We start from the raw sequence: 57,671 nt of genomic DNA on the forward strand, positions 1-57,671 counted from the left end.
AGGTGCTTTGGCCGGACTTCCGTAAAGAGCACCTTCATGAAGCTATACTGGCTTACCAAAGGCGTGAACGACGATTTGGAAAGACAGGGGCGCAGATTAAACCTTAAAAGTTGATGAAAAGAAGTTTATTTATCCTTTTACTATTGCTTCTGGCGGGGATTGCAGAAGCCCAAATCCGTTTGGGGCAAAGCAGGTACGCGCGTCAACAGCCCGTAAACATCATAGATCTGGATTATTCAGATCCTAAGAAATTCCGGATCGCTGAGATTAAGGCAGTAGGTCTTGCCACATTGGACGAAACCGCCATTATATCCTTGGCCGGCTTAAGGGTGGATGATGAAATCACTGTCCCAGGCGATGCAATTTCCACTGCCTTGAAAAAACTATGGAGACAAGGTATCATCGGTGACGTAAAGATACTGGTCACCAAAATAGAAGGGGATGACATTCATTTACTGCTGGATCTCACGGAGAGGCCTAGGTTTAGCCGGGTAGAATTTACAGGGGTAAATAAAACGCAAGAAGGAGAACTAAAGGATAAGGTATCCATTAGGGGTAGGGTAGTAAGGGATGACCTGCTCAATAATGCCCAGAGAAATATTAAGGATTACTTCGTGGATAAGGGCTTCCTGAATACCGAAGTAAAGGTGATCCAGGAAAGGGATACCACCCTTCCCAATTCAGTGAAGTTGCGTTTTGAGGTGGACAAGAAGTCAAAGGTCAGGATCAACGAAATTAAGATTGCGGGCAACGAAAATATTCCCGATGCCAAAGTGAAAAAAAGAATGAAAGGCACCAACGAGCATGCCAGGGTTTATTTTTTCAAGGATTTGGTGTCTAGGCTCCTTAATATCACCCCAAAAAGGGCCAAAGAAGTGGTGGTGTACAGAAATCCCGTCACAGAGGAAGAAATCAAGGAATATATACACAAAAACTTTAAGCTGAATTTCTTCAGTGGGTCCAAGTTTGTGCGGAATGACTACCGCGATGACAAACGGAAGGTGATTGACTTCTACAACAGCCGAGGATACAGGGATGCGGAAATTTTAAGGGATTCCGTCTACAGTTTTGACCAGGACCGGATTAATATTGATCTTGACATTGAGGAAGGCAGGCAATACTATTACAGAAACATCAGTTTTTCCGGGAATTATATCCATGCCGATGAGGTGCTTCTGGCAAAACTAGGCATCTACAAGGGAGATGTATATAATAAAGAAAAGCTGGACAAGCGGCTCAATTACGATCCACAGAGAGGGGATGATGTAAGTTCCCTCTATCAGGATGACGGTTACCTCTTTTTCACCATTGATCCCGTGGAAATAAATGTGGAGGCAGATTCCATAGATATAGAAATGAGGATTTTTGAGGGGCCACAGGTTACGGTAAACAGTGTTTCCATTGAGGGTAATGAACGTACCAGTGACCACGTGGTCATGCGTGAAATACGAATACTTCCCGGGCAAAAGTTCAACAGGAGTGCCTTGGTAAGGACTATCAGGGAGCTTTCCCAGATCGGATATTTCGACCCGGAAAACATAGAACCCGACATGCGTCCCAATTTTGAGGAGGCCACTGTGGATATCGTTTTTAAACTTGAGGAGCGGCCTAATGACCAAATTGAACTTTCCGGCGGCTGGGGAGGCTTGTTTGGATTCGTGGGAACGGTAGGATTGAGTTTCAACAACTTTTCCATTCGAAATATCAAGGACTTCAGCAAGTGGAGGCCCTTGCCAACGGGAGACGGCCAGAAACTTAGTTTAAGGGTGCAGGCCAATGGAAGAAGCTTTCAAAATTACAGCATATCCTTATCTGAACCCTGGTTTGGAGGAAAAAAGCCAAATGCACTTAGTATAAGTTTTAACCACTCTGTACAAAGACAACTGGATTTTTTCAACCAAATGAACCCCATGCAAGAACTTGGGTCCTTCAAGATCACTGGTGCCACGATTGGGTTAGCAAAAAGGGTAACATGGCCGGATGATTACTTCCAGATAAGTAATTCCCTGCAGTTCCAAGTATATGATTTTGACGAATACGGCAATTTCTTTGGGCTTACCTATAATACAGGGATGGCCAGGAGTGTGGCCTTGAATACCACTGTAACCAGAAATAATATAGACAACCCCATCTATCCAAGGTTTGGGTCAAACATCACCTTGAGCGCTACCTTGACCCCCCCTTATACCTCCATGAACCCCAATGTCAATAGGGAATCATCAGATGAGGAGAAATACGCTTGGTTGGAATACCACAAATGGATGTTTGATGCATCTTTGTACACACCCCTTTTTGGCTCTAACAAGTTGGTACTGAGCGCAAGGACTCATATGGGATTTGTGGGGTCTTATGGAAACGAGATAGGGATTATTCCACTTGAGCGATTTGTACTTGGGGGAGATGGCATGAATATGATGAACTTTGCCTTAGGCCAAGAAATCATTGGCTTAAGAGGATATGAGAATCAGTCCATTACACCGGGTAGGGACTTCAGGGGTCAACCAGGGGCTCCCATTCCCTATGGAGGTGTGGTATATAACAAGCATGTGATGGAGTTGCGGTTCCTGGTATCCCCCAACCCATCGGCTACAATTTTCCTCCTTGGATTTGCAGAGGCCGGCAACAACTGGGGCAACTATGGTGACTTTAATCCGTATGACCTCAAGAAGTCGGCCGGGTTTGGTGCCAGGATATTTATGCCAGCCTTTGGGTTGTTGGGGATTGACTGGGGGTATGGTTTCGATGCCGTTCCGTCCTTAGCGAACCCCAATCCCGGACCGAGTGGAGGAATGTTTCACTTTACCATTGGACAGCAATTCAGATAATTATGGAAAAATGCCTGAAATTGTTACTTTTGCTCCTTCTTTTCTCGGCAGGGGCAAAGGCACAGAAAGTAGGCTATGTGGATACGGAGTTTATCTTGAACAAGCATCCGGAGTACAAGCAGATTCAGGATGAGCTGCAGGCCTTGGGGGATGAATGGAAAAAAGAGGCACAAAAATTGGAGAGTGAGATAAAGGAACTCTACAATGACCTCAAGGCAGAGGAAGTCTTGCTCACTGAGGAAATGTACGAGGAGAGAATGGCAGTGATCAAGGAAAAAGAAAAGGCGGCAACCGCCTTCAAAAACAGGATTTTTGGGGTAAAGGGGCAGTTTTATCAGAAGCAGACAGAATTGTTGCAACCGCTGCAATCCAAGGTGTATGATGCCATTGACAGGGTGTCGAAGAGGAACAACATCGCTATGCTCTTTGACAAGGCTTCCAGCCCAACGGCTATTATTTACACCGATCCCAGGCATGATTACACCGAATTTGTATTGGAAGAATTAGGATTAGAAGACGAAAACGAATAAATAACAAAAATTAACATTATGAAAGCAAGAATCATCCTATCAGCATTTGCTATGCTATGCGTTGGATTTGTAGCCTCGGCGCAAGAAATGAAAGTCGGATATACCAATGTACAGTATATCATGAGCTTGATGCCAGAAATGGAACAAATAGATGCTGATATTCAAGATTATAGCAATCAATTGGGGCAGCAGATGCAGACCAAAAGTCAGGATTTCCAACGGCAGGTGCAAACCTTCCAACAATCCGCAGAAACAATGACCGAAGATGCTATGAACCAGAAGAGACAAGAACTGGCAAAGCTGGAACAAGATCTTCAAAAGTTCAGGGAGGATGCCCAGACTTCCTACCAGCGGAAGTTGCAGGAGCTTTTGGAGCCGGTGCAGGAAAAGGTGTTTAACGCCATCAATTCAGTAGCGGCTGAGAACAACTATACTCACGTGTTTTCAGAGGGTACTGAAAATGGTTCCCCAATCCTGCTCTATACCAAAGATGACGATCCGTTTACAGAGTTGGTGTTGGAGAAACTTGGCATAGAAGATACAGGTGCTGAAGGTGTAACCCCAGGACAGTAATTTGAAATTTAATAGTATAGGCCCGCAAGGATATTGCGGGCTTTTTTTTATTTTTGAAATTATTATTAACAGTTTTAAAACCTTTTCACTATGACTATTTTAATGGGATTGCTGACAAGTTTGATTTTGTTTCCTACCCAATGGGTAGATGATCAGCAAGAGTATGTAGGGTATGACCTGGAGGCCTCTGAGGTGGTTTGCCATAAGACCGATAACGGACAACGGTATTTTTCCTACCGCATATCGAATGTTGGAGATATAGATGCTCCCGAGGGGAGCTATATGGTCTTTTTTAAAGTAAACGGAAAGATGGTCAGCTTTGACACCGATACTGACGGGCTTGAGGCAGGAAAGAGTGTAGTGTATACCTCTGGCGTAAAATTCAGCCCCTTCCATAAAAAGGGTAGGCTAAAATATCGCTTGATTATTAATTCTAAAGACGCCAATAAAGAAAATAATAAGAGGAAGGGAGAAATCCTTCTCTGACCGGTTCAGTTTGACCGTGATTATGATGATTTCTTGCGACAAGCCTCTATAAATCCTGGATCATAGCGGACCAATCAGGTTAGCTAGAAGCTTAATCAGCCAGTATATCCGGTACCTTAGCTGTTTTTTGCGTTCTATAAAATATTCTGTGATGCGGGAGGATGAGGTAGTTTTTGAACATAATTAGTAAAAGGGGCGATCGTATGAAAGGTGGCCTCTTTTTTTAGGGAGATTAATGATTGGTACCTAAACTTACCCTATAGGATGTAATGGTTACTGGAATTAGCTTGAACCGTACCTCGGGTCCCAAAGAACGGATTCAACTACAGTGCGAATAATAGGTCAAAAAAGATGATTTTCCCCCTAAATGCTATTTGATAAAAAAACAGGGGAGAGTTGCTCCCATGGTCCTACCCTGCTCTGGATTGACCTCCTACAACCAAAGGACGAGACACACCTATTCACTGGATTACCTCCTCACTCAATCATCCTACGTTAACGCCCTTTTACAAAACTCCAGACAGTTCTGTACCTCCTTTATGGCATCTGAACCCTCTGGAATCTGGTGTTCCAACTCAATGGACGCAGGGAACTTATGTTTGTTTTTTTGCATCCTCTGAAGGATTTCAGGTATTGGGGTGTCTCCCTCTCCCCAAGGCAGGTTTCCTTTGCCGTTTTCAGGGGTCTGTCTGTCCTTGATATGTATACTGGATATACGCTTATGCTGTTTTTGGATCAGTTCCATCATATCTGTATGGCCCGCAGCCACATAATGGCCTGCATCGAAATTTAATGCGTTTCTGGGGCTTTGGGCCAAGGCGGTATCCCAAAAGGTAAAAGTTTGCTGTTCATGCCCATGGTAGGCCACATACATTTTATTGATTTCCCCCATCTTGCCCAGTTTTCGGGTATGCACATCGTCAGCGGGATGTTCCAGTGTCACATGGGATGCTCCCAGTGCCTTTGCGGCCTTCATGCCATAGTGGATTTCCTGGTCCGTGTTGGTTTTCCCAAAGGCACTGGGTTTAAAGGCGTAGATGCTTACTCCGGCATCTTTGTACATTTTGCGGAGCTGTTCGAATTTTCTAAAGTCTGTCTTTGCACGCCACTCAGCCACCACCTTTGAATATGCCTCTGCCTCTTTTTTCAAGGAATCAAACTCCTTTTTTTCCTCTTGGGAAAGCGTTTCCCCCCTTCGTTCCTTACCTCCTAGTTGAAACAACCTGGAGCGATTAATGGGAGATTCCGGCATCCCTGCAAAGCCTTCAGCGGGACCGCCCATAAGTTCGATGGCATTAATGCCGCAGTCCTTCACATATTGCAATGTGGCTTCAGCACTTTGGTCGGGAAGGGAGCGAAAGGAATAGGTGATGCATCCAATTTGCACCCCGTTGATTTTGGAGTTGGGCTTGTTGAAATGGCGGAGGATGTTAGGTGCTCCTTTTATGGAAAAGGGAGACAGGCTTAAGCCCGTGACACCAAGTGCCGAGGTGTATAGGAATTTTCTTCTGGTAGACATGTTGAGGTTATTTTTTGACCATGGTAATATAGGCATTCGATTGCTTTTCAAAAAAGGTTTATTTGACAGGCAGCAGTCAGTAGCGGTAAATGGATCGTTTTTCCGACTACGCTGAGTGAAGTTTGCAACTTTACCCCACTATTTCGGAACATCAATTCCAATAAAACATTCAAAAAAGCCATATTAAATGGCATGATTTACCTTTTTCAAAGATGCTTTTTGCGTATTCTAACTTAATCCGGCATTACAAATGCCTTGCTGACGTACGCCAATAGATAGGAGGGATGTAGATGCAATCTACACCCAGTGTGGTGTGGATGCAGTTTGCGCTGGGTGAAGTTTGTAACTTCACCCTACTATTTCGGAACCTAAATTCCAATAAAGCATTCCAATAAGCCATTTGCAATGGCTTGATTTATCTGTTTTAAAAGACGTGTTTTCGTGTACTCAGTTTATACCGCCATTACAAATGCCTCGCTGACGTACGCCAATAGATAGGAGGGATGTGGATGCAATCTACACCCAGAGCTTATTTATACTCACGTTTATTTCTCCCAACTCGTAACACCTCCCTTGGCAGAATCTACCTGTATGCGGTAGGCCAGGTTTCCTTTTACCACCCAGCGTACTTTTACCATTCCCATACCTGGAATATTCTTAACCCTCAGCTTATGCGGTTCAAAGGTCTGTTCCTCCACCTTGTTGAAATCCTCATCGGTCACGACCATAGCTGCCAGCACTTCAGGGCCTTCCAGGCTAATCCAATCCGGGCGCTCTATGCTGTATTTAAGATCTTGGCTAGAATGGGTGGGGATTAGCCTTGCATTCCTTATGGTGGCAGTAACGGTTTTTATGCCTCCTCCCTGAGGTTCTTCCTTTACATCGATCACCTCCAGCTTTGGGGTTTGATAGCCGTGATAAACCGTAAAAGCCATGTTGCGGTGGGCATCTTGTTCCAAAAGAAACCCTGGGTGAAGCCTGCCGAAGTTTTTCTTGAAGCCGCCAACTTCAATTTCCCCAAATTGGGGATGATCATAGGGTTCCCATTCCACAAAGGCATCCCCAAAGGTCAGGTATTTGTCCACCTTCATTTGCTCATCCTGATTTCCCCGTCCTGCATCTTTATGGAAATACAGATAGGAGGTCATCAGCTCATTGGAGTAGGTGTATATGCCCCTTCCTCCATAAAACCAATCCAGTTCACCGCCGAACACCGAATACAAGTCCTTATAGACAACAAGGTATTCGTAACCCGGCAACATCTCCTCCCCTTTTTTGGCAATGGCATCATAGATACGAATATCTTCCTGGTTATAAGTGTCCAAGTCTTCTTCTGCCCCTGGACCTCTTAATATCATGCCCCCATAATTATGGTAGCTTTGCGCCCCTGCGATATTGGGGTGCTTCATCACAAATTCCATGACGGCCCTGTTTTCAGGTTGGCTAAAGGGATACTTGTAGGCACCTCTTTGCACATAATCAGGCTGCCATTTCCATCCCCAATCCCGGTTGGGGTCATAGTAGCCGATCCCGTCCTCGTTCACACGGCCATCCCCATCCCTGTCGTACCCCTCAAAGCCCAACATTTCATATTCCCCTAATTCATCCGGGCCTACCGGAATGAGCTTTCGAGGATCCCTTTGGTCCTTGATATACCTTCCAGTGGGGGATTTCCGAATCATCATGGTGATATGCCCGTCCTCGTTTAAATCATCAAAGCCGTCTTCGGCAATTTCCCCATCCAAGTCATCGTCAAGTTTAATCATGCCGGACCTGGGAGAGTGGGGTGTGTTCGGTTCTTTGATAAAATGATCGCGGGCATCAGGGTTGATGCTTGGGGCAATGTAAAAGGTTTTATCCTCCAATAATTCCTGGATAAAGGGAAGATCGGCATGCATTTCCACCAGGTACCATGCGGTGTATAGGCTGAATTCCGTTCCCTGCAATTCGTTGGAATGGATGTTGCCGTCAATATACATGGCCGGCTTGCGGGCTGGATCCCCTTTGGTGAAATCCGAAATGGTAAGCATCCAAATATCACGTTCCTCATAGGATTTCCCTATGCTTTCCAGCCTTACCAAATCCGGATAGGCCTTTTCCATAGCCTTCATGATATCGAGCAACCCCTCATTGGTATGGTACCTGTTCCAGGATACCGTAACCTTGGGATCGTGAGGGGTTCCTACCGCCCTAAAGAATTTTTCCTGCGCCAAACTAAAATGGGTAATGGAAACCAACAAACCCGTCACTACCAGTAAATAAGTGTATTTTCTAAAGTTTTTCATAAAAATAGCAATTACAGCTTGACATCTATTGAAGTGAAACCGGTATGGGGAGCCCCAGCTTGAATAGTAAGGTCACCCTTTCCTTTTACGATCCAGGTAAGCTCCTGGCTCCCATAGGCATCCAGATAATCTATTAGTGTAATTTTATTTCCCGAGAGCAGGTTTTCTGCCTCAGTAGAAATGTCCACCCTGATCTTCTTGAGCCATCTGGATTTTTGGCCTAGTGCGGTATGTGTGGGCAATGGGGCGTCGTTGTGCAATTTCACTGTGATTCGTGTTAACCCCCTGTCCAAGGCTTTGGTTTTAACATCCATAAATTCCAGTTGGGGGTGCATTTCCGAAAGTGCTGCGATAAAGCCGCTATGGAGGGAACCCAGGCTATCCACCTGATCAAATGGTGGGTTGTGAAGGACAAAGGGTTTGATGCCGCCTACTTCCACCGTATTGTCGGGAAAATCGGGGTGTTCCACCTTGGTCCATGCCACGGTGACATCCTGCATCCCCACACTGTCTGCCCAGGTAAGGAAGTTGGCTTCCTTGGAACTATGGTTTTTTCCTTCTGGGTTTTTCAGGCCCGGCAAAAACCAACCAGGTGTACTTAGGCTTAGTCGGCCGAAGTGAAAATAGGCCCATTGGAAGAAGTCTCCATCTGTGCCTTGATTCCCACTGTGGAAGGGCTCATCGGGCAATAGTTCCTTGTATTTTTCCGAAATCCATGTGTTGATGGTCTCGTCCTCTTTTTGAATGGATGTCACTACCCTTTGAGAGGCTTTCTGGGAATCATGGGCAAGGGGCTTACTGAGGTTGTCGGCAGGCCCGAAAGTGAAAACCGTATAAATATTGGGGTGCTCATATAAATAATCCAATAAAAGCCTAGACTCTACTTGGGAAACGGGGTAATCCCCTGCCAAAGGTTCAAAGGCAGGAAATTGATAGGTAAGTGATTTGTTAAATGCAATCCCTTCTTCGGGATCCTCATTTAAATCCCCATCTTTGTCTTTGTCCGTCCCTTCACTTAGATAGAGGTATTGTCCTTTTTCCCCCTGGTTTTTTTTGGCAGGTCTTAACAGTTCGGGCCTGCCTTCCATGGGTACATGGCCCCCTATAGGAGTGGCCACCCGCATCATGGTGATAAGCCCATCCCCGTTAAGGTCTTCATAGCCATCTTCACTGATCTGCCCGTCCCTATCATGGTCAAACTCGACGGCGTTGCCCCTTCGCTCATATTTCAGTGAGGAAAAATATTGCTCATAAGCATCAGGGGATAGATTGGGGAAAATATAAAAGGTGGATTTTTGCAGGCTATTTTTATGGTCTGCTAGGAGTTTTTCTGCAAATTGTAAGGAAAGTTCAACGCCTAGCAGGTGATAACCTTCCACTCCTCCTGCGATTACCATTGCCGGTTTTTTAGCGAGGTCTCCCGTACCTATTTCCAATGCCCAGATTTCTTTGCCTCCCAAGGTCTGTCCCAGGCTTTTCAAGTTTGCTTCGGCAAATTTACTTTCTAAGTCCTTTAGGCGTTGCTCAATTTTTTGGAGGGTCGGATAGTCTCCCTGGGCAGGGGAATCAAAAGCGAGGAGAGCAAGTGTTACTACCAATAATGCCTTTGCCATTCGTTTTAGGGTATAAAGGTGGAATGAGTGGTTAATGTCCAATATTAACTCAAAATGCTGAAAAGGCAAAGAGCCAGTAAACAAGTGGAAATTCTTGATAGATCTTGAAAAAGGCACAATTAGGTAATTATATTTTATAAGAATAAATTAATTCAAATTAAAATATCTTATTAATAATTATTTCATGCTTTATGTAAGGCAATGAAAAATAATTTTAGTAAATCGGAGTTTTATTAGTTATATAATTATAGAGAGGTTTACCGTTTTTTACCTATTTTAAATTTTTAATCCTGATAGTTCAGATGATGTTTAAGAAAATTGCCCTAGCGATTGCCTTTTCTCCCAGAAGTGAGGCTTTGATTTGCGAAGTGAAGCGGCTGCAGGAGCTTCATGGTGCTACTTTGCTCCTGATCCACATTGGTAAGGAAACAGATGAAAACAAGCAAAAGCTGGAAAAACTGCTTCAAAAGTACCAGATTGACAAAGGCAGTATAGAGGTGATTTGGGATGAAGGCAAGCCTTCAAAGAGGATAATTCAGAATTGCAATGCCCAAAAAGTGGACTTGTTGGTGATAGGAGCGATGAAGACGGAGTTTCTTTTCACCTATTTCATAGGGAGCGTGGCCAGAAAAATCATCCGAAAGGCGAAATGTTCGGTGATGGTATTGATTGAACCCATGGTAAAGCCCACTGCCTTTCACAAGGTGGTAATTAATGGCACCCAGTTAGCCCAGACCCCCTATGTAATCAAGCAGGGTATAGAATTTTGTAAAGCGGAAAAGGCCAAGCAGGTTTTTATCCTGAATGAAATTAAAATGTACGGCCTTCAAATGGCTACAATTGGTGAGGGTAATGAGGAGGAAGTTTCCAAAAAGAGGAAAACCTTGGTCAATGATGAAATACACTATGTAGAAAACATTTTAAAGGATATCGATAAGGGAGATTTAAATATCAACATAAAAGTGACCTCGGGAAGGTGGGCGCATGAGCTTGCCAAATTCAGCGAAAGTATTGAGGCCGATATGTTGGTACTAGGGGGGGAAGAGAATCTCACTTTTTTTGACAGGTTGTTTCCTCACGATATGGAGGATATTTTGGGTAACCTGCCTTGTAATCTTTTAATTATCAAAAAATAATCCCCATCCATGGAAGGACTTTCCCATAATGAGGTAATCAATCTTTTACTACAGCTAGCTGCCATGCTGATCCTTGCCCGCCTTTTGGCAGAAGGGGCTAGGAAGCTTAAGCAGCCCGCCGTAGTGGGGGAATTGATGGCGGGTATTCTTCTCGGCCCCACCATATTGGGAGGACTTTTCCCTGACTTGTTTCAGTCCTTGTTTATGGATAACCCCTCGTCTGCCATGGCTTTGGACGGGTTTGTACAAATAGCGGTAATTCTTTTGCTCTTTATTGCAGGCTTGGAGGTGGAGTTACACCTGGTGTGGTCACAGGGCAAGGCAGCAATCAGCATCAGCCTGATGGGGCTGGTGGTGCCCTTTGCACTCGGGTTCCTATTCCCTTATACCTTTCCGGACTTTTTTGGGCTAGCGGATGGCAACCGGCTGTTGTTTTCCCTATTTATGGGAACGGCCATGTCCATTACCGCGTTGCCGGTAGTGGTGAGGATTTTAATGGACTTGGACCTATTTAAAACCAAAATGGGCATGCTGATCGTAGCTGCGGCTATGGTGAATGATATCATAGGTTGGTTGATTTTCTCGGTTATTTTATCCTTTATGGGAAAAGCAAGTAGCCTTTCTTTGGTGCAGACCATAGGGCTCACCCTTTTGTTCACCTTTTTTATGCTCACGGTGGTGAAGGCCATAGTCAACCGTATCTTACCCTGGATCAACAAAAAACTTGCCTGGCCCGGAGGTGTGCTTTCTTTATCCATTGCGCTTTGTTTTTTGGCTGCAGCCTTTACCGAGTGGTTGGGAATACATGCCATATTTGGGGCATTCTTGTTTGGGGTCGCTTTAGGGGATAGTGAACACATGTCCGAACGGGCAAAGGAAATCGTCCATCAATTTATCAACAACATATTCGCCCCCCTGTTTTTTGTGTCCATAGGGCTTAAAATCAACTTTATTGCCAATTTTGACATAATGCTTATCTTGGCCGTTTTGGTCATTTCCTTTGCGGGAAAAATAATAGGTAGTGGGCTAGGAGCTTGGAGAGTAGGTTTTGACATGAAGGAGTCCCTGGCTGTAGGCTTTGGCATGAATGCCAGGGGCGCCATGGAGATTATTTTGGGGTTAATCGCCTTGGAAAACGGGCTCATAGATGAGCGCCTTTTCGTGGCCCTAGTGGTGATGGCCATAATCACCAGTATGACCAGTGGGCCATTGATGAAGTGGAGCACCAAAAAGTCGGATGACCTACCTGAACCTTCGGTGTAGTATAAATGAGAACCTAAACCTATAAGGTTTTATAAACCTTATAGGTCTTTTATTCATTAAATAAACGATGTGTCCGCTGATGCTTCATCTGTCATCTTATCTGCAAATTCCTTCCCTAGGTAATTGTCTATTAATCCGTGCCCTACATAAAGCAGGGGGGTGAGAACTATGGCCACCACGAACTTGTAGATGTAATTCACAATTCCCACGGCAATAACCTGCTGAATGGACCAGTTGCCAAACAGGAAAAAAGCTATTCCTAGTACTACGAATGAATCAATAAATTGAGAAACCAGGGTACTGCCGGTGGCTCTGAGCCAAATCATTTTTGCCCCTGTGATTCTTCTTAATTTCTGAAACACAAATACATCAATCAACTGCCCTAAAAGAAAGGCCACAAGTGAACCAATAATGATACCTAGCCCCTGCCTGAAAACCACATTGAAGGCATAATCTATATTAAAGGGGTTGCCTTCATTATCCTCAGCATTTACCTCCAACCAAAAATCTGCCGGTGGAAGGGCCGTTACCGCGACTATCACAAAAAATATATAGGCGATGAAACCTGCTGTGATAAAACTTATTTTCCTTACTCCTTTTTTGCCAAAATATTCATTGATAATGTCCGTGGTGATAAATACGATGGGCCAAATAACCGCCCCGGCCGTAAGATTAAAATCCAGCACGTAGTTCCCGAAGAAGGTCCATCCTACAGGGTCTGTCCCTATGGTTCTTTCACCGGAAAAGATTTTCACCCCTATGATTTCAGCCAAAATGGCATTCGTAAGGAAAATCCCGGACAGGATGATGAATAAGTTGGTTTTTTTCGATTGGAATATCCTTTCTTTATCTGCCATCAGTGGATAAGGTAAGTGTTGCCTTCTTCTCCAAGCATCGTAGGTTCGAAAATGTTTTTAGCTTCCCATAGCAATGGGTACAAATCAATATATCTTGTGGAGTAATGCCCTAATAATAGTTGCTTAACATCGGCATCCCTGGCAATCCTTGCTGCCTGCTCTGCGGTGCTGTGGAAGGTCTGCTGTGCCCTTAATTTTTCTGCTTCCATGAATGTGGCTTCATGGTACAAAAGGTCCACGTTTTGGATATATTTTATTATTTCGGGATGGTAAATGGTATCTGAGCAAAAAGCATATTTCCTGGGAGGATTTCCAGGATGGCAGAAGTCTTCCACCGCGTAGACCACCTTTCCCGTATCATCTCTTACATCCAGCCCCATGGACAGGGTTTTAATGGCCTCAACGTTGTTTTCAAGGTCTCGGATCTTTTCCTTGATCAGTTTTCGGTTTCTGGTTTTTTCCTGGAACAAAAACCCCGTGCAAGGCACTCTGTGAAGTAGGGGGAAACTGGTGATCTTGAGCTCAGGGAGATCCAGTAATTCTTTTTGGCCACCCGGATCAGTGGGAATGAAGTAGAGGGGAAACCGGAGTAAGGTACGTGCATATTTCAATTGCAGAGTAATGATTTCATCCAGTCCCTTTGGCCCGTGAATGTAAAGAGGGTGTTTGCGGTTGTTGAGGTGAAAAGTGGAGATAATACCCATCAGCCCCAGGTAGTGGTCTCCATGAAGGTGGGAAATGAATATATGACCTACTTTGGAAAATTTAACCTTAAATTTCCTGAGCTGATGCTGAGTACCTTCCCCACAATCCACCAAGAAGACATGGCTCCCCATTTGAACCACCTGCGATGTCTGGTTCCTTCCATGGGCTGGGGCTGCGGAATTTGCCCCAAGTACCGTTACCTGAAATTCCAACCTAGTCTAGTGATTCGTCCTCTTCCCCGTTGTCTATTTCATGGATAAAAATAGCCTCTGCCGCCTCTTCATGGGAATCCACCACCTTCAGCACCTTGTCTAGCATGGAAATTTTAATCAATTTCATCACATGTTCTTTGGGAGAGGCAATCACAAAAATCCCACCGCCTTCGCTAAAGGTCCTGTTGCCTACAAGTAAAGCACTCAACCCACTTGAATCGGTATATTTCACTTGGCTCATATCCAGCACCAGGTTCCGGTACCCCTCTGCATGCACAGTAAGGAGTTCAGACTTCAGGTGCGGGGACAAGGCAGTGTCTAGTTTATCTTCCAAAAGGGTGAACACTACGTATTGCTCTTTTTTATCTACTGTATATTTCATTTGTTTATAATTGTTTCTTAATGGGCACATGGAATTTCGCATGATTATTATCATCCCTCCGTGTGAGGTTTTCCTCATGCTTGCCTGTCCGGTAGGCAGGCTCGATTTCTTATATGCTCCATGTTAAAGAATCCGTCTTCCTACAAATTTACAAATATTTATAAATTGGCCACTATGGAATTTTCTATGCGCCGCTGAGCATTGGAATAATCCTGCTTGATAAAGGCCTCTCCTGTAATTTTTTCATAAAGTTCTATATATCTTTCGGAGATGCTGCTGACCCTCCCCTCATTCATTTCAGGTATTTTCTGTCCCTCTTTACCCTGAAAACCCTCGCTGATGAGCCATTGTCTCACAAATTCCTTGGAGAGCTGCTTTTGTTCCTCCCCATTTTGCTGCCGCTCTTCAAATCCGTCTGCATAGAAATACCTGGAGGAGTCGGGGGTGTGGATTTCGTCGATTACCATGATTTCATCCTTAAATTTCCCGAATTCGTACTTGGTGTCCACCAGGATCAACCCCTTTTCCCTGGCCATCTCAGTGCCTTTCTGAAATAGCTTCTGTGTATAATCCTCCATTATCTGGTAGTCTTTTTCGGCAACTATACCCTTGGCCAAAATTTCCGCTCTGGAAATGTCCTCATCATGACCCTCATCTGCCTTAGTAGTGGGAGTGATGATAGGTGCTGGCAGCGGATCGTTTTCCTTTAAGCCTTCGGGCAGACGGACACCACACAGGGATCTTTTTCCATCCCTGTAGGTTCGCCAGGCATGCCCAGCCAAATACCCTCTGATAACCATTTCCACCTTAAATGGTTCACAACGTTTACCGATGGTGACATTAGGATCCGGGAAGAGCTCAGACCAATTAGGAACCACATCCTTGGTGGCAGAAAGAAAATAAGCTGCGATTTGATTAAGCACCTGTCCTTTATAAGGGATGGCTTCGGGCAATACCACGTCGAAGGCAGAAATTCGGTCAGAGGCGATTACCGCCAGCTTTTCCTTGAAAAAATAAACATCTCTAACCTTTCCTCTGTAGAACCCTTCTTGTTCCTCAAAATTAAAATTGGTTTCCTTGATACCCATGGGTAAATTGCTACTGATGTTGATGGGGCAAAAATACAGACAATAGGGAGTTTATCGTCCTATACTTCTTATTATTTGTAAGATTTTTCAGCAATCTCCTTTCCTTTCAGATAGGTTTTTTCCAATACCAGCTCACCTTCCTCGTCAAATTTTTGGTACTTACCTTCCAGCCTCCCGTACCGGTATGGAACAATCTCGGCTATATTGCCATTGGAGAAAAAATTCTTGGTGTTTCCATGAAGCTCTCCCTCAAAATAGGTAATTTGCTGCACCCGGTTTCCCTTCTCGTCGAAGGACTCGGAAAGGGTTAATCTGCCTCTTTTGTCATGCTGCAACACTTGTTTTACCTGGCCATTTGTATGGAAACGCTTGAAGGTTCCACTTTTCAGTCCCCTTTTATAAAATGCCTCTTCGATAAGTTGTCCTTCCGGACTGTAGGTGAAAAATTCACCATGGGGAAGTCCCTTTCTGAAGTTCCCTTTCCTCTCTAATTGACCATTTTCATAGTAGGCCAGGCTTTCCCCGTGTTTCACCCCTCGCTGGTAGTGGTTTTTGGTAGCCAGTTGCCCATCGGAATAATAGGTGGAGTGTTCCCCGGATAACTCGTCCATCTCATAATAAGCCTCAAAGATAAGGTTCCCCTCCTCATCGTACTCCCTAAGGTTGCCAGACTTTTTTCCTTGCTCATACCTGCCTTCTTCTTCCACCTGTCCGCTGGGGTAATAGCTGGAATAGGGGCCGTGAGGTACTCCTGCCTGGAAATGAGTCTTACGCATTAGGTTGCCCTTTTCATCAAAGGTTTTGACCTCCCCTTCCAGGGCGTTGTTTTCATAGATGGAAACCTGAGCAAGCTCCCCATTTCTATGGTAGGATTTCACAGGCCCAACCCTTTGGTTGTCGCCAAAGTAGGTTACCTTCAAGGTGTCCTTGGTGTCGGGGAAATAATCCACGAAATACCCTTCCTTTTTTCCTTCCTCAAACTGCCCGGTTTGGGCCAAACTCCCTTCCTCGTAATACAACTCATAGGTGCCGTGAGGGATGCTGTCTGGGCTTATCTCATATTTTTCCCTCAATAAGAGTTGTTCCTCATCGTAGTAGGTTCTTTTTACGCCTTGGGCTACTAGGGAGTTCATCGCAAGAAGGAAGAGCAAGGAGATTAAAAAAAGTCCTTTTTCAGTACAATCGGATATATGTGCAGGCAAGAGGTTCAAATTTTCTATAATTTCTCTATGATCATGGCAGAGGCTCCCCCTCCACCGTTACAAATCCCGGCTACACCAAGGGTACCCCCTTCTTGCTGAAGCACGGAATGCAGGGTGGCCACAATACGGGCACCCGAACAGCCTAGGGGATGGCCCAAGGCAACTGCTCCTCCATACACGTTTAACTTATCACTGGATATCTCCAGGTTCCTTTGGTTGGCAATGGCAACCGCGGCAAAAGCCTCGTTAATTTCAAAATAGTCAATATCCTGGAGGGAAAGCCCTGCAAGTTTCAAGGCTTTTGGGATGGCCAAAGCCGGAGCCGTTGTAAACCACAGAGGATCCTGTGCGGCATCGGCAAAAGCTACAATTTTGGCAATGGGACTTAGCCCAAGGGATTCTGCTTTTTCCTTACTCATTAGCACCGAAGCTGCAGCACCATCATTCATGGTGGAGGCGTTAGCGGCGGTTACGGTACCCTCTTTGTCAAATACGGGACGTAAATGGGGGATTTTTTCCACATTTACCTTCTGGTATTCTTCATCTTCGGTAAACTCTATTACCTCTCCTTTTTTGCCCTTCAGGGTGATGGGATGTACTTCCGCATTGAAGTTGCCTTTTTTCCAAGCTGTCTCGGCCCTTTGGTAAGATTGTATTGCATAGGCATCTTGATCCTCTCGGCTTATGCCCATCTTTTTAGCTGTATTTTCTGCACAGTTGCCCATAGGGAATTTGTTGTAAGCTTCAAAAAGTCCGTCTTTCATTAAACCATCCACCAACTCCCCATTTCCAAACTTATAGCCAAACCGTGCATGGGGGATGTAATGGGGGACATTGCTCATACTTTCCATGCCCCCTGCAATGATCACATCCTGCTGTCCGGTCATAATAGCCTGGGCGGCCAGTGTCATGGCCTTCATTCCCGATGCACAAACCTTGTTTATGGTGGTACAGGGAACATTATATCCGATTCCAGCACCTATGGCAGCCTGTCTGGCTGGAGCTTGTCCAAGATTCGCGGACAAAACGTTTCCCATAATCACCTCTTGTACCTCGGATACGGGAAGAGAGGCTTTCTCCATTGCTGCTTTAATGGCTTTACTGCCTAGTTCCACTGCTGTAAGGCCACTAAGGCTGCCACCGTAGCTTCCCATTGGTGTACGGGACAGAGACACGATATAAACTTCTCTCAATTGCATAAGGCCATTGTTAAAGGTAAAAATCCTACCATTCGGGCAAACCCCGTGGCGGACGCTGGGTGGGTTTCTTTCTGTTTTGCTGGATAAACTGCAGCTCGTTACTGTTCATGGCATCAAGGATCTGAGCTGCCTGTTCCGGAGTGATGTTCATTTCCTGCAACCTATCCCTCAATTCTTCCATTTCTTGTTCCCTATCACTCAGGTCGCTTTCCTGTGTGCTCGGCTCTTCTGTTGGTTCTTCTTGTTGGGATTGTTCACCACGGGGGTCATCCATCTCGTCACTATCTTCTGCTCCGTCCTCGTCGGTTTGCTCGTCACCTTCCCCGTCTTTCTGTTCGTCACTTTGGTCCTGCTGGTCCTGTTGATCGGTTTGGTCCTGATCCTGTTGTTGCTGATCCTGCTTTTTTTGATCCTCTTCATCCCGTTGTAGCTTTTCCAAAAGGGCGTTGAGTTTGGCATCATTGGGGTATTTCTGAAGCCCTTCCGCAAGAATCTGGCCGGTGCCGGGAAAATCTTCGTTTACGTACTGCTTAGCGGCACGGTTAAAATATTCGGTTTCGGACTGTGCGAAACCTTGGTGAACAAGACAGAGCAGCACAGCCACCAACATGGTGGGCAGTAGATTATTGCTGTTGGTTAATTTCTTTGACATCATTCAAGTGGTTAATAAAGCCTTCATAATAGGCTACTGTCTCGTCGATTTCCAATGCCCTGTTCATAATGTCCAGAGCCTGCTCAAAGCGGAATTGATCCACCATGGCATCTGCTTGTGCCTTCATCCTTTTGGCATAGTTGGAGGGCTCCATTTTATCCTGATCCTCACTTTCATCTTGCTCCTGTTCGTCTTCGTTTTCCTCCAGCCAACGACTTAACAGTTCATAGTTATAACGAGCCACCTCGTTGTCTGGGTTCCTTATCAGTGAAGTTTTAAAATAGTTTAACGCCTGCTTGTATTCCCTATCGTTTCCAGCGAGGACCCCACTTTGATTGGCAGCAAAGGAAGCAATTTTGCTGTCCCTGCTCCTAATTAAGGTTTCGTAATTTTTGCCTGCCTCCTCTTCTTGTCCGTTGTTTTGGTAGCTCAGCGCCAAATTAAACCTCAAGGCAGGGTCGTCCATCCCGAATTCCGTGCTCAGTGCCAGGTGCTGTCTCACTGAATTCTCGAAGTCCGCGGTTTTGAATGCCCTTTCCGCTTCTCTTAACGCTTTATTCCTCTCCCCGATTTCCTTCCAGGAATTAGGGATGATAAGGAGGATAAACAAAAAGGTGGTGAATGCAGGTGACATTTATGGATTGGTTTAGAAAGAAAGTGTTTTTACGGGCAACATCATGTCCAGCAAGGCAAGTACCAAAGCTGCAGATAGAAAGTAGAAATATTTGTTTGCCGATGCTTCCACCATCCTGCTGGCCGTTACGGTGCCCTCCAGCCGCTCTATGGCATTGATCAACTGAGGGATTTCCTGAGTCAAGTCACTCAGTTCAAAATAGGCACCATCGGTACGGGTGGCAATGGTTTTCAGGTTGGTGGCATCCAGTCGGGAGATTGCAGGCCTGTTGGTTTGTGGATCCATCACTACGCTGTTTCCCCGTGGTATGCTGGCGCCTTCCTCAGTCCCTATCCCCAAGCTGAAGACTTTAATGCCTTCCTCGGCTAATTTATCCAGTACCGGGGGCAAATTCTCCCCAAAATCTTCTCCATCGCTCACCAAGATGATGGCCTTGGATTTGTTTTCCTGATCGTTTTCGTTCTGGAATTTTTGATAAGCCATGTTCAGTGGGGCGGCGATATCCGTACCATAGTTGGGTACCAGACTGGTATTTAGCCCATCCAGGTGCAATTGAATCACGTTTTGATCAAAGGTGAGAGGGCATTGGATAAAGGCCTCAGAAGAAAAGATGATTATGCCCAGCCTGTCTGAGCTAAAGTTCTTCACCAGGTTTTTCAGTTCAAATTTCACCCGCTGCAACCTGCTGGGGTTGATGTCCTGGGCGTTCATGGATTGTGACAAGTCAATGGCCAGGAAGATGTCCTTGCCTTCCTGCTTGATTTCCTTCATGGCACTGCCCACGGAGGGACCGGATAGGGCGATCATAAACAGGACGAAATAAACAGTGCGGAGCACCATTTTCCAGATCAACCTTCTCTTTTTCACTTTCAGCTTACGGTTAATTTTCCAAAACCGAACCAGGTACAGGATGTAGAGCAGGGCAAAAAGCCCCACAAATAGTAATAGCAATCGGAAATCAGGATAGGCCCAAATCATGGCATGAAATTAAGTATTTATCTGCGAAACGAAATAATTCGAAGTTAATTATTGTTGAGTGGCAATAAATGCCCCTCCATCAATGCTCTGCTTTTCTCGCAGATTAGTGTATTGTGCCCCAACTTTTTCTTCAAATTTGGGTTGTTTTTTGAATTCTCGTACGGGTAGCTGATCACTTGATTTCCTTTTGCCTATAAAATCCTCAACGAGGAAAGCCTGCGCTTAGCAATGTGGGTAGTGTTTTCTCCGATTGTTATTTTTTTAATAAAAACCAAGGATTAAAGTAGCACTTTCTAAGTTTGTCACGTATTGAAAATAGGCGATAAGGTGGCCGTTGTATTAAATTACGAATGTTTAAGAGAGAAAATTAAAATCAATGAAGAACTGCTATTCCTTACTTATACTATTCGCCCTTTGCTATACCACCGCATGCATGCAGTCGGAAAATCCTGAAATGAAATGTACAGTTATTCCGGTAAATGGCTCTGATGAGGACATCAGGGGGAAGTGGAAGCTGGTAGGATTTTCAGGATGACGGAATGCTCTCCGTCACGAGCGATGTTGAGGATCATTTGGGGGCATTTGGGGATGGTAAGCAATTTGACGTTGTGGAAGACACGATTTATTCCACTAACGGATATCTATTAAAGCTAGGCAGTGGCAGTATGACCAGAAACCCTATGCTAACCATTGAAGAAGGGGTGATGGAAATAAATGATTCACCCCTAGATGGGCCAGTCCTTACCCTGATAAGGGTAGAATGATAGGCGGCGAAAAAGCCATGAAATTGAAAAGGGAAAGACCTTAACCAAAGTTTAAAAAAAAATTACCATGAAAAAACGATATTTTGACGTAATGATTCTTATCTTCCTTTGCTGCCTCGCATGTTCGGAGCCAGAAGACCCCATCCAGGGATGTGAGGTTGTACCCTCGGCCGGGGATGATAATGAAATTATCGGAACTTGGAAGTTGGTAAGCGTGTGGGCATTCCATTGGTTGGAAGGGCCAGTGGAAGAGGATTATTCCTGTGACCGAATCATTTATCATTTCAGAGAAGACGGCATACTTTCCATTTCTAGGGACAGAACAGATGATTTGGCAGGTGGGGATAGAAGCGACGGTAGCACGTATGAGCTAATTGAAAATACCGTCAGCGACTTTCATGAGTATACCCTAGTTTTGGGAAATAGGAAATTATGGATTTCCATTACTGATGGAATTATGGAGCTGGATTTAAGGGCGGTGGATGGGCCATTAATTACCCTGATAAGGGTAGAATGATGGATAAGTCCTATTAATAGGAAAATAACCTTGCCTCGAACTAAAAACAAAACAGGATAATGAAGCTAACCGTGAAGCAACTACTTTGGAGTTTATCCTTTCCAACCCTGCTTTGCTTTGTGCAATGTGGTGAAAAAGAAGAACCCTATGTAGGCATCACTGGAAAATGGAAGTTGATGGAGGCTAGGAGTATGACCATTGTTGACTATTCGGGAGACCGGATATTATTTGTGTTTGGAATGGGTGGAAGGATGAAGGTGGAGAATGTCCTTGGCACCCCGTCCTGGGGCCCTGGAGAAGGCGAACACACCTACGATTTCTATGATCAGGACACCACGAGTTGGCAGGGATATACTATGGTTGGGAAATTGGAGATTGGGGAAAGGGTATATGGATGCTACCTATCAGCGGAAGGGATGGTGATTGTGGATAATCCTCATTTGGACGGGCCTTTGGTGTATTTTGAGCGGGTGAGGTGAGAAGAGTAAGTGTATAAAGTCAAAGGGGAAAGTTGCTTTAAATGGCGAAAATCATAATAAAATACCTATTTCATTTCGCTTCATGATAGATTCACAGATATTGATACAATTGGCATTTACAATGGCGAAAAATCAATGGGGAAAGTGAAAGAGTTGATTGAATATTTATGGGGCTGTGGTACTTTAGGTATATATGATAAAGTAGTTGAATCCAAAATTACTGAATCCGAAAATGGGTTTGAACATTATATTCAATCCTTGAAAACCGTTTACGGAGATTTTGGAATACATGATAAGATTTATGTTTATGATAATACATTCCTACTGGATAAATTAACCAAGATTTTAACCGTCAGCGGAGAACAGCGTAAAAAAATTGAAGGGAACTATCATGAAGGCTGGTGATCAACAAGGCTTTCAGGTGATCATAAATCATTGAAAATGGGGGATGGTTCTACATTGAATTCCTCAGGATTGGGGCTTATTATCCAAAGTGATTATTCACAAAAAAAAGCGTGTTATTTGTCAACTCAATGATCCGAATTGCGTTAACCAATAGGATTAAGTTGGAAGTAAGAGATAAAGGACCCTATTGGAAAGCGAATAAAATGACTTTTTTTACATTATCCATGTACTCAAACCACCTATTATTAAAGATAACAAGCACCAAATTCGTTTGCTTTATATTCCTATTCAGCTGCTTGGCCTTAGAAACACTGGCTCAAGAGGGAAACCTGGTAGTCGGTGAGGTGCGGGACAAAGCGACAGGGGAAGCGGTGCCCGGTGCCAATGTATATTGGGAATATGCACCTCAAAAAGGCACGGTCACAGGGTCCGGAGGTGAATTCAGGATAAAAGTGGAGGAACTGCCTAGGTTTTTGGTGATATCCTTTATGGGATATGCACAAATTAAGAGGGAGATTGTAGAAAAAGACCTGGATAAGCCACTGAAGTTTTTCCTTTCCCCAGATGAGATGAGCTTAGATGAGGTGGTGGTAAGTGACCGAAGACCGGATAGCAACGTGGTGAGCTTGGAATTGGGGAAGACCACCGTTCCGATTACCCAACTCAAAAACATCCCTGCCCTTTTTGGGGAGGTGGACCTGCTGAGGGGTTTACAGCTATTGCCGGGGGTAAATACCGCAGGAGAGGGAACCACAGGGCTGTTTATCAGGGGTGGGTCCGCAGATCAAAACCTGGTGCAAATCGATGGAGCACCTATTTTCAATCCCTCGCATTTCTTTGGCTTTTTCTCCGTATTTAATCCCGACGCACTGGATGACGTGCAACTCTACAAGGGGCATATACCGGCCAATTATGGAGGAAGATTGTCTTCCTTGGTAGATATTAGCCTCAAAGAAGGCAACACCCAAAGGGTGAAAGGAGAAGGCGGAATAGGAAGTATCAGTTCGAGGGTGACGGTGGATGGCCCCTTGTTTTCGGATAAATCCTCCTTTGTACTGTCTGGAAGAAGGACTTATGCAGATGTCTTTTTGGCTTTTTCCCCCAATGAAAATATCCGTAACAACCAGCTCTATTTTTATGATTTAAGCGGGAAGTTGATGTGGCGTATAAAGGATAAAGATAAGCTTACCTTCTCCAGTTATTATGGCGCCGATTATTTGGGTTTGAGTGAACAATTCGGTCTTGGATGGAACAACTGGATCAGTTCCCTGAACTGGAACAGAACTATCAATGAACAGCTCTATTTGGATGTTACAGCTTACCATAGTTATTACAATTATCTGATTTCCTTTAATGATGAGGATACCGGTTTCAGGTGGAACAATGATTTTTCAGAGTCAGGAATAAGGGGGCAATTGACATACCTTCACTCCGAGCAAACCCAAATCCACACCGGCCTGCATAGCCAAGTCTATCATTTCAGTCCTTTGAACCTGAACCCCAATGCGGGCAGCAGCATCGAGCCCATTAGCACTAATCCTAGAACGGGATGGCAAAACAATATCTTCCTCAATGTGGACCATGAGTTTTCGCCTACATTGTCTGTGGAAGCAGGGATTCGCCTTAGTCAATACCAACAAATTGGAAGAGGGGTGAATTACTTGTATGAGGGAGATGATCCTAATACAGGGAATATTATAGATACCCTGAGCTATTCCTTTGGGGAAAATATGGCTTCTTATTATGGTTTAGAACCAAGACTGGCTGCAAGGTACCTCCTTGGAGAAGGGCTTTCGCTAAAAGGGGCTTACAACCGAAACTTTCAATATATCCAAATTGCCACCAACAGTTCTGCGGGCTTACCCATAGACAGGTGGGTGCCGGCAGGCAGGTATATTGAGCCTATCAGAAGCGATCAATATTCACTGGGGGTTTTCAAGAATTTGTTCAATAACCAATATGAGTTTTCCCTGGAAGGGTATTATAAGGACTTCGACCGCATCATAGACCTTAGACAAGGAGCCAATGTACTTTTTAATGACAACGTGGAGACAGAGATGTTGGCAGGTAAGGGCTGGGCCTATGGGGTGGAGTGGATGTTGAGAAAAAATGTGGGAAATACCACCGGTTGGATCAGCTATACCTGGTCTAGGGTGTTCAGGCAGATACCAGGCATCAATGAGGATGAGCCCTTTAATCCCCGCTTTGACAGGCCCCATGATGTAAGTGTGGTGTTAAACCACAAAATCAACGAGAGGGTGGAGGTTTCCGGCACCTTTATCTATACCACTGGGGTGGCTGTTACCTTTCCTGTAGGTTCGTATCGGGTGGATAACCAACGGGTGCCTCTATATGGCCCAAGGCGTAATGAGGACAGGTTTCCCGATTACCATAGGATGGACTTATCAGTGAATTTGAAGAACAAGGACAAGGGCCGATGGTGGAGAGGAAGCTGGAATTTCAGTATATATAACGTATATAATAGGAAGAATCCTTTTTCTTACCAGTTTGCGGATATTTACAACAACGATATTACTGCTTCCCCGGGTTCAGGTGAAGAAATTACCTCTGTAAGACCCGGAGTAATAATGACTTATTTGTTTGGGATTCTACCCGCTGTGACGTATAATTTTGAGTTTTAGGCCATGCAGAAGACGATTTTATATATAGTAATAGCGATTTTAGGCCTAAGTTCCTGTCAGGAAGAGGTGAGGCTTGATTTGAAAAATCAAGAGATCATTCCGGTGATTGAGGCGGTATGGACAGACCGGGCTTCTCTGAATAAGGTGGAAATCACTTATACCCGGAACTACTACGATACCCTGGACAACCCCATTGAAGAAAATGCCATGGTTTACATTACCGATTTGGAAAATGGGGAAAGGATAGATTTCCGGTTTGTAGATCGGCTGGGCTACTACCTGCCCATCAACAATGCCTCCGGCAATGTGGGTAACAGATATAGACTGGAAGTGATAATTGGGGACCAAAGGTACCATTCTGAGGGGGAGTTACTGGAACCTCCTGTCTTTGACAGCTTGACCTACGCCTTTGAGCCCGGCAGGGTATTCAGGGAAGAAGGATATTATGTGAGAATGTATGGGAAGATTCCTTTTCAGGACAATAATTTTTATAGGGTTAAGGTGGTGAAAAACGACACCCTTATGAACCGTCGTGGGGATTATTTACTGTTTGACGACACCTTTGGTGGTGGGATTTTGGAAAATGGCTTTGAACTTGGCGGATTTACCTTTCAAAAGAATGACAGGGTAAAGGTGGAAATTTACCGTATGGAAAAAGCACCTTATGATTATTTAAACCAGTTGGTGAATCTGCTTTTTAACGACGGGGGGCTTTTCAGTCCTCCTCCTGAAAACCCCAAATCAAATCTTGAGGCTGATAATGGAGTTGGTCAGGTGACAGGGTATTTCATTGTGTCTTCGATGATCTCGGAATCGGTGCAAATAATGGGAGAGGAAGAACCCTGAGTGTAACTTTTCCCTATAAAAACCTTTGGATAAGTCCTATTCTGCTTCGCTCTGATTGGACTCCTTCAAAGCCTTTAGCTCTTCCTTGCTATACGCCATCCTGGTTATCCAGACGAAGAGTACCGGAACAAGAAAAAGGGTAAGGAGTGTTGCTGTCAACATCCCTCCAAATACTGTCCAACCTATGGTCTGTCTTGCTACAGACCCGGCTCCTGTGGCAAAAGCGAGCGGCAGTACCCCCACCATAAAGGCCAGAGATGTCATTAAAATAGGTCTGAACCTCAATTTGGCAGCCATCCTGGCGGCCTTCTTGATGGGGATACCTCTATCCACCCTCTCCTTGGCGTATTCCACGATCAGGATGGAGTTTTTCGCAGCCAACCCTATCAAGGTAAGCAGCCCTATCTGTGCATATACGTTATTGGTAAGGGAAGGGAACAGCAATAGGGTGACGATGGCACCAAAACTGCCAGTAGGGACGGAAAGTAAAACCGAAAAGGGAACTGACCAACTTTCATATAAGGCAGTGAGGCAAAGGAAAACGAACACAATAGACAGTAGAAAAATTAGGATGGTACTTCCACCCGTCTTTATCTCTTCTCTGCTTATACCGGAGAATTCATAGCCATAACCTTCCGGTAAATATTCAGCGGCCAGTTGCCGAATCCGCTCTATGGACTGCCCGGAGCTGAATCCCGGGGCGGCATCCCCATTGATAGTACTTGACCTGAAGAGATTATAATGACTGATTAGTGGGGCATTTTCTATCAGTTCCGTATCCACAAGGTTGCTTATGGGGGTCATTCCCCCTTGGTCATTTCTCACATAAAATTGCTCTAGGGCCCTGATGTCCTCCCTGTACATGGTATCGGCTTGGGTTACTACCCGGTAATTCCTGCCATATCGGATAAAATCGTTTACATAAAAACTTCCAAGGAATATTTGTAAGGTGTTGAAAGCCTCTCCGATGTTCACACCTTGCCTAGCGGTCTTTTCCCGGTCCAGGTTTACCTTGTAGGAAGGAGTAGAAGCGGAGAAAAAGGTAAAGGCATTTTCTATTTCTTCAGACTGGTTCAATTGGCTTACGAATTCCTTGACTTCGGTTTCAAACTCCCCTATATCGCTCATACCTTGCATATCCTGGATAGCCACACTAAACCCGGAAGTACTCCCTAAACCAGGTATGGCTGCGGGTGCCACAATAACGATGGATGCTTCCGGTATCTCCTCTGAAAGTTCTCTCATTAGTCGGTCCCGCACCTCGAAAGCCTGCTGACCATCTCCTGTTCTCTCATCCCATGGTGCAAGTTGGCAAAACACAGTTCCTGAATTGGATTTACTGGAAAAATTCACGGCATTTAGTCCTGTTACGGCTGTAAAATGAGCGATTTCTTCCTGTTGGTCCAAAAACTGCATCAACTTGTTGATGGTTTCCAGGCTTCTGGCAGTGGAAGACCCTTCTGGTAATTCATAGGTCACAAACAATCTTCCCTCATCTTCATTGGGTATAAACCCTGTGGGCTTTTGGTTGAACAACAATACGGTCACCACCCCTAATACCACAAGGCCCACCAAGAAATATTTGGATTTGGAAAAGCTTCTTTTGACACCCTTTTCATACCTCTTGTTCACCTTTTCAAATTTGGTGTTAAACCAATAGAAAAACCGGTTGATGCCTTTTGATTTACTGTCAATATTGTTGGGTTTTAAGATCAAGCTGCAAAGGGCAGGGGTAAGGGATAAGGCCACAAAACCGGAGATGATACCTGATGCGGCTATTGCCATGGCAAACTGTTGGTACAACCTGCCCACAATACCAGGAATAAACCCTACCGGAATAAAAACTGCGGCAACAATCAAGGACATGGCAATGACCGGCCCTGATATGTCTTCCATAGCTTTGCTTACGGCTTCTTTGGCCTTTAGGCCTTCCTTCTCCATGTAGGAGATAGTGGCTTCTACCACCACTATGGCATCATCCACCACTATACCTATTGCCAGCACAAATCCAAAAAGCGTAAGGTTATTGATGGAAAAACCCAACGGCACAAAGAGCCCGAAGGTACCAATGATAGAAACGGGAATGATGAGAATGGGGATAAGTGCGCTACGCCAATTTTGCAGGAAAATAAACACTACTATGGATACGAGGAAAAGTGCAAGCACAAGGGTTTTCACCACTTCACCAATCGATACCCTAACTACGGAGGCAGACTCGAAAGGTACCACATAGTCCATATCGCCTGGAAAATCCAGTTTGAGCCTTTCCATAGCCTCAAAGATGCCTTCTTCCACATCTAGAATATTGCTCTCCGGGGTTTGGTACACAATCAGGTAAGAGGCGGGTTTCCCATCGGTAAAATTGTTGGTACTGTAGTCAAACCTGCCCAGTTGCACCCTGGCCACATCTTTCAGGTACACCAACCTTTGATCATCTTCCCCAACTTTTAGAATAATGTTTTCAAATTCCTCCTCCGTTTGAAGCCGCCCATTTGTAAATAGGGTATATTCAAAGGATTGGAATTCCTGCTGGGGTGGAGTGCCAATGGCTCCTGCGGCCACTTGTATGTTCTGATCTCTAAGGGCGTTTACCACATCGTTGGCAGTAAGACCTACCTGAAAAAGCCTGTCAGGTTTCAGCCATACCCGCATGCTGAACTCCTCGGCCCTGGTAAATATATCGCCTACCCCTGGGACCCTTAAAAGCTCATCTTTAATATATATATTGTTGTAATTATTTAAAAAATCGATGCCATGAGTGCCGTCTGGAGAAAAAATAGATACAATCATCAATAGGCTTGGGTTCCTCTTTCGAATGGTGATGCCCAGCCTTCGCACTTCCTCGGGGAGTAATGGCTCTGCTACGTTAACCCGGTTTTGGACTTCCACTGCGGCATTGTCAATGTCCGTTCCCACCTCAAAGGTGATGCTCATGGTCATTACGCCTTCGTTGCTACTGGTGGTCTCAATATAAGCCATCCCTGGGGTGCCATTTACTTGGGTTTCCAAGGGGGTTGCTACGGTCTGTTCTATGGTCTCGGCATCCGCACCGGTGTAGGTGGCAGTTACTTGGATGATTGGTGGGGTTATTCTGGGGTATTGGGATACGGGAAGGTTGAAAATGGAAAGTGTGCCCAGGAGTAGGATGATTAGGGAAAGTACGATGGCCGTGTTGGGCCTTCTGATAAAAACCGATGATATCATGCTTCCCCTTTGTTTTTAATGTTTATTGGATCCCCTTCGCTTACTTTTTGTAAACCATCAATGATAAGTTCCATACCCTCTTCTACGCCCTCATGAATGATAATTTTATCCCTTACCCTACGCCCTAGGGTGACGTTCGCCCGTTTAGCTTCTCCGTCCTCCACATAATAGACGTAGGTTTCCCCAAGCCGCTCAATCAAAGCTTTTTGGGGAATGGTTAACCTTGTTTCCTCATCTTTTGATTTCACGACCAAGGTGGCACTCAGGCCAGGCTTAAGCACCAATTCTGGGTTTGGAAACCGTAAGCGAATGAGAAGGGTACCGGTTCTTTGGTCAATGGCTCTGTCCATGTTTTCGATTACTCCGGGGTAGGGGTAGGAGCTGCCATCGGGCAGGTTGATGCTGAAAATGGAATCGGCTATGACTTTTTCCCTATTTTCCCGCTGATCCATAAAATAGCGCAGATTGCGTTCTTCAGCATAAAAATCAAGGCCTATAGGGTCGTTTTCGCTGATTACGTTGAGTAAAGTTTGTCCAGGGTTGACCAAGGCTCCCAGTCGTACTGAGGAAAAACCAATGGTGCCATCGAAGGGTGCAATAATATCGGCATACCTTAAATTGGTTTGTGCATCCTCTACTTCCGCTTGTGCGGCGAGCATTTCTTGTTGCGCATTTTCCATGCTGGTAAGGGCATCGTCATACACCTGTCCAGCGATGGCGTTCCCCTCTTTAAGTTTATTGTATCTGGCCAAGTCACGCTCCGCCTGTTTTAGGTTGGATTCTGCAATTCTTAGCCTGCTGGAAGATTGGTTCAATTGTGCTTGATACCGGCTTTTGTCAATTTCATATAGTAATTGGCCCTTTCTAACCCTTTGGCCATCCTCTACCGGTATTTTGGTGACATAGCCTGTCACATCCGCCCTGAGTTCCACCTCCCTAAGTGCTACAAGGCTTGCAGGATACCGGTCTTCAATGGACACCTTCTCTCTGGTTACCTTCTCAACGGTAACGGTGGTCTTTTTATCCCCACTCTCTTCTTCCCGGCCACAAGCAAGGATCAAAACAGTGAGCAATAGTACATATACCTTTTTCATGGTTTAATAATCAATGTTTAATTCTCCCCTTGCCCTCTCCAGTGCAAGTTTACCGGTCAATACCCCAAAAAGTGAACGGTAGTAATTGATCCTGCTGGTACGTAGGTCGGTTTCTGCAACAATGACCTCCAGAAAGTTTTTTATCCCTTCCTCATATTGAAGGGCAACCACCTCATAGATTTCCTCGGCAAGGGTTTTATTGCTTTCCTGTACGTTTAGTTGATAAAGCTGTTTTTTATAGTTGCTTAAGGCCTCTTCATACTCCCGGTTTACTTGGTTTACTACCTCATCTTGTTCTAGCTCAAGGTTGCGTAATCTCATCGCGGCTATTCGGGTATCAAAATTCCTCCGCCCTCCTTGGAAAATGGGATAGTTTAGCCTGAGTCCTACCAAAGAAAAAGTATAAGTCTGATCGAAAAGCAGGCTACTTACAGGTCCGAGGTACAATAAGTTGTAGTCAAAAAAGGCAGAAATCTGTGGGAGGAAGTTTCTTTTCTGGAACTTCAATTCGGATTCTTGAATGGCCTTTCTGGTATCCACTAAACTATACTCTATCCTTTGGGAAGGGCTCAAAACTTGCAAGGTGTCCGCTTTTATTTCTTCTTGCAGTTTGTCATAAGCTACATTGAGGGAAACCTGATCTGGGCCTTTCATTCCCATTAGCTCCTTCAGTCGAGCCGATCTCATACTTATGTCCTGCTCATATTGGTAAAGGGCACTGCGGGTATTTTGTAAGGTCATCAACGCTCTTTTATAATCGATTTGATCGGTAAGACCTGCCTCATACAAAAGTTTTGCATCCTGCAATTGCCTTTCTTGCCGTACAAGATCCTCCTTGGTAAGACTTACCTGCTCTTGGGCCAAAAGTACTTCGTAAAAAGCCGTGGTCACCTGCATGACCAGCTCTATTTTCACTTCCTCGAGGATTTGATTGGATTCTTTCCGGATATCGGGGGCTTGTGCCTTGGCCCTAAACAACTCATTGCTGAAGATAGCTTGATTGGCTGAAAATACAGCACTGGCATTATAGGGAACACCAGTCCTTACCTCTTGGAATTCCCCTGATGCAGGGTCATCAAAATCTGGGAATATCGCAACCGGCTGCTCAAAATACTGGATATAGTCTGACATTACCCCCACTTGGGGCAACCAGCCCGAATTCGCCGATCTCGTCTCTAGCCCTGCAATGTCCACCTGGTTACTGTATTGCTCCAGAAGTGGGTTGTGGGAGAATGCATATTCCAGCACCTCTTCCAATCCCATCTCAAGTTTTTCCTCTTGGGCAAAAAGCTCGATTGATAATGCTGTATGTAGTGTTGCAAAAATCAGGAATTTAAGCAAAAAGCACCCAGCAGATAAAGATGGTTGGTTTAGCATAGGTAACGGGGTGTTTCCTATTTCCCCAAGATTTAAGTGTTAGTTTAGGATCGTCGGAAAGAATGCTTGAATTTCTGAATTTAATAGGTAAAATCAAAAAGCATAGCCGCCCTTGCTCCGCTTATTTATTTTAAAGGTAAAATGCATCGGCTTATTGTTGCCGATTATTTTAAATTGTGCCAATGATTTCGTTGCTTTTCTCCCACAAGGTTTCCCTATATTTTCTGGAGTTTGCGATTTGGGAAGGTTTGCTTTCCTTGGATTTCTTAAAATACCCACCCGATTTTTTTTCTACCCCCTCGGCAAGCGATAAAAAGACACTTGTCTCTGCCCCTTTTTCGGCACTGATCATAAAGGGCTGAGCCAGTTTGATCAACCATTTGAAGATGCCGGAAAAGTCATTTCCGAAGTTGGTTTTTACCACACCCGGGTGTAAGGCATATGAGGTAATGTGTTTATCGGCGTACCTTTCTGCAAGGGACTTGGTAAACAAAATATTGAACAATTTCGCATTCGCATATACGGGGAAGGAGCTGTAACTTTTGGTGACTTGTAAATCCTCAAAGTCTGGTTTGGCCGCCTTGTGGGCCTCTGAGCTGACGTTGATGACTCTGGCACCTTGAGCCTTTTCCAGTAAAGGAAGGATTTTATTGGTGAGTAAAAAGTGCCCAAGGTGATTTACCGAAAAAGTCATTTCCAGTCCATCCTTGGTCTTCAGCTTTTCCGGGAAAATCCCGCCAGCATTGTTGATAAGGACATGGATAGGGAGTTTTTTTTCCAGAAGATATTCAGCAGCTTGGTGTACTGAACTCAGGTTTGCCAGGTCCAAATGGATAAATTCGAATTTTTCTTTAGCTCCTTTCAGAGACAGGGATTCAATGAGTTCCTGGCATTTTCCTTCATTTCTGGCAAGCAGAAAAATTTTCTCAAACTTTGTATGCAGTGCTTTGACGGTTTCAGTACCTATTCCCGAGGTGGGTCCAGTTATGGCGAGGTTCATTTGCAAAATGGTTTAGTTCAATATCATTAACCTTTATTTAATAAGCAATGTTCATCCGGCTCTCATAAACTTTGAGGACTCTTCTTGGTCCCCAACAGAAGCAATATGCGTCAACGGTATTGGGTTCCTTGCTTGCACAAGCATTCCATGCATAACTATATTTTTCCTATTTTTGCTTATTATTGTAGTTGGTTTTTTGTGCAACTGCAATAGAATTTTCCCATTGATCGATGTTCGGTTATGGGTTTCAGTTGGTTATCATCCATATCGTAAAACCATTAAGCAAAAGGATCCATTGTGGGCAAAAAGGAAAAATTCATAGATATCAAAAAGGTGATTCAGGAAAAGAACCCCAACATGTCCCGTTGGATGCCGGGGTTTCTCCTTTCTTACATCAGGCGGATAGTCCATGAAGAGGATGTCAATGCGATTATGCGTAAACATGCCCATCTTAAGGGGCTTGATTTTGTGGATGCCTTGATTGAAGAATTTGGGGTGGAAACCGAATTGAAGGGAGCCAAAAACATACCCTTGGACAGACCGGTCATTTTTGCTTCCAACCACCCTTTGGGAGGACTGGACGGAGTGGTGCTTATGCATTTGGTGGGTAAACACCGAGAGGACATCAAATTTCTGGTAAATGACCTTTTGCTAAATATCCCCAACTTTGAGGGTCTTTTTGTGCCTGTCAACAAACACGGGACGCATGGTAAAAAGGGGGTGGAGGTGATTGAGGCAACTTATGCTTCTTCTGACTCGGTGTTGGTCTTTCCGGCAGGCTTGGTCAGTCGGAAGCAGGAGTTTGGGATTATGGATTTGGATTGGAAGAAAAGTTTTATCAATAAGGCCAAAAAATATAAAAAAGATGTTGTGCCGGTCTATATAGAGGGTAGGAACTCGTCGTTTTTTTATAATTTGGCCAAATTGCGAAAAAGAATAGGCATAAAGGCTAATATTGAGATGTTTTACCTGGCTGACGAAATGTTCGGTCAGAGAAATAAAAAAGTGACCGTCCACATAGGAAAACCCATTTCTTACCAGTATTTTGATGCTTCTAAGAGTGATAAGTTTTGGGCTGACGAGGTAAAAATGAAGGTTTATGCCATTACCAAAGAAGAATAGGGACTCATGCAAGAGATCATAGCACCAATAGACAGAAAAATTTTAAAGGAGGAGTTGGGCAAAGAGCGATTTTTGCGCTATGTTAATAACGGGGACAATGAAATCTACCTTGTTAACCACCACAATGCCCCAAACGTGCTGAAGGAAATCGGAAGATTGAGGGAGGTGTCTTTCAGGGCTGCTGGTGGGGGAACTGGTTTGCCCTTGGACATAGACGAAAATGACACCTGCGAAAAATGCTATGAACAGTTGGTTGCGTGGAACCCTGAGGATGAGGAGATCATTGCTGGATACAGGTTGATTAAGTGTGCCAACGCAGGGAATAACGAACACGGCCAGGTAAATCTATCCACTGCGCACCTCTTTCATTTTTCCCAGCCCTTTATTGATCATTATCTCCCTTACACCATAGAACTGGGAAGATCATTTGTACAGCCAAGGTACCAGCCGAGTATCGATAATAGAAGAGGGATATTTTCTCTGGACAACCTTTGGGATGGATTAGGTGCTGTAGTGGTAATCAATCCCGACGTGAAATACCTTTTTGGCAAAGTGACCATGTATCCCCATTACAATCAGGAGGCTAGGGATCTTTTGTTGTATTTTATGCATCACTATTTTCCAGATAAGGATAAACTGATTACCCCCATTGATCCATTGGAATACAAAGGGGATTTGAAGGGTATAAGCGGGATTTTTGATGGGGTTTCATACAAGGAGGGATATAAGATCCTCAACACGAGAATAAGGACATTGGGAGAAAATATTCCCCCTCTCATCAATACCTATATGAACCTATCTTCTACAATGAAGACCTTTGGTACTGCCATGAATTATGAGTTTGGCGCCGTGGAGGAGACAGGCATCCTTATTACCATAGCCGATATCTATGAAACCAAAAAGCATCGGCATATTGAAACTTTTGAAAGGGACAGGCATTTCGGGAATCCTGGTAAAAAGTAGCAAAATGTCCTGGCATCCAAGAATTTTAAAAAAGATGATTAAATGGAAGTAAGCCCTTTTGGCAATACAGGCCTATCCTTACCCAAGGTGGTCTTTGGAAGCAGTGACTTAGGGAACTTATACAGGGAAACTCCTTTAGAAGACAAATTAGCAACTATTCAGTCCTGTGTAGAATTGACACGACCTTACACCGTTATTGATTCCGCAGGGAAATACGGGGCTGGACTCGCCTTGGAAGTTATTGGGGATTGCCTTCATAATACCGGCGTGAAGCCCGAGGAAGTGGTTATCAGTAACAAATTGGGGTGGTTAAGAAGTCCCTTGGTAGGCGAGGAACCCACTTTTGAACCTGGCATATGGAAAGGTATTAAACATGATGCCAAGCAAGTAATCAGTTATGAGGGCATTCTAGAATGTTTTGAAGAAGGAAACAAGTTATTGAAACATTATGTACCTCAATTAGTGTCCGTTCATGACCCGGACGAATACTTGGATGCCGCAAAAACCAGTAGGGAAAAGGATAGTAGGTTTGAGGATATTATCGGAGCTTATAAGGCATTGGCTGCTTTAAAAGAGCAGGGTAAGGTAGCAGGTGTAGGGGTTGGCGCAAAAAACTGGAAAGTTATACCTGAAATATATAAGCATGTGAAATTAGACTGGGTAATGATCGCCAACAGTTTGACGGTTTACTCTCATCCAAAGGAGTTACTCGAATTTGTGGATCTATTGGCCCAGGAGGGTGTGGGCGTGATAGATGCGGCAGTCTTTCATGGGGGGTTTTTAGTAGGGGGAGATTTGTTTAATTATAAACCAATGAGGTCTTTTGTTGCTGAGGATAAAGAAAAGTTGGTTTGGAGAAAGGCTTTTTTCGAAGTTTGCCAAAAACACCAGGTGAAACCCTCCCACGCTTGTGTGCAATTTGCCCTCTTGGTGCCCGGAGTGAATGCTGTGGCCTTGAGTACCGTGGACGCTTCTAGGGCAAAGGAAAACTTTCGGGCTGCACAGGAATCTCTTCCTGGGGAATTTTGGGAGGAGTTGAAGAGTAAAGAACTTATAGCGGATTTATCTTTCATTTGAGTAATTCAATTACGTAAACCCATGGCGCAAACTAAAGTAAATAAAAAGCCTGCCCTAATCGCCAAAAAAGATTTTTGGCCTTTCCTTTTGCTCACCTCCCTGTTTATGCTTTGGGGCGTTGCCCATAATATGACTGATACACTTTTGGCGGCATTCAAAAGGATCATGAGCATGACCGATTTCCAAACTTCCTGGATTCAATTGGCTTTTTACGGGTCTTATTTTTGCCTTGCCTTGCCTGCGGCCTTGTTTATCAGGAAATACTCCTACAAGTCTGGGATACTTTTGGGACTGGGTTTGTTTGCCATAGGTTCGCTCCTTTTTTACCCTGCCAGTACCACTATGTCCTATGGGTTTTTCCTGTTTGCCTTATATGTTTTGGCTGGAGGCTTATCCATTTTAGAAACCTCAGCCAACCCATATATTTTGGTGATAGGCCCACCTGAAACGGCTACCCAAAGACTCAATTTAGCCCAATCTTTTAACCCCATAGGGTCCATTATTGGCGTATTCTTAAGTAAGGTATTTATCCTTTCCAAACTCAACATGGCGGAAGCTGAGGATAGGACTAGCATGGATCCGGAAGCCTTAAAGGCCATTCAGGCGGAGGAACTGTCTAATGTCATGAACACCTATGTAGGGGTTGCGTTATTTTTGGTTTTGGTTTGGTTTGTGATTAAGGCAGTCCGAATGCCAGTAGCCTCTGAGACGGTGGAATCCGATGGGGTCAGGGCGGGGTTTAGGCGCTTGTTTAAGAATAGAAATTATGCCCTAGGAGTAATGGCGCAGTTCTTCTATGTAGGAGCACAAATTGGGGTTTGGTCTTTTACCATTCGTTATGTAATGGTAGAGCTCAATATGAATGAAAGTGATGCCTCGGATTATTATTTATTATCCTTGATCCTATTTGCCTCCAGTAGGTTTGGGTTTACGGCCTTGATGAAATATGTTAAACCTTCCCTACTTTTGGCTATTTCCTCATTGGTGGCTACCTTGTGCTGTTTGGTGGTGATTTACAGCAGTGGAATGACAGGAGTTATTGCACTTGTGTTGATCTCTGTTTGTATGTCTCTTATGTTTCCCACCATTTATGGGCTGGCCGCAGAAGGACTTGGAAAGGACACCAAATTGGGCGGTTCAGGGCTGATTATGGCCATACTAGGTGGTGCATTGATTACTGCTGCCCAAGGGCAGGTATCCGATATAAGTGGCAATATAGGCATGTCATATATTGTGCCGTTGGTTTGTTTCCTTGTGGTGATGTATTTCGGTTTAAATCACTCCTATTCGAAACCAAAGGTGGATCATCCGGAAGAGAAAATGGTTTAGGTTATCCATTACGGAAAGATGAAAAAATTTAAGGTATGAAGCATTTAGCCGAGAGAAATTGAAAAAGCAATATTATTTTATTCTTCTATTCCTCATAGGGCTTGTCTTTCCCCAATCGGGCAATGGGCAGGATACGGAGTCCGTCCAATTCCGTTCGTTTGGAATGGAAACAGGTCTTTCTAACGAAAGTGTTACCTCCATATTAAAGGATGAGGATGGTTTTATGTGGTTAGGCACCGCCTATGGGTTAAACAGATATGACGGGACTACTATCCGGCAATTTGTGAATCAGGAACTGGATACCACCTCCCTTTCCAAAAATTACATTGAGGATATTTTCGAGGGGCCAGAGGGTAATATTTGGATTAGAAATTCCGGTTTGGTACAAAATGTATACCTAAAAGGGGAAGAAATTTTTTGCAGAAATATGGCTCTTATTGCCCGCCGTTATCAACTTAAGAGTGCAAAAGTCAGAGCAATAAGTAAGGATTCTGGTGGTAGATTTTGGTTTATTCATCCTCATGAAGGAATCAGTGTTTACGATCCAGTTGTAAAAAAAACGGAACATCTTTATCAAGGAAGCAGAGGGAGAGGGGGATTGAGCAACAACATGGCCTCGGCTGTAGGTGAGTCGGATTCAGGGGATATGTGGGTGGTTTATGAGAATGGTCTTATTGATGTATTGGACCCAAAGGAATTCAGGGTAAAACGCCAATTCACCATTGCTCCATTTTTGGAGTCCGGGATAAGTTATCAGTTTTCCTTATTCATGGATGGGGATGGGGATGGATGGATTTATAGCCCTTTCCGCACTAAGGGTGTTTTTTTTGTAGATAAGGTTTCTGGAGCGGTGACACATTATAATTCCCGCGGAGTTGCACCCAAATTAAATAATGGATTGGTAAAGAGCATTATAGAGTACAAGAAGGGGCAGATATGGCTGGGGACCGACCATGGAGGCATTAACATCGTTGACAAAAATAGTGGGAATGTGTCATTCCTAATGCATGATCCATCAGAGCTCAATTCTCTGTCTCATAATGCAATCTATACTCTTTATCAGGATGAGAAAGGCACTGTCTGGGTAGGGACCTTTAAAAAAGGGGTGAACCTGTATCATAGAGATATGGGAAGATTTGCCCATCATAAAAAGGCAGTAGGGCCAAGCCTTCCCCATAATGATATTAATACATTTGTAGAGGATCAGCACGGGAATGTTTTTATAGGGACGAATGGTGCGGGGTTATATTGCTGGGACAGAAAGAATAACGAGTACTTGAGAGTAATCGATGAGGAAGGAAAACCTTCTTCAGAGGTGATTGTGGATATGGCCATGGATCAGGATGGGGTACTTTGGATGGGAACCTACCAACAAGGGCTTTATAGTTATGATGGCAAGACCTTTAAAAACTTCCTCCCAAATCTAAAACATCCTAATGGTTTGAGGGATGTGGACATTTGGAGTGTGTTCGTGGACAGCAAAAACCGAATATGGCTTGGCACCCTTCATGAAGGCCTACATCTCTTTCACAGAGAAGATAGTACTTTTACCCATTTTCCTGTTGATGATGAAAAATTTCCTACCAATAACAATTATGTGGTTGCTTTGGAGGAGGACAAGCATGGCAATATTTGGGTAGGTGGAGGGGATGGTTTTGATGTCATTAACCTGGAAACTGGTTACCATAAATACTATGCAGGTGGTGCCATGGGACTTATCGGGAGCCAGATCACTGATATTCATAGGGATTCCTCAGGCATTATGTGGGTTAGTACTACAAAGGGATTGAATATTTTTGATGAGGGAGAGGATAGATTTGTGTCTTTTTCGAAAGCGGACGGATTGCCTTCCCAATATATTGTTTCCATCCTTGAGGATGATTCAGGACACCTTTGGGTAAGTTCTCAACATGGACTAGGTTACATTGAAGTAGACCGAAATGATTTTCCCTTTCCGTTGGCCTTCAGACAGTTTAATTTGGGGGATGGGCTACAGGGCCTGGCCTTCAGTCAAAACTCAGCCCTAAAAACCAAGGATGGGCATTTTTTGTTTGGAGGAGGCAATGGCTTCAATGTTTTCAAAATGGATGATTTCAGGTTTAGGGACGAATCTCCAAAGGTGGTTTTCACAGAGTTCCAGTTGTTCAACAAAACAGTTGCCGTGAACGAGAATGTGAACGGGCGGGTATTACTTGAATCTCCAGTACAAAGTACCAAGGGGGTGGAATTAAAACACTATGAAAATATTTTTTCCATATCCTTTTCGTCCTTAAATTTCCTTCATCCGGAAAAAACCCAGTTTCAATATAAGCTGGTAGGTTTTAATGAGGAGTGGACCACCCTGGAAAAGCCTCCATTTTCGGTAACCTATACCAATTTGGATCCTGGAACCTACCAGCTACTTGTAAGGGCCACGAATGATGACGGGCAGTGGTCTAAAGAGGAACATGCCTTCTTTATCCGCATACTGACACCTTATTGGAAGAGCCCTTTTGCCTACCTGTTTTACTTCCTAGCTACGGTTGCTGTGGCACTTTTGATCGTCAAATGGTTTTTGGACAAAGAGAAGGAAAAACTCAGGCGTGAGGAGGAGAAGAAGGAAAACCGAAGAATTCAGGAATTGGACAAGTTAAAGACCCGGTTTTTCACTAATATAAGCCATGAGTTTAGGACTCCGCTCAGCCTAATTTTATCTCCGGCAGAGCAATTGATGAAGAACCAGTTTTCGGATGGGGAAAAGGAGAAAATATCCATCATTCACCGGAATGCCAAACGACTGCTCCATCTAGTGGATCAACTTCTGGACATTAAAAATATTGAAAAGGAGGGGGTGGAATTTGATCCTTCAAGTACAGACCTAGTTGCATTTTTGAGAGAGAGGGTGGATGCTTTTAAGTCCCTGTCATCTGACAAGCATATAAGACTGAACTTTGAATGTGGCGAAAAACTGCTAGTGACTTCCTTTGATGGGGATAAGTTGGAAAAGATAATTTTCAACCTCTTATCCAATGCCTTTAAATTCACCCCTGAAGGAGGAGAGGTTTCTGTAAAAGGAAAGTTTATTCCTTCAGGTGAAGATTACTCCAACAGAGGGGTTTTTGAGGTAGAGGTAAAGGACAATGGGATTGGCATTGATGGATCCGACTTGCCCAAGATTTTTGAAAGGTATTATGTAGGGAAAGAGAGTAAGCGGGTAACGAACTCGGGAACGGGCATAGGCCTTTCCCTATCTTTGGATTTTGCCAGGTTGCATGGGGGAGATATTAAGGTTTTCAGCAAAAAAGGAGATGGTGCCACTTTTGTCCTTACTCTTCCAGTGGACGTAATAGAAAGGGTGCAATTACCAATAGGGGAGGATGTAGCTGAAGTAGATATAGAAAATCTTCAGCCAGGACTGCCCACCTTATTGGTGGTAGATGATAACGATGATTTCTTATTGTATTTGGGCCGATCCCTTTCCTCCCATTTTCAGGTAATTACAGCAAAGGATGGTGCTGAAGCCCTAGAAAAAGCCCAAAAGTTCATACCCGACCTCATTATTTCAGACCTGATGATGCCGGTAATGGACGGAGTGCAATTATGTCAACACATAAAAAAAGATATCAAAACTTCCCATATCGCAGTAATACTTCTTACAGCAAGGAGTTCGGAGGAGATGCAAATGGAAGGACTTGGTTCCGGTTGTAACCTGTACATCACCAAACCTTTTAGTTTTGATGTTTTGCTTTTAAGTATCCAAAACTTGCTGGAGGAAAGGGTTAAATTGCAGCAACTTTACCAGAAGAAAATTTCTGCGAGCACGAGCAATGAAGAAATCGTCTCCCTTGACGATATTCTAATTCGCGATACCATCAAGCTGGTGGAGGAAAACCTGGATAATCCGGAGTTTACCGTTGAACAGCTTAGCAGAGAGTTGGGTATCAGCAGGGTTCACCTGTATAAGAAGATACATTCACTTTTGGGCAAGAGCCCTGTAACTTTTATCCGGTCAATCCGGTTAGAGCATGCCAAGAAGCTACTACAGAAGAGCCAACTGACAGTGGCTGAAATTGCATTCAAGGTGGGGTATAACAACGCCAAGTATTTTTCCAAGCACTTTAAGGCTGCTTATGGCAAACTGCCCTCCCAGATTTCCAAGGCGGAAGTGGATGCTTGAGGTAAAAAAGTAGTTTATTTACCAAATTCCCCAATGTACTTACAATTGGCCTTGATTTAAATATTCTGAATAGGCATTGAATTTATAAGTTGTTCCATATTTTCCCTTATAAATAGGGGAAGTATTTGGGTTAAATTTTGGGTTTTTTGGAGGTTATCATTTGATACCCTAAATAGAAACAAATGGATGCCCTTGAGTAATGCCCTATTTTTTACCTTTGAATCATTAGACGATCGCATTGACAATGCATAAATCGTTTGATGAGGTTACATATTGGGTTTTGCTAACATTCAGCTGCCGGGGCGGTCACACGCTCCGGTTAGTTGAATTGTCTCAAAGAACATTGAAAAGACCTTTTCGTTTATTTAGCCTATTAATCAAATTGGATGGCTTGTTCATCAATTTTTTCCGAACAGGCCAAAGGCCACCAACATTTAACGTGAATATATCAAACCTATTAATACCTATTGCACCCAATTCCGCGGGAAGAAGCTTGCGGGGTTGGGTGTTATTAAGAATGATCAAGGTATTTAAGCTCAATAGAAATATACCTACCAAAAACCAATATTCCTGAACCTCCAAAATAAATTTTTTTTTCGACAAATTAGGCATTTGGAAATTTAAGGAGATAACCTTTTGTTTCTTCTTAAAGCTTTATCATCCTATTCTTCAAGATAGGATTTTTCATTTGGTAACATGGGCAAGTTTTAGCCACTTTCGATCTCCTCCATCACGAAATCATTAGGTGTTAGATGCAATCACAAAGTTGTTTTTAGCTTACCTTAAAAAAGGGGAAATAGTTGATGCTGCCTTGCAAAAGGCTAAGTAGGATATGTTAAGTATGGAAGAAGGGAAATTCTTTCTTCCTTATATTTTTGGGGGTAATATTTTAATGTGCAATGCAAATGTTGTTTAAGAAATACAAGATCCATTTATTGCCATCTTACTGATATTCAATTTGCTGGCCTTGAGTGGTATGGCCTTTTTTGTTTAATGGTGATGGAGAAAGTTTATTCTGGAATTTGACCATTTTATTCTATATTAAGGAAGGCATTTTGGATTAAAATTCTTTTTCGGCATAATTTTGGATGTTAAATGCTTGAAAAAGAGCTAATTTTAGGCTGCATAATCTTTATGTGATCTACCTAGTTTTTTATTCCCTATTGGTTTTCCAATCTTACTGGAAGATTAATTTATTTATACCATATACCCTAAACCAATTTTACCATGTTATCATTTGTCATTACAGTACTTATTATTGCATTTATTGCAGCTATTCTCGGTTTCACTGGAATTGCCAGTGGATTGGCATCTATTGCCAAAATCGTATTTTACATTTTCCTAGTCCTGCTGGTAATAGGCTTAATTATTGGAGCAGTGAATGGGTTTTAAGCATTTAAATAGAACTATTTCTAAGGCCACATTGGATTGAATCCTCTGTGGTTTTTTTGCTTTTTCCCCTTGGATATTATTTTTCAAGCCATGAGGAATTGCTGAAATTTTACTTCGAATAGAAACGATGTAGAGTTTTGTACAATGTGTTTAATGGCGTGATTGCCATTTTTTCCTTGGGGCCTTTTTGTTCTATGCCTCAAATTTTTTTTCTCTTATACACCACAAAATCGTGGGCGTGCTCATTCTTCTCATCTTTGAGGACTTGTTCTCTACTTACTTCTTCCCACTTATTAAAATCCACTTCCGGAAAAAAGGTGTCCCCATCCGGAGAAGCCTTTACCTCGGTGATTACCATTTCATCCGAGTGAGGCAGGCTGATTTTGTAGATTTCTGCGCCTCCCAAAACAAAAATCTTATCCAAACCAAGGGACTTTCCAATATTAAAGGCTTCCTCTAAGGTATTTACTACATAGTGACTTTTGGGCATTTGGTAGGAACTGTCTCTAGTAACCACGATGTGGGTCCTTCCTGGGAGGGGTTTGCCGAGAGATTCATACGTTTTTCTTCCCATGATAACATGGTGGCCAGAGGTCGTTTTCTTGAAATGCCTTAGGTCGGATGGCAAATGCCAGGGCAAGCCGTTTTCCTTGCCAATGACTCCGTTTTCTCCTTTAGCTACTACAATGGATATCTTCACAAGCTGATATTGGTTTAAAAGCTAAAATATAGAACGTTTATTCTGCTTCTTCCTTTGCTCGTGCCTCTGCCATCATATTGGGGTATTCCTGCATAGAAAATTGCGTAGGTGCATTTTCGTCAATAGATTTCATGGTGATTTGTGTAGTGGTATTGTCCTCTTCGCTGGTGAATTCCATTTCCATAAGGCTTCCTTCGGGCAGGGATTCGAAGTAGGTTTTATTCTCTGCTTTCATCTTTTGGGTGATAAATGGGCTGTTCTTACCCCAAAAGGACTGTAACCCTTCGATAGGATCCTTACTTATCCAATAAGAAGCTTCAAAACCCTCACTTTTGGCGACATATTCCTCGCAGCTATATCCCAAAATGGTTTTTGTATTGCCAGTTTTATCAAAGGAGAAGTCACTGAGGTCGACAGCTTCCTCTTCTTCATCCACTTCTGCGTCTTCAAACTGATCCATCATATTTTGCCAGTCCAGCCCAAATGCCATACTGGATTTTTCTCCATCAGCTTCCAACAGCATGATGGTGGCATTGTTTTTAAAATCAAATATCATCACGGAGCGTTCCTTTTCCTTTTGACTTTCTTTGTCAAAGAATTCCATACCAGAAAACTGAGGGTCATCGCTAAGATAGGAGCGGATTCGCATAGGTTGGTCTTCTTTCCCTTTTTCATCGGTTCCTGTTATTTCCATCTCAGCCTGACCGGTAAAGGAGTACGATTCTTCCGTTTCCACGTCTAGATTTACCGAAGAAAGGATTTTGCTGAAATCAAAACTACCTCCACCTTTCATATTCCCTTCGGAATCACCATATAGATTGCCAAAAGCTTTTTCCAGTTGATGTTGCGTGGCGCGTTCCACCTCTTTTTCCACCCTTCTTTCTACGGCTCTGGAAACCCCTTCCTCTGCTGCATTTCTTAATCTTCTTAAGAGCTGGGCTTCTGAAAGAAGGGGTAAAGAAAACATAAAAATTAATGCAAAAACTGTAATCTTAGTGTACATAGCACATTGTTTTATTTGTATTACTAAGGTAAATAATTTATTAAAAACAACCAAAAAATCGTTTTAAATCAATTAAAATGTATTTTGTCATATTTCAAGGATGTATTCCAATATTCCGGCATTTTTCCCCTTCGGTCGGGAAACCAGCATCGGAAACCTGTCGTTCAACTGAATGAGTCGCTCAGCTAAGCTGCCTATAAAAAGGGCGGTTGCGGCTGTTCTCCCCTTTACTCCTATCACTATGCCATCCACCTCTTGTGCCCCTGCACTCTTAAGGATATCTTCTACCGGGTCATCATCATCGTCCTTGGTGTATATTGGCGTTATTTTTATGCCCTTAAAGTCTATTTTACGGATGAATTTCTTGAAATTGTTTTCGGCATGTGTTTGCATGATTTGAGTAAATTCATCATAGCTCTTGCCTGTAAAGTGATAACCGGATGGGATGGTGAACACGTTTTGGCAAATAATTTCACCTTTTTTACCGGTGGCATTGAGCAGGGTAATCGCAGCGGTCATTGCTTCCTTGGAGTAATCCGAAAAATCACTAGGTACCAAAAGTTTTTTCAACCTAGGTTTGCATCCTTCGGGCACAATCATCAGGGAGCAACTGGCGCGTCTGGCAAGGCGTTGGGAGGCGACACCGGTGCCAGTCATGGTTACTTTCCTACCGATGATGATCATGTCGGCCGATTTTTCGTGTGCCAGCTTCAACACCTTCTTTGCAAGTTGCCCCTCTTTTACTAAGAAGGAGAGGGAAACCCCCGCTTGGGGGGCGAAGTTTTGCCTTACCACTTTCTCCATCTGCTCCTTTCTTTCTGCAATCATGCTTTCCAACAAACTGGGGAACTCCTCCAAAATTTCTTTGGGCACGTTCAGGTTTCGGATCACATTTATAAAATAAATTTTCTTGGTTTGGTGGGTCTCGGCTATGAAAGAAGCAAATTTCACCAGGGATTCGTTCATGGGGGACTGGTCCAGACAAACGATGAGCTTTTTGATGTCTTGCATGGCGCAGGTAATGGTTGCAGTTTAGCTTTAAAGTTAATTGGTATTTCTGTAGGGGACAATCCCTAAAAGTACCTTTTTCAGGGAAATTTGCAATTAGACGATTATTTGCCCTGGGAAGAATTTTCTTCCTAGACGTCTTTTGCACCCTTCAAATCGCAACAATTATGCTACCCTTTGAGCCATTGTAAAGAAAAAGTTTTTTCCCCTGTCCAGCTTAATCCCCTTTCAAGTTTATTTTTACGGGTTGAATATGGTATATTTGTACAGAGTTCGGATCGGCGACATGTTCAAACTTCACAAGTTGATTAAAATGCCGAGTGAAGCCTCTTTTCAAAACCAGGCCTCACCCCTTCTAGGGGCCTCGCTTCATCAGAAGCAGGTTAACAGTGGAAGGTTGCGATTTTGGGGCAGCTCAAATCCTGTCATATCGGAGGTTTGTAACACTCCCAGATCCGGACTCTTTTTTTTATTTTCACCATATTAACCCCATCTGATTGCCCTGACTCAGGTCAGGGTTTTTTTGAGGCAAATTGTAGAGGGTCATTCAAGTTAATTTCTTTTCCGTTATGCCCGTATGCTTTTAGGGATAAGGTCTCCTCTGGAATTTCCACCTTTCTTGTGGATTGAGAAAGAAACCCACTCCCCAAGGGTACCTCTATTACTTCATGTTGGTTATTAGGGAGCCCCAAAACCAACTTGTGTACAGTATCAGGATAAATTTTTTTAAGGGAGAAATAAAATCCTCACAAAAAAGAAATTGTATATTTACCTACACTAGTTCTTTTACATGAAAGCTTACCTGCCCATTCAATTTGAGAAGGGGCTCATCATAATGATGGCCTTGCTTTTCACCTGGTATGTGGGTTACCCACAAGAGCGCAATGGTCTTATCCACATCCAAACTAAGGATGGGAACGAGTATGTTGGAGAAGTGATAGAGGAGGATGAAGTAAAAATAAAGGTGCTCACCCAGCAGCTTGGGGAGATTACCATTTTTAAAAGTGAAATCCGCAGCAGACGTGAGCTCTCGGAGCAGCAACTCATTAACGGTCAATTTTGGTCGGAAAACCTTCAGGCAACGCGTTATTTCTGGCTCCCCAACGGTTATGGATTAAAGAGGGGAGAGGCCTATTACCAAAACGCCTGGATATTTTTTAACCAGGCATCTGTGGGTCTTACAGACAATTTTTCCATAGGGGCCGGCACAGTACCTCTTTTTCTATTTGGCGGAGCAGCTACCCCTTTCTGGATAACGCCCAAATTTTCCGTTCCCGTGGTCGAAAACAAGGTAAATATTGGAGTAGGGGCCTTGGTGGGCACTGTCATTGGTGAAAATGAGGGGGGATTCGGCTTGTTGTACGGGGTTTCCACCTTCGGGTCAAAAGACAAGAACTTTTCTATTGGGATGGGCTGGGGTTTTGCGGGTGGGGAAATCGCAAGTTCTCCCACCATTTCCTTTGGCGGAATGGTGAGAACAGGGCCTAAGGGTTATTTTATGACAGAAAACTACCTGATCAGTGCAGGCGGATCCACCCTGGGACTGCTTTCTGCGGGAGGAAGAAGGATTCTAGGGAGAGTGAGTTTGGACTATGGGCTAATCCTACCCCTTGGAGCTGATATTGGGGTATTCATCGCCCTGCCATGGCTGGGTATCAATGTGCCTATAGGGAATTAAGCCCATTCGTTGCGTCATGAAATCGAACATAACGAAGACGACACACGGAGTGATCCCGTAGCTATCTGGGAGAATATGCGAGATACCTCCCGATAGCCATCGGGATGATTGCTGAAAAACAATTATTAACAGATAAAATTGCTATAGTTCTTTTATGGCATTGTTTCGGCAATTTTGGTCTCCAAAAAATCAATTTTCCCCTATCTTTGCCCCCATGAGTGAGCAACGTTTCAAAAGATATACCATTACCTCGGCCCTGCCTTATGCCAATGGGCCATTGCATATTGGCCACCTGGCGGGTTGTTATATTCCATCCGACATATATGTGAGGTATCTACGTTCCCAAGGCAGGGACGTGGCTTACGTATGTGGCTCTGACGAGCATGGGGTGGCTATTACGATAAAAGCTAAAAATGAGGGGATAAGTCCACAGGAAGTGGTGGACAGGTACCATGAGATGATGAAGTCGAGCTTTCAGGAATTTGGAATTAGTTTTGACCATTACTCCAGAACCTCGGCCAAGATCCACCATGAAACTGCCGCACAGCTTTTCCTGGAATTGTATGAGAAAGGGGAGTTTGTGGAGCAGGTGACAGAGCAGTATTATGACCAAGAGGCGCAGCAGTTTCTGGCAGACCGTTATATTGAAGGCACCTGCCCCAAATGTGGCTACGAACATGCCTATGGGGATCAATGTGAGAAATGCGGAAGTTCCTTAAGCCCAACGGACCTGATTAACCCAACCTCCAAGCTCAGCGGAAGTGTGCCCGTTCTCAAGGAAACCAAACATTGGTTTTTGGATTTGGGCAGGTACACCTCGTTTTTGAAAAAATGGATATTGGAAGACCATAAGGAGGACTGGAAAAACAACGTTCTGGGTCAGTGCCGCAGTTGGTTGGAAGCAGGGGAGGGGCTACAGCCCAGGTCCATGACTAGGGATATGGATTGGGGCATCCCGGTCCCCCTTAAGGAAGCCGAGGGAAAGGTGCTTTATGTATGGTTTGATGCCCCCATTGGATATATTTCTTCCACAAAGGAGTGGGCATTGGCCAAAGGGGTTGACTGGGAGCCCTATTGGAAGGACAAAGACACTAAGCTGGTGCATTTTATAGGCAAGGATAATATTGTATTCCATTGTATCACCTTTCCTGCCATTCTCAAGACTCATGGGGAATTTATCCTTCCCGAAAACGTACCTGCCAATGAATTCTTGAACCTGGAAGGGGATAAGATTTCTACTTCCAGAAACTGGGCGGTGTGGCTGCACGAATATTTGGAGGAGTTTCCGGGTAAACAGGATGTGCTACGCTATGTACTTACTGCAAATGCACCCGAGACCAAGGACAATGATTTTACCTGGAAGGATTTTCAGGCCAGGAACAACTCCGAGTTGGTGGCCATTTATGGAAACTTTGTCAATAGAGCCGTGGTGCTTACCCACAAGTATTTTGGAGGTACAGTTCCTGAGAAAAAAGAATTATCCCCATTTGACCAAGAGACACTAGATGCTGCCGCGGCCTTTCCAGGAAAAGTTGCAGAATCCCTGGAGCGCTTCAGGTTTAGGGAGGCCTTGGCACTGATGATGGACTTTGCTAGGCTGGGCAATAAATACCTTGCGGACACCGAACCTTGGAAAACCATCAAGACCGACAAGGAGAGAACGGCTACTATTCTCAATGTTGCACTGAATATAGCAGCGGATCTATGTGTGTTATCAGCTCCATTTCTGCCCCATACGGCCTTAAAATTATCCCGAATGTTGGATTTACCAGAGAGGGGTTGGGGGGATATTGCCAAAGGTGACCTGCTCTTGAGTGGCCATCAAATTAATGAGACTAGCCTGCTTTTCGAAAAAATTGAGGACGACCAGGTAGAGGCTCAGGTGAATAAACTGTTGGACACCAAAAAAAGTAATGAAAAGAAAGTGACTAAAGCTGCGCCAATGAAGGAAATCATTAGTTTCGATGATTTCGCCAGGTTGGACATGAGGATAGTTACCATCTTGGAAGCCGAGAAGGTAAAAAAATCAAAGAAACTCCTTAAACTTCAGGTGGATACAGGGTTGGGAAAAAGGACTGTTCTCAGTGGAATCGCCGAGTTTTTTGAACCGGAGGATTTGGTAGGCAGGCAAGTGACCATGCTTCTCAATTTGGCACCGAGAAAAATGATGGGCGTACTTTCTGAGGGGATGGTTTTGATGGCTGAGGCCGAGGATGGAAGCTATAAGCTACTACAACCACATGAAGGCACTACCCCAGGAGCGCAAATTAGTTAGGATTTCTTTGTTGATGTTTTAGGCTTCAAGAAACCAAACTTTGAGGGAATTCGTTTGTTTGAGTAGGTGAGAAGCGATTGCTTCTAATAATAACGGCCAAAACCTACTTTAGCCATGAATTGGATTACCCTAGTAACCCTTCTATGGGTCTCTACTATGATGAACGAAGCTATAACTCTGGAAGACCTTAAATGGAAGAAAAGGGTTTTACTGGTTTTTCCTTCTTCCGAGGAAATGGGGTTTGATTGGGAGATGAGTGACAGTCTTGCCTTGGAAATTGAGGATAGAGACCTAATTTATTTTGTATTTGCCGACACTTTGCATTCGAATTCCTCCTTTACCTTCGATGAAAACTATCGCGAAGAACTACTCAAGCGTTATGCTTTGGGATCAAAAGAAAGTTGTTATGTGCTGATAGGCAAAGATGGGGGGTCAAAAGTCAGGAAGGAAGGAATCAGTGTGAATTGGAAGGATTTATTCGCCACCATTGATGCAATGCCAATGCGTCAAAGGGAAATGGGCAATAACAGCAAGTTTTTCGATTAAAATCCTTTGATCTATTCCTCACTTTCTTTCACCCTTGTCCCAGGAGGATAGGCATAGATGCTCTTGGTTTTGTTGTATTTAGCATTTCCTACTTCCACCACAAATAGTTGGCTGTTGAGGTTGGAAAAATCATACAGTTTTTGCGTGCCGTCTTCTGGGCTTATTTTATCCTCCATTATCAGGTTTCCCAAAATGTCAAACACCTTTACCTTCGTGAGTTGATTGGATTTTTGATCCAGGACGATTTTGAATTTGCGATTCCCTATAGGTTGCAGGTCAAATTTTATTTCCGGTGTGTAAAGATCTGCAGGGAAAGATATTTCGGTCTCCAATCTCCTGGGTATATTTTGGGCAAACAAGCCCTGTTCTGTGAAAATTTCCCCTCCCCACAGCACAAGTATCAAAAACGTAAAATATATACCCGGTAAACTTTTTTTCATTTGCAGCGGCAAATTGCAAAAATCAATCCATTAATTATAAAAAAATAATATGTAAATAACATTATTTAACAATTTTAACAGGAGTATAATCGTTATAGAAAATTGTTTTTTTTCGCCCAGCGTCTAAGTGCCCTTATAAATTACTGATTTACAGCTTATTTAGTTGAAGTTTGGTTTTTCAAAAATACTGACACCCTCGGAGTGCAAAAGAAATACCCTCTTATTGCCCACTGCAATATTTTTATAAGTGGTTTTGGGTAGTTTCACCTCCAGGTTACTGTTATTTACAAAGTCTGCCATCCCCAGCTGGCCTTCATGATCAATGAAAAAAATCCAGTTGCCCTCCACACTTATAGAAGAGTTTGAGATGTGGGGAACATGCTTGATAAGGTTACCCTGATTGTCCAATATAAAAACTCCTTGGTCCTTTACCTGCAAAAATAAGGTGTTCTTTCTTTCAAGCAGGTTTAAAGCGATCAGGTCTCTTCCAGGTAAGATTAACGACAGGGGTTGTTCTTGGAGTTTTTGTTTGCGTCTGTAGTCATATTTGACCAATCGTAAACCTGCTTCATCCACTAACCACAGCACGTTTCCATTTCCTAGATTCGCTTGGCTCACCATTCCAAAACCTTCTTGGGAAAATCGGATGTGGGACACGGGGTTGAGAAAACGATCCAAAATTTCTGCCTGTTGCATATCGGAGGTGAAAATAAAAATATTCACTGTCCAAGCAGCTTCCAGCCTTTCGGGTCTAGCCCTGAATACAGGGCTATAAAAATTGATGGAGTCTCCGTCTGCACCATATTGATAGATATTACCTTGTGTATCGGATACGAACAATTGGTCCTTTCTGTCCACCGAAAGTGCAACGGCATTCTTAATTGGGATTTCCCCGACTTTTTCCCAATTTATTTGTTGAGAAAGGGTAGTCCCAAAATTAAAAAACAATACCAACATAGTGGGAAAAGAAAGTTTTAGGTTTTTTTTCATTCCTCAAACTTCTTCAGGTGAAAGAATTCCCCATCAAACTCGCCGTACATGCATTGACTTACCCATTCACCTAAGTTGTAATAGGTAGATTTACCATTGACTTGAAGTTGCAAGGGCAAATGGCGATGGCCAAAGATATAATAATCAAAATGCATCTTGTTTTCGATATCCTTGCAATACTGAAACAACCATTCCTTGTCCTCCCCCTTGAACTCATCTTCCTTCTTTTCTTCATTGGAGATCCGGCTGCTCTTTGACCATGTTTGTGCCATCCGTATGCCCAGATCGGGATGTACCCACTTAAACAACCACTGGCAAACCTGATTGGTAAATATTTTCTTCAAAACCTTGTATTTTTGGTCACCGGGCCCCAGACCGTCTCCATGCCCAACCAAAAACTTTTTGTGATTTATTTCCATTTCCAGCGGGTTGGAATAGACGGGTATATCCAGTTCTTTGGTAAAATAGTCCTTCATCCATAGGTCATGGTTGCCGGTAAAGAAGAAAATGGGGATATTTTTCTCCCTCATTTCAGTTATTTTTGCCAGAAAGCGCAAAAAGCCCTTCGGCACTACTTTTTCATATTCAAACCAGAAATCAAAAATGTCTCCTACCAAGAACACGGCCGCAGCCTCTGGAGAAATCTCGTCGAGCCAGCGGACAATTTTTTTTTCCCTAATCTGGCTTTCTTGGCTATTCGGAGCACCGAGATGGAAATCGGAGGCAAAAAAAACCTTTTGGTTTGACTTTAGTGAAATGTTCATGCCTTATCCTACTTATGGCAAATATAAACATCAATTATGAAAAACGCCTAACCCCATAGCTTTTCAGACAAGCAAAAAAATAGGGGCTTAGCAAGGGCCCCTATTCGAAATAGTTGTGAGAATAAGCAAAATCAACTCTTGTTATCCTCTATGATATCCTTTTCCTCTTTTTCGCCGTTGTTTTTGGACTTTTTAATCTTAGCCTTTTTGATGGGCAGGTCAGGCTCTTCTGCCTTTTTCACCATTTTGTCTTTGGAGGCAGCTTCACTTTCTTCCTTCAATTTTGCCTTTTCGTCCACTGTCCGGGTGAACTTCTCGTAGGTGGTTTCACTTTCAAAAGGACGTTTGCCAATAATGGCCTCCAGGTCGGTTTGGAAAAGAATTTCCTTTTCCAAAAGGGCTTTAGCCAACTTTTCCAACTCCTCTTTCTTACTGTCCAACAAATGTTTGGTACGATCGTAAGCGAAGGTAATCAACTTTCTTACTTCCTCATCAATGGTTTGTGCCGTAGCCTCGGAATAGGGTTTGTCAAATTTGTACTCGCTCCCTTTGCTGTCATAGAATGAAACATTACCAATCTTCTCGTTCATCCCATAGATGGAAACTATGGAATACGCCATTTTTGTGATCCTTTCAAGGTCACTTAAGGCACCAGTGGATATTTTCCCAAATATGATTTCCTCTGCGGCTCTTCCCCCCAAGGCCATACACATCTCGTCTATCAATTGCTCTGTCTGATATAGAAACTGCTCTTTAGGGAGATATTGGGCATATCCCAGGGCAGCTATACCCCTAGGTACTATACTTACCTTCACCAAGGGATCTGCGTGTTCCAAAAACCAACCAGCCACTGCATGGCCGGCTTCATGGTAGGCAACTATCATTTTCTCTTCTGGAGAGATGATCTTGTTTTTCTTTTCCAAGCCGCCAATTACTCTGTCAATGGCATCCTGGAAATCCTGCATGTCCACGGCATCTTTATTCCTTCTTGCAGCAATGAGTGCTGCCTCGTTACAGACGTTGGCGATTTCTGCTCCTGCAAAACCGGGAGTCTGTGCAGCCAATTTCTTAGGCTCCACATCATCGGAAGTCTTGATGGGGGTAAGGTGTACCCTGAAGATAGCCTCCCTGCCAACGATATCCGGTTTATCGATGCTGATTTGCCTGTCAAAACGACCCGCCCTTAACAAGGCGGAGTCCAAAACGTCCGGTCTATTGGTGGCCGCGAGTACAATAACCCCAGAATCCGTTCCAAACCCGTCCATCTCCACAAGCAGGGAATTCAGGGTGTTTTCACGTTCATCGTTGGACCCTGGCATTTGACCCTTACCCCTGGATCTGCCTATGGCATCAATTTCATCTATAAATATTATGCAAGGGGCTTTTTCCTTTGCTTGTTTAAACAAATCCCTGACGCGAGCAGCACCTACACCAACAAACATTTCCACGAAATCAGAGCCGGAAAGAGTGAAAAAGGGAACCCCTGCCTCACCTGCCACGGCCTTGGCCAGCAATGTCTTTCCTGTACCAGGAGGGCCTATAAGCAAAGCGCCCTTTGGGATCTTTCCTCCCAAACGAGTGAATTTGGAGGGGTTTTTTAGAAATTCCACAATTTCCTCTACTTCCTCCTTGGCTTCGTCTAAGCCTGCCACATTGTCAAAGGTGATTTTTACCTTGTTCTCTGCATCGAATAGCTGTGCCTTGGATTTACCGACGTTGAAAATTTGTCCTCCGGGACCACTTGGGCCGGACATTCTCCGCATCATCATCCAGAACAAAAAGAATATCAAAATCAAAAATCCAAAAGAAGATATCCAGTTTCCCCAGCTTTCCTCTTTTTTGGCGGTATATCCCACCCTTTGCTCTTCCGGTAGTTTTTCCTCCAGTGCATTAAAAGTTTCTATAAAGTTATCCACCGAGGCCACATTTATCCTGTAATGGGGGCCTGATACATTGTAGAATCGGTTTTGAGCCTCCAATTCATCCATGTAACGTTGGTTGTTCAGGGCCTCCTCGCTGAGCGTAACTTCAACATAATTTTGGTTATATATTACTACTACTTTTGCAACATCATTGGCCAAAACCATGTCCTCAAAACGCTTCATATTGGTTTCGACTACTGCTGAATTTTGGTTGAACCAAGTCACACCAATAAGCACAATTACAGCAGTAATGATTAACCAAAGCTGAAAATTGGGTTTTTGGGGTGGTTTAGGGACAAATTTTTTTGATTTATTTTTATCACTCATTTCGATATGTTTGTTTCATGTGTATATAAATGGTCCTTAATGGTCGCAACCTGCGCTGCCTGCCCCGTCCCGATAGCTATCGAGATCGTCGAACTTGTTTCGGGAGAATCTCGCATGTTGCTCCCCCGATACCTATCGGGGGCTATAAAGGCATCTCTCGGTGTGTCGTAATTGTCATGCCCGATTTCATGAACTTTTAGTAAAACGAAATAGAAAAATGAAAGTTCGAATTAAATCAATTAATAACCTTCACCTTTGCATCTCCCCAAAGCTCTTCCAGGTTGTAAAAACCCCGCTTGTCTTTTAAGAATATATGAGCCACTACGTTAACGTAATCCATTAAGATCCATTGCCGATTATTTTTCCCCTCACTTCTCCAAGGCCTTTCTTTATTAACTTTTATCACTTCCTCCTCCACAGACTGGGAGATAGCTTCCAGTTGTGTGTCTGAGTTTCCAGAACAAATCACAAAAAAATCTGTAACCGTATGGGTGATTTCTCTTAGGTCCATCACCACAATATCGGAAGCTTTTTTTTCCTCCATTCCTTTAATGATTACTTCACTCAGCTCCTCTGCTGTCATATAATATTGTTAACTATTGTTTAATTTGCTACCGGAATACTTACACCAATTAGATATGGTTTTTTAAATATGCTTATTATGGTGTAAAATTACTAATCAATAATGCATAAAATCCTTGCCAATACGGTTTTTTTAGGGAAAGATATCCGCTTCCTGACAGAGTGTCACTCTACCAGCGACCTGGCCGCTCAATATTTCAAAGAGGGGAATGCCAAAGAAGGCACTATAGTAATTACGGACAAACAAACTAGAGGTAGAGGACAAAGGGGAAATCAATGGTACAGTGAGCCAAGCAAAAACCTCACCTTTTCTCTGGTGTTGACCCCCACGTTTTTGGATGCTACCGAACAATTCTACCTAAGTATGGCTGTCTCCTTAGGGGTCCATGACGCACTTTCCGCATATATTGGTGAGATATATATTAAATGGCCGAATGATTTTGTGCATCAAAAATCCGGCAAAATAGGAGGTATGCTGATTGAAAACCAACTAAGTACAAAGGGAATTGACCTGTCTATCGTGGGAATTGGCATCAATGTAAACCAGACCTCCTTTCCTTTTCCCAATGTCACCTCCCTAGCATTGCTTGCTGGGTCGCCGATAGCGAAAGAGGAGTTCTTCAAGTTTCTGGTAAAAGCCATCGAAGACCACTATTTGTTGTTGAGTAGAGGCCGGCGCAGACATATAAGGAACTCTTATTTGGAGCGGTTATTTAGGGCAAATGAGTGGGCACTTTTTGATGACGGGGAGTTGTTTGAAGGGAAAATTCTTGGCATTACCGATGAGGGGAAATTGAGGATCGAAAAACAAGACGGTAGGCTAATAAGTTATGCATTTAAGGAAGTAAGTTTTATTTGGTAAGCCAAATTTTCTTTTGTGTGGATGAATTTGTAATTTTGTAACAAATAATATTAGTTTAAACAAGCATATATAATGTCAGAAATCAAATCTAAAAAATACACCAAGTACAAGGTAAAGGATATTTCTTTGGCCGCATATGGAAGAAAAGAAATCCGCTTGGCAGAGAGCGAAATGCCTGGGCTTATGGCTTTAAGGGAAGAGTATGGGCAAACAAAGCCTTTGAAAGGGGCGAGAATTGCCGGTTGCCTGCACATGACTATACAGACAGCCGTTTTGATCGAGACATTAGTTGCTTTGGGAGCTGAGGTGACTTGGTCTTCCTGTAATATTTTTTCCACGCAAGATCATGCTGCGGCAGCAGTGGCAGCAGCAGGCATCAGTGTGTATGCCTGGAAAGGTTTGACCGCCGAAGAATTTGATTGGTGTATAGAGCAAACCTTGTTTTTTGGGGAGGAAAAAGCTCCACTGAATATGATACTTGACGATGGAGGGGATCTTACCAATATGGTTTTGGACAACTACCCTGAGTTGGTGGAAGGAATTAGAGGGCTTTCCGAAGAGACCACTACAGGGGTACATAGGCTTTATGAACGAATGAAGAAAGGCACACTGCCCCTACCTGCAATCAATGTAAACGATTCTGTTACAAAATCTAAGTTTGACAATAAGTATGGTTGTAAGGAATCATTGGTGGATGCCATTAGAAGGGCTACTGACGTGATGATGGCCGGCAAAGTGGCAGTAGTGGCTGGCTATGGTGATGTAGGTAAGGGCTCGGCAGCTTCCTTGAGAGGTGCTGGTGCCAGAGTAATAGTTACTGAGATAGACCCCATATGTGCTTTGCAGGCTGCAATGGACGGTTTTGAGGTTAAAAAAATGCTCAGTGCAGTGCCTGAAGCGGATATCATCGTTACAGCTACCGGCAACAAAGATATTATTGGCGAGCCCCACTTCAGGGCAATGAAAGATAAGGCAATTTTGTGCAATATTGGGCACTTTGACAACGAGATAGACATGGCATGGCTGAACAAGCATTATGGGTCTACCAAGGATGTTATCAAGCCACAAGTGGATTTGTATAACATTGATGGCCAGGATCTTATCGTACTCGCAGAGGGAAGGCTTGTTAATCTTGGATGTGCTACCGGGCACCCTTCCTTTGTGATGTCAAACTCATTTACCAATCAGACCCTTGCTCAGCTGGAATTGTGGACTAATACGGATAACTATGAACCTGGGGTATTTGTATTGCCTAAACACTTGGACGAAAAAGTTGCTTCCCTTCATTTGGCAAAACTTGGAGTAGAACTGGATGAGTTATCTGAAGATCAGGCAGAATATATAGGCGTAAAACAAGATGGCCCCTACAAGCCAGATTATTACCGGTATTAAGAAAACATCTTTCTTGGATATTTTGGATACAGATCAAAAGGCACCCGCTTAGGGTGTCTTTTGCATTTCTACACCCTCATCCAGCTGGATGAGGGTATGAGTTTGGCAGTCCTGCACTTGCTGGAAATTCAATCTGTGCTGAACTGCATTGGAAGTGGTTCTTTCAATGGTCCAGCTTTCTGATCCTGACACGGGTCTGTGAAGGTTTTGAGTCAAGCAGGTTCCTTGGAATTGCTTAGTCTGTGAAATTTGCATTTCCACTTTTCTGCCGGTTTGGTTTCTTCCCTGTAATTGACCGGTACTCCTAAATCCCGAAATACCCGTGAGGTAATTTTGGGCCACAATATGATGAAAGGAAACATCCAATTTGGCCCTTGACTTACTGGGGTAAATTATTTCCAGATTTAGTGCATTATCCTCCCATGTACGGCTTTCTCTGGAACTTTCTACCAAACTTAGCACCCTGAGGCCACTTATACTCGCCTCACCTGTTTGGTAATCCTCGTAAGAGATCAAGACCAGGTCCCTGTTGTTGATAGGGGACTTCTGATACTGGAGCCTTATACCTCCTCTCCTCATTATGGGGCTTCCATTGCAGGTGCCACTAGCAAAGGATAAGAGCACCTCCTGCTCACTATCCTCCAAAGTCACTGAGGGACAACCCGGCAGGTTGGCT

The 57,671-nt window shown here is 43.8% G+C and carries 50 protein-coding genes (2 of these 50 cut by a window edge); 25 read left to right on the plus strand and 25 right to left on the minus strand.

Features of this window, described 5'->3' with window-relative positions; all coding sequences use genetic code 11:
- The 5 genes from DB520_RS18215 to DB520_RS18235 form a co-directional block, all read left to right on the plus strand.
- A protein-coding gene (locus tag DB520_RS18215; RefSeq protein WP_114751214.1) for an isoprenyl transferase crosses the window boundary here: on the plus strand, positions 1–107 show its 3' portion. It extends 631 nt beyond the left edge of the window; the window shows 107 of its 738 coding nt (coding positions 632–738); its start codon lies off the left edge, out of view; it ends in the stop codon at positions 105–107.
- A 6-nt stretch (positions 108–113) separates the two neighbouring features.
- Positions 114–2,825 (plus strand): BamA/OMP85 family outer membrane protein, encoded by a 2,712-nt coding sequence (locus tag DB520_RS18220; protein ID WP_114751215.1) that lies wholly within the window; start codon positions 114–116, stop codon positions 2,823–2,825.
- A gap of 2 nt (positions 2,826–2,827) precedes the next feature.
- Positions 2,828–3,355 (plus strand): OmpH family outer membrane protein, encoded by a 528-nt coding sequence (locus DB520_RS18225; protein ID WP_114751216.1) that lies wholly within the window; start codon positions 2,828–2,830, stop codon positions 3,353–3,355.
- 18 nt (positions 3,356–3,373) lie between these two features.
- On the plus strand, positions 3,374–3,928 hold the full coding sequence (locus DB520_RS18230; protein ID WP_114751217.1) for an OmpH family outer membrane protein: 555 nt from the start codon (positions 3,374–3,376) through the stop codon (positions 3,926–3,928).
- Between the two features lie 90 nt (positions 3,929–4,018).
- A complete protein-coding gene (locus DB520_RS18235) occupies positions 4,019–4,414 on the plus strand; it encodes a hypothetical protein (RefSeq protein ID WP_232835053.1) in 396 nt (131 codons plus the stop codon).
- 490 nt (positions 4,415–4,904) lie between these two features.
- Here the strand turns inward: DB520_RS18235 and DB520_RS18240 are convergent, their stop codons facing one another.
- The 3 genes from DB520_RS18240 to DB520_RS18250 form a co-directional block, all read right to left on the minus strand.
- A complete protein-coding gene (locus tag DB520_RS18240; RefSeq protein ID WP_114751372.1) occupies positions 4,905–5,933 on the minus strand; it encodes a sugar phosphate isomerase/epimerase family protein in 1,029 nt (342 codons plus the stop codon).
- 545 nt (positions 5,934–6,478) lie between these two features.
- The gene (locus DB520_RS18245) at positions 6,479–8,218 is read right to left on the minus strand and encodes a M14 family metallopeptidase (RefSeq protein WP_114751219.1); all 1,740 of its coding nucleotides are present in this window, start codon (positions 8,216–8,218) and stop codon (positions 6,479–6,481) included.
- Positions 8,219–8,229: 11 nt separating this feature from the next.
- The gene (locus DB520_RS18250) at positions 8,230–9,831 is read right to left on the minus strand and encodes a M14 family metallopeptidase (RefSeq protein ID WP_114751373.1); all 1,602 of its coding nucleotides are present in this window, start codon (positions 9,829–9,831) and stop codon (positions 8,230–8,232) included.
- 305 nt (positions 9,832–10,136) lie between these two features.
- Here DB520_RS18250 and DB520_RS18255 point away from each other — a divergent pair, with 305 nt between their 5' ends.
- Positions 10,137–10,967, plus strand: coding sequence for a universal stress protein (locus tag DB520_RS18255; protein WP_114751220.1), 831 nt, complete (start codon positions 10,137–10,139; stop codon positions 10,965–10,967).
- A gap of 9 nt (positions 10,968–10,976) precedes the next feature.
- Complete coding sequence (locus DB520_RS18260; protein ID WP_114751221.1) at positions 10,977–12,230, plus strand: cation:proton antiporter; 1,254 nt, start codon at positions 10,977–10,979, stop codon at positions 12,228–12,230.
- 56 nt (positions 12,231–12,286) lie between these two features.
- Here the strand turns inward: DB520_RS18260 and DB520_RS18265 are convergent, their stop codons facing one another.
- The 9 genes from DB520_RS18265 to DB520_RS18305 form a co-directional block, all read right to left on the minus strand.
- Positions 12,287–13,087: a queuosine precursor transporter gene (locus tag DB520_RS18265; protein WP_114751222.1), complete on the minus strand. Its 801-nt coding sequence runs from the start codon at positions 13,085–13,087 to the stop codon at positions 12,287–12,289.
- Positions 13,087–14,004, minus strand: coding sequence for a ribonuclease Z (locus DB520_RS18270; RefSeq protein WP_114751223.1), 918 nt, complete (start codon positions 14,002–14,004; stop codon positions 13,087–13,089). The genes DB520_RS18265 and DB520_RS18270 overlap by 1 nt, the downstream gene beginning before the upstream one ends.
- Position 14,005: 1 nt before the next feature.
- Positions 14,006–14,386, minus strand: a complete 381-nt coding sequence (locus DB520_RS18275; protein WP_114751224.1) for an STAS domain-containing protein — start codon at positions 14,384–14,386, stop codon at positions 14,006–14,008.
- 158 nt (positions 14,387–14,544) lie between these two features.
- Positions 14,545–15,474 (minus strand): phosphoribosylaminoimidazolesuccinocarboxamide synthase, encoded by a 930-nt coding sequence (locus DB520_RS18280; protein WP_114751225.1) that lies wholly within the window; start codon positions 15,472–15,474, stop codon positions 14,545–14,547.
- Between the two features lie 71 nt (positions 15,475–15,545).
- The gene (locus DB520_RS18285) at positions 15,546–16,607 is read right to left on the minus strand and encodes a toxin-antitoxin system YwqK family antitoxin (protein WP_114751226.1); all 1,062 of its coding nucleotides are present in this window, start codon (positions 16,605–16,607) and stop codon (positions 15,546–15,548) included.
- Positions 16,608–16,690: 83 nt separating this feature from the next.
- A complete protein-coding gene (locus tag DB520_RS18290) occupies positions 16,691–17,869 on the minus strand; it encodes an acetyl-CoA C-acyltransferase (RefSeq protein ID WP_114751374.1) in 1,179 nt (392 codons plus the stop codon).
- A gap of 31 nt (positions 17,870–17,900) precedes the next feature.
- Positions 17,901–18,527: a hypothetical protein gene (locus DB520_RS18295; RefSeq protein ID WP_114751227.1), complete on the minus strand. Its 627-nt coding sequence runs from the start codon at positions 18,525–18,527 to the stop codon at positions 17,901–17,903.
- On the minus strand, positions 18,499–19,161 hold the full coding sequence (locus tag DB520_RS18300) for a hypothetical protein (RefSeq protein WP_114751228.1): 663 nt from the start codon (positions 19,159–19,161) through the stop codon (positions 18,499–18,501). The genes DB520_RS18295 and DB520_RS18300 overlap by 29 nt, the downstream gene beginning before the upstream one ends.
- Before the next feature lie 12 nt (positions 19,162–19,173).
- A complete protein-coding gene (locus DB520_RS18305) occupies positions 19,174–20,139 on the minus strand; it encodes a vWA domain-containing protein (RefSeq protein ID WP_114751229.1) in 966 nt (321 codons plus the stop codon).
- Between the two features lie 376 nt (positions 20,140–20,515).
- Here DB520_RS18305 and DB520_RS26785 point away from each other — a divergent pair, with 376 nt between their 5' ends.
- The 7 genes from DB520_RS26785 to DB520_RS18335 all read left to right on the plus strand — a co-directional run bounded on the left by DB520_RS26785 (position 20,516) and on the right by DB520_RS18335 (position 25,792).
- Positions 20,516–20,674 carry a hypothetical protein gene (locus DB520_RS26785; RefSeq protein WP_157972162.1) on the plus strand — a complete coding sequence of 53 codons (159 nt, stop codon included), beginning with the start codon at positions 20,516–20,518 and terminating at the stop codon, positions 20,672–20,674.
- A gap of 4 nt (positions 20,675–20,678) precedes the next feature.
- Positions 20,679–20,903: a hypothetical protein gene (locus tag DB520_RS18310; protein ID WP_114751230.1), complete on the plus strand. Its 225-nt coding sequence runs from the start codon at positions 20,679–20,681 to the stop codon at positions 20,901–20,903.
- Positions 20,904–20,970: 67 nt separating this feature from the next.
- Positions 20,971–21,420 (plus strand): hypothetical protein, encoded by a 450-nt coding sequence (locus tag DB520_RS18315; RefSeq protein ID WP_114751231.1) that lies wholly within the window; start codon positions 20,971–20,973, stop codon positions 21,418–21,420.
- 59 nt (positions 21,421–21,479) lie between these two features.
- Positions 21,480–21,899, plus strand: coding sequence for a hypothetical protein (locus tag DB520_RS18320; protein ID WP_114751232.1), 420 nt, complete (start codon positions 21,480–21,482; stop codon positions 21,897–21,899).
- 144 nt (positions 21,900–22,043) lie between these two features.
- Positions 22,044–22,304 carry a hypothetical protein gene (locus tag DB520_RS18325; RefSeq protein WP_157972163.1) on the plus strand — a complete coding sequence of 87 codons (261 nt, stop codon included), beginning with the start codon at positions 22,044–22,046 and terminating at the stop codon, positions 22,302–22,304.
- A gap of 224 nt (positions 22,305–22,528) precedes the next feature.
- Entirely contained in the window at positions 22,529–24,946 is a 2,418-nt protein-coding gene (locus DB520_RS18330; protein ID WP_114751375.1) for a TonB-dependent receptor, read from the plus strand.
- Positions 24,947–24,949: 3 nt separating this feature from the next.
- Positions 24,950–25,792 (plus strand): DUF4249 family protein, encoded by an 843-nt coding sequence (locus DB520_RS18335; RefSeq protein ID WP_114751234.1) that lies wholly within the window; start codon positions 24,950–24,952, stop codon positions 25,790–25,792.
- A gap of 36 nt (positions 25,793–25,828) precedes the next feature.
- Here DB520_RS18335 and DB520_RS18340 read toward each other — a convergent pair whose 3' ends face one another.
- The 4 genes from DB520_RS18340 to DB520_RS18355 all read right to left on the minus strand — a co-directional run bounded on the left by DB520_RS18340 (position 25,829) and on the right by DB520_RS18355 (position 32,467).
- Positions 25,829–28,996: an efflux RND transporter permease subunit gene (locus tag DB520_RS18340; protein WP_114751235.1), complete on the minus strand. Its 3,168-nt coding sequence runs from the start codon at positions 28,994–28,996 to the stop codon at positions 25,829–25,831.
- Positions 28,993–30,090, minus strand: coding sequence for an efflux RND transporter periplasmic adaptor subunit (locus DB520_RS18345; RefSeq protein ID WP_114751236.1), 1,098 nt, complete (start codon positions 30,088–30,090; stop codon positions 28,993–28,995). Before DB520_RS18345 ends, DB520_RS18340 begins: the two co-directional genes overlap by 4 nt.
- A gap of 3 nt (positions 30,091–30,093) precedes the next feature.
- Positions 30,094–31,467, minus strand: a complete 1,374-nt coding sequence (locus tag DB520_RS18350; protein ID WP_114751237.1) for a TolC family protein — start codon at positions 31,465–31,467, stop codon at positions 30,094–30,096.
- A gap of 169 nt (positions 31,468–31,636) precedes the next feature.
- Positions 31,637–32,467: an SDR family oxidoreductase gene (locus DB520_RS18355; RefSeq protein WP_114751238.1), complete on the minus strand. Its 831-nt coding sequence runs from the start codon at positions 32,465–32,467 to the stop codon at positions 31,637–31,639.
- Between the two features lie 297 nt (positions 32,468–32,764).
- On the opposite strand from DB520_RS18355, the gene DB520_RS18360 reads away from it, so the two are divergent.
- From DB520_RS18360 to DB520_RS18395, 6 genes are all read left to right on the plus strand, one after another.
- Positions 32,765–33,589: a 1-acyl-sn-glycerol-3-phosphate acyltransferase gene (locus DB520_RS18360; RefSeq protein ID WP_232835054.1), complete on the plus strand. Its 825-nt coding sequence runs from the start codon at positions 32,765–32,767 to the stop codon at positions 33,587–33,589.
- 6 nt (positions 33,590–33,595) lie between these two features.
- Positions 33,596–34,552, plus strand: a complete 957-nt coding sequence (locus DB520_RS18365) for a GNAT family N-acetyltransferase (protein ID WP_114751239.1) — start codon at positions 33,596–33,598, stop codon at positions 34,550–34,552.
- Positions 34,553–34,594: 42 nt separating this feature from the next.
- Positions 34,595–35,629 (plus strand): aldo/keto reductase, encoded by a 1,035-nt coding sequence (locus DB520_RS18370; RefSeq protein ID WP_114751240.1) that lies wholly within the window; start codon positions 34,595–34,597, stop codon positions 35,627–35,629.
- A 21-nt stretch (positions 35,630–35,650) separates the two neighbouring features.
- Positions 35,651–36,958, plus strand: a complete 1,308-nt coding sequence (gene fucP, locus DB520_RS18375; RefSeq protein ID WP_114751241.1) for an L-fucose:H+ symporter permease — start codon at positions 35,651–35,653, stop codon at positions 36,956–36,958.
- 58 nt (positions 36,959–37,016) lie between these two features.
- Positions 37,017–41,114 carry a hybrid sensor histidine kinase/response regulator transcription factor gene (locus tag DB520_RS18380; RefSeq protein WP_114751242.1) on the plus strand — a complete coding sequence of 1,366 codons (4,098 nt, stop codon included), beginning with the start codon at positions 37,017–37,019 and terminating at the stop codon, positions 41,112–41,114.
- Positions 41,115–42,341: 1,227 nt separating this feature from the next.
- Positions 42,342–42,506, plus strand: coding sequence for a DUF1328 domain-containing protein (locus DB520_RS18395; RefSeq protein ID WP_114751245.1), 165 nt, complete (start codon positions 42,342–42,344; stop codon positions 42,504–42,506).
- 199 nt (positions 42,507–42,705) lie between these two features.
- Here the strand turns inward: DB520_RS18395 and DB520_RS18400 are convergent, their stop codons facing one another.
- The 3 genes from DB520_RS18400 to DB520_RS18410 form a co-directional block, all read right to left on the minus strand.
- Positions 42,706–43,206 carry a dihydrofolate reductase gene (locus DB520_RS18400; protein ID WP_114751246.1) on the minus strand — a complete coding sequence of 167 codons (501 nt, stop codon included), beginning with the start codon at positions 43,204–43,206 and terminating at the stop codon, positions 42,706–42,708.
- A gap of 37 nt (positions 43,207–43,243) precedes the next feature.
- Positions 43,244–44,209, minus strand: coding sequence for a DUF4412 domain-containing protein (locus tag DB520_RS18405; RefSeq protein WP_114751247.1), 966 nt, complete (start codon positions 44,207–44,209; stop codon positions 43,244–43,246).
- 87 nt (positions 44,210–44,296) lie between these two features.
- On the minus strand, positions 44,297–45,220 hold the full coding sequence (locus DB520_RS18410; RefSeq protein ID WP_114751248.1) for a universal stress protein: 924 nt from the start codon (positions 45,218–45,220) through the stop codon (positions 44,297–44,299).
- 787 nt (positions 45,221–46,007) lie between these two features.
- Here DB520_RS18410 and DB520_RS18420 point away from each other — a divergent pair.
- The 3 genes from DB520_RS18420 (at position 46,008) to DB520_RS18430 (ending at position 49,716) form a co-directional block, all read left to right on the plus strand.
- Positions 46,008–46,895: a hypothetical protein gene (locus DB520_RS18420; RefSeq protein ID WP_114751250.1), complete on the plus strand. Its 888-nt coding sequence runs from the start codon at positions 46,008–46,010 to the stop codon at positions 46,893–46,895.
- A 214-nt stretch (positions 46,896–47,109) separates the two neighbouring features.
- The gene (metG, locus tag DB520_RS18425; protein ID WP_232835055.1) at positions 47,110–49,170 is read left to right on the plus strand and encodes a methionine--tRNA ligase; all 2,061 of its coding nucleotides are present in this window, start codon (positions 47,110–47,112) and stop codon (positions 49,168–49,170) included.
- A 114-nt stretch (positions 49,171–49,284) separates the two neighbouring features.
- A complete protein-coding gene (locus tag DB520_RS18430) occupies positions 49,285–49,716 on the plus strand; it encodes a DUF4174 domain-containing protein (RefSeq protein WP_114751252.1) in 432 nt (143 codons plus the stop codon).
- A gap of 11 nt (positions 49,717–49,727) precedes the next feature.
- On the opposite strand, the gene DB520_RS18435 is transcribed toward DB520_RS18430, so the two are convergent.
- The 5 genes from DB520_RS18435 to rsfS form a co-directional block, all read right to left on the minus strand.
- Entirely contained in the window at positions 49,728–50,156 is a 429-nt protein-coding gene (locus DB520_RS18435; RefSeq protein WP_232835056.1) for a T9SS type A sorting domain-containing protein, read from the minus strand.
- Between the two features lie 159 nt (positions 50,157–50,315).
- Complete coding sequence (locus DB520_RS18440; RefSeq protein ID WP_114751253.1) at positions 50,316–51,146, minus strand: hypothetical protein; 831 nt, start codon at positions 51,144–51,146, stop codon at positions 50,316–50,318.
- A complete protein-coding gene (locus DB520_RS18445) occupies positions 51,143–51,910 on the minus strand; it encodes a UDP-2,3-diacylglucosamine diphosphatase (RefSeq protein ID WP_114751254.1) in 768 nt (255 codons plus the stop codon). Before DB520_RS18445 ends, DB520_RS18440 begins: the two co-directional genes overlap by 4 nt.
- A gap of 131 nt (positions 51,911–52,041) precedes the next feature.
- Complete coding sequence (gene ftsH, locus DB520_RS18450) at positions 52,042–54,159, minus strand: ATP-dependent zinc metalloprotease FtsH (RefSeq protein WP_114751255.1); 2,118 nt, start codon at positions 54,157–54,159, stop codon at positions 52,042–52,044.
- Positions 54,160–54,394: 235 nt separating this feature from the next.
- On the minus strand, positions 54,395–54,742 hold the full coding sequence (gene rsfS / locus DB520_RS18455) for a ribosome silencing factor (protein ID WP_114751256.1): 348 nt from the start codon (positions 54,740–54,742) through the stop codon (positions 54,395–54,397).
- Between the two features lie 102 nt (positions 54,743–54,844).
- Between rsfS and DB520_RS18460 the strand changes: the two genes are divergently transcribed.
- Both DB520_RS18460 and ahcY read left to right on the plus strand, forming a co-directional pair.
- Positions 54,845–55,603, plus strand: coding sequence for a biotin--[acetyl-CoA-carboxylase] ligase (locus DB520_RS18460; protein ID WP_114751257.1), 759 nt, complete (start codon positions 54,845–54,847; stop codon positions 55,601–55,603).
- 72 nt (positions 55,604–55,675) lie between these two features.
- Positions 55,676–56,995, plus strand: coding sequence for an adenosylhomocysteinase (gene ahcY, locus DB520_RS18465; protein WP_114751258.1), 1,320 nt, complete (start codon positions 55,676–55,678; stop codon positions 56,993–56,995).
- A gap of 48 nt (positions 56,996–57,043) precedes the next feature.
- Here ahcY and DB520_RS18470 read toward each other — a convergent pair whose 3' ends face one another.
- Positions 57,044–57,671 carry the 3' portion of a hypothetical protein gene (locus tag DB520_RS18470; protein ID WP_157972164.1) on the minus strand. The gene runs 191 nt beyond the window's last position, so only the last 628 of its 819 coding nucleotides appear in the window; the start codon falls outside the window, past its right edge; it ends in the stop codon at positions 57,044–57,046.

The organism is Pleomorphovibrio marinus (genome assembly GCF_003347495.1).
Classification (GTDB): domain Bacteria; phylum Bacteroidota; class Bacteroidia; order Cytophagales; family Cyclobacteriaceae; genus Pleomorphovibrio; species Pleomorphovibrio marinus.

What these genes read in the sequence shown, in the direction of transcription:
- DB520_RS18220 (WP_114751215.1), top strand. Translation starts at nt 114, where the DNA reads ATGAAAAGAAGTTTATTTATCCTTTTACTATTGCTTCTGGCGGGGATT.
- DB520_RS18225 (WP_114751216.1), top strand. Translation starts at nt 2,828, where the DNA reads ATGGAAAAATGCCTGAAATTGTTACTTTTGCTCCTTCTTTTCTCGGCA.
- DB520_RS18230 (WP_114751217.1), top strand. Translation starts at nt 3,374, where the DNA reads ATGAAAGCAAGAATCATCCTATCAGCATTTGCTATGCTATGCGTTGGA.
- DB520_RS18235 (WP_232835053.1), top strand. Translation starts at nt 4,019, where the DNA reads ATGACTATTTTAATGGGATTGCTGACAAGTTTGATTTTGTTTCCTACC.
- DB520_RS18240 (WP_114751372.1), bottom strand. Translation starts at nt 5,933, where the DNA reads ATGTCTACCAGAAGAAAATTCCTATACACCTCGGCACTTGGTGTCACG.
- DB520_RS18245 (WP_114751219.1), bottom strand. Translation starts at nt 8,218, where the DNA reads ATGAAAAACTTTAGAAAATACACTTATTTACTGGTAGTGACGGGTTTG.
- DB520_RS18250 (WP_114751373.1), bottom strand. Translation starts at nt 9,831, where the DNA reads ATGGCAAAGGCATTATTGGTAGTAACACTTGCTCTCCTCGCTTTTGAT.
- DB520_RS18255 (WP_114751220.1), top strand. Translation starts at nt 10,137, where the DNA reads ATGTTTAAGAAAATTGCCCTAGCGATTGCCTTTTCTCCCAGAAGTGAG.
- DB520_RS18260 (WP_114751221.1), top strand. Translation starts at nt 10,977, where the DNA reads ATGGAAGGACTTTCCCATAATGAGGTAATCAATCTTTTACTACAGCTA.
- DB520_RS18265 (WP_114751222.1), bottom strand. Translation starts at nt 13,087, where the DNA reads ATGGCAGATAAAGAAAGGATATTCCAATCGAAAAAAACCAACTTATTC.
- DB520_RS18275 (WP_114751224.1), bottom strand. Translation starts at nt 14,386, where the DNA reads ATGAAATATACAGTAGATAAAAAAGAGCAATACGTAGTGTTCACCCTT.
- DB520_RS18280 (WP_114751225.1), bottom strand. Translation starts at nt 15,474, where the DNA reads ATGGGTATCAAGGAAACCAATTTTAATTTTGAGGAACAAGAAGGGTTC.
- DB520_RS18285 (WP_114751226.1), bottom strand. Translation starts at nt 16,607, where the DNA reads ATGAACTCCCTAGTAGCCCAAGGCGTAAAAAGAACCTACTACGATGAG.
- DB520_RS18295 (WP_114751227.1), bottom strand. Translation starts at nt 18,527, where the DNA reads ATGTCAAAGAAATTAACCAACAGCAATAATCTACTGCCCACCATGTTG.
- DB520_RS18300 (WP_114751228.1), bottom strand. Translation starts at nt 19,161, where the DNA reads ATGTCACCTGCATTCACCACCTTTTTGTTTATCCTCCTTATCATCCCT.
- DB520_RS18305 (WP_114751229.1), bottom strand. Translation starts at nt 20,139, where the DNA reads ATGATTTGGGCCTATCCTGATTTCCGATTGCTATTACTATTTGTGGGG.
- DB520_RS26785 (WP_157972162.1), top strand. Translation starts at nt 20,516, where the DNA reads ATGAAGAACTGCTATTCCTTACTTATACTATTCGCCCTTTGCTATACC.
- DB520_RS18310 (WP_114751230.1), top strand. Translation starts at nt 20,679, where the DNA reads ATGCTCTCCGTCACGAGCGATGTTGAGGATCATTTGGGGGCATTTGGG.
- DB520_RS18315 (WP_114751231.1), top strand. Translation starts at nt 20,971, where the DNA reads ATGAAAAAACGATATTTTGACGTAATGATTCTTATCTTCCTTTGCTGC.
- DB520_RS18320 (WP_114751232.1), top strand. Translation starts at nt 21,480, where the DNA reads ATGAAGCTAACCGTGAAGCAACTACTTTGGAGTTTATCCTTTCCAACC.
- DB520_RS18330 (WP_114751375.1), top strand. Translation starts at nt 22,529, where the DNA reads ATGTACTCAAACCACCTATTATTAAAGATAACAAGCACCAAATTCGTT.
- DB520_RS18335 (WP_114751234.1), top strand. Translation starts at nt 24,950, where the DNA reads ATGCAGAAGACGATTTTATATATAGTAATAGCGATTTTAGGCCTAAGT.
- DB520_RS18340 (WP_114751235.1), bottom strand. Translation starts at nt 28,996, where the DNA reads ATGATATCATCGGTTTTTATCAGAAGGCCCAACACGGCCATCGTACTT.
- DB520_RS18345 (WP_114751236.1), bottom strand. Translation starts at nt 30,090, where the DNA reads ATGAAAAAGGTATATGTACTATTGCTCACTGTTTTGATCCTTGCTTGT.
- DB520_RS18350 (WP_114751237.1), bottom strand. Translation starts at nt 31,467, where the DNA reads ATGCTAAACCAACCATCTTTATCTGCTGGGTGCTTTTTGCTTAAATTC.
- DB520_RS18355 (WP_114751238.1), bottom strand. Translation starts at nt 32,467, where the DNA reads ATGAACCTCGCCATAACTGGACCCACCTCGGGAATAGGTACTGAAACC.
- DB520_RS18365 (WP_114751239.1), top strand. Translation starts at nt 33,596, where the DNA reads ATGCAAGAGATCATAGCACCAATAGACAGAAAAATTTTAAAGGAGGAG.
- DB520_RS18370 (WP_114751240.1), top strand. Translation starts at nt 34,595, where the DNA reads ATGGAAGTAAGCCCTTTTGGCAATACAGGCCTATCCTTACCCAAGGTG.
- fucP (WP_114751241.1), top strand. Translation starts at nt 35,651, where the DNA reads ATGGCGCAAACTAAAGTAAATAAAAAGCCTGCCCTAATCGCCAAAAAA.
- DB520_RS18395 (WP_114751245.1), top strand. Translation starts at nt 42,342, where the DNA reads ATGTTATCATTTGTCATTACAGTACTTATTATTGCATTTATTGCAGCT.
- DB520_RS18405 (WP_114751247.1), bottom strand. Translation starts at nt 44,209, where the DNA reads ATGTACACTAAGATTACAGTTTTTGCATTAATTTTTATGTTTTCTTTA.
- DB520_RS18410 (WP_114751248.1), bottom strand. Translation starts at nt 45,220, where the DNA reads ATGCAAGACATCAAAAAGCTCATCGTTTGTCTGGACCAGTCCCCCATG.
- DB520_RS18420 (WP_114751250.1), top strand. Translation starts at nt 46,008, where the DNA reads ATGAAAGCTTACCTGCCCATTCAATTTGAGAAGGGGCTCATCATAATG.
- metG (WP_232835055.1), top strand. Translation starts at nt 47,110, where the DNA reads ATGAGTGAGCAACGTTTCAAAAGATATACCATTACCTCGGCCCTGCCT.
- DB520_RS18430 (WP_114751252.1), top strand. Translation starts at nt 49,285, where the DNA reads ATGAATTGGATTACCCTAGTAACCCTTCTATGGGTCTCTACTATGATG.
- DB520_RS18435 (WP_232835056.1), bottom strand. Translation starts at nt 50,156, where the DNA reads ATGAAAAAAAGTTTACCGGGTATATATTTTACGTTTTTGATACTTGTG.
- DB520_RS18440 (WP_114751253.1), bottom strand. Translation starts at nt 51,146, where the DNA reads ATGAAAAAAAACCTAAAACTTTCTTTTCCCACTATGTTGGTATTGTTT.
- DB520_RS18445 (WP_114751254.1), bottom strand. Translation starts at nt 51,910, where the DNA reads ATGAACATTTCACTAAAGTCAAACCAAAAGGTTTTTTTTGCCTCCGAT.
- ftsH (WP_114751255.1), bottom strand. Translation starts at nt 54,159, where the DNA reads ATGAGTGATAAAAATAAATCAAAAAAATTTGTCCCTAAACCACCCCAA.
- rsfS (WP_114751256.1), bottom strand. Translation starts at nt 54,742, where the DNA reads ATGACAGCAGAGGAGCTGAGTGAAGTAATCATTAAAGGAATGGAGGAA.
- DB520_RS18460 (WP_114751257.1), top strand. Translation starts at nt 54,845, where the DNA reads ATGCATAAAATCCTTGCCAATACGGTTTTTTTAGGGAAAGATATCCGC.
- ahcY (WP_114751258.1), top strand. Translation starts at nt 55,676, where the DNA reads ATGTCAGAAATCAAATCTAAAAAATACACCAAGTACAAGGTAAAGGAT.